Raw genomic sequence first — 52317 nt, 5'->3', positions numbered from 1 at the left:
TGAAGAGCTGCGGAAAGCCTTCTTGGGCCGGTTTCTGCATCTGGCTCATGGTTACGGTGAACGGCACATAGATATAGGCCTGCGGCTTGCGCACTTCATTTTTGGGCAGGGTCAGCATGGTTCGTCTTCCTCTGGTGTGATCAATCGACCTGGCCGCCGCCCGTGGCATTGGCCATCGTGGCGGTCATGCTGGAAGCCAGATCGCTGGCGAGCAGCAGGGCTGCATCGGCGACTTGGGCAAGGGACGCCATTCGGCGCAGCGGCGTGTCTTTCGCAAATTCGGCGTGGATTTCGTCGAAGGTCATGCCGCGCTCATTGGCGTGGATGGTCCAGGCTTCGCGAATGCCGGGCGTATCGGGCGAGCCGGGCGACCGCACCCAACAACAGCGCACGCCCTGGGGACCATTCTCGACGGCAAGATGGCGGAGATAATGTTCGACCGCGGCGCAGGCTATGCCAAAGCCGCCCATCTGGTTATAAGCCTCGCGTCCTGCATTGGCGGTGATCCCGAGAATGACGCCACCGCCATTTTCGCTCATGTGACGCGCCACGACGGCGCCGATATTGAGCCAGGATTTTAGGCCACGCTCGACCGGCATGATGAAGCGGTCAAAATCGATGTCGGTCAGATTGGTGCCTTGAGCGTCGCCCCAATCGATGGCGCTGAAGACGATATTGATCGGGCCGCTGATGGCCTCGGCATTTTTGAGTTGGGCCTCTACCGAAGAACGATCGAAGGCATCGGCCGTGTCGATATAGACTTGGCCGCCGCTGGCGCGCAGTGCTTCGGCTGCTGTTTCAAGCCGATCTCGATTGCGGGCGACCAGATGGACTGTGGCGCCCTCGCGCACAAATGCCTTGGCGACGGCTCCACCCACCGCGCCGCTGCCGCCATAGACAATGGCGGTCTTTCCCCTGAGCAGCATCGTTTCCCTCCGCAGCATGCTTCAGCACGACGACGAATGGCATCGCCGTGCTTAAACACGCTAGCGAAATAAAATTATCGCTGGTCGGGCGGCGGGACGTTGGTGCCGGTTTTGCACTCGATGAGCCAGACGTCGTAGACGGGATGGTCCACGGCATTGAGCGCGGGGCTATCGGCAAACATCCAGCCGGTAAAGATGCGTTTGGCCGTGCCGTCGAGCGAGCGCTGGTCGACCTCGAGGAAAGCGGAGGTGCGCTGCAGCGTGTCATTGGCCGGGCGGTCATAGCAGGCGCGCGGAGTGATTTCGAGCGCACCGAAAAGCACCGTTTCGCCGATATAGACGTCGAAGCGCGTAATGCGGCCGGTGATTTTATCGAGACCGGCTAAGGTCGCAACTGGGTTGGCCAGCGGTTGGGCGACAACAGGTGCAATGCCAATTGCCGCAGCAAGGGCCACGGCAATCAGACTACGAAAGAGATGGGACAGGCGCATGGGCGCCTTATTCGGGCGACCAGGCTTGATAATCGCCGGTGACGCGCGGGCGTTCGCCCTTGTTGAGCAAGCTGCCATCGGGGCGGTAGGCTTCGGCCGTGCCGGTGAGGTTGGCCTGGTGCGGCTTTTCCCATTCACGCGGCTTGTAGTCGGCGCTTGCGGGCACGACGTCGGTGCGGTGATGCATCCAGCCGTGCCAGCCGGGCGGGATGGCGGAAGCATCGGCATAACCGGCATAGGTCACGTAGCGGCGGTTTGCCTTCTTGTCCTGATAATAGCGGTTGCCGAATTCGTCGGTGCCGACGAAATTGCCGAAGCGCTTGATCCAGAGGCGGGTTCCCCACGTCTGGCCGCTCCACCAGGCGAAGATTTCAGTGAGGAACTTCTTGGTATCAGACTTGGCCACGAGACGATTCCGCTCAACAGGAACGATTTGTCGAGCGGTTTATCATGCTCGCACCGGAGAGCCTAGACCCAAGCTATGCAAATTGGCGGCATCTTCTGGTGATCACGAATTGCAGTGTGGTCGAACCGGGTGCGCTCGGTGGCGTTAGCATCGCATCGAACCTTTCACGGGAGACGAGCAATGGCACCGAACCACAATAGCGGCATTCTGAGCCCGAACGAGACCAATTACGATATTCCCGACCAGACCAATATCGCGCAGCCCTATAGCCAGAGCGAAATCGAAGACCTGCTTTATGGCGGCGACCTGTCGGTCGAGGACCGATTGGCCCGCCTGCGCGATCTGCGTGACGACGCGACAATCCGGGAAAGCGGCGATTGGGGCGACCAGGACCCGGCGGCGATGCTCGATGAAATCGATCGCGCCATCGAGGAACTGAGCGCCGACAATGAAACCGCTGACGACCATGCCAGCATGGATAATGTGCTCCTCGATGATCCTGCCGATCACTCCCACGCGCTTTCGCCGGACGATGTCGACGCTTTGACCGAGCTTTCGGGAGAATCGGAAGAGGATTTGGAAGCTGCGGCTCTCGACGACGACGAAGAGGATGAGATCCTTGACGACGATGATGACGAGAGCGAAGCGCCGGTGAACGGCTTGCACTAAGAATTCTTATCCGGGACAGGATGAGCGGGGAGTGGTGGCAACACCGCTCCCCGAGCTTTTTCAGTGGGGCTGAATGCCGCTGATGCCGAGATAGATCGCGTAGAGCGACGTCGTAGCGGTGATGAAGAGGCGATTGCCCCTTGGTCCACCAAAGGTGAGATTGGCAACGCCTTCAGGTATGTTGAGGCGCCCAAGCAATGTGCCATCGGGCGCATAGCAATGAACGGCGGGACCACCGCTGGTCCAGACATTGCCCTGGGTATCGACGCGCATGCCGTCGGGGACGCCGAATTCTAGATTGCAGAATTCGCGTCCGTTGCCGAGCGTGCCGTTTGCGACATCGAAGGCGCGGATATGGCGCGGGGCGCCGGGCTTATGGCTCGAGCCAGAATCGGCGACGTAGAGGCGCTTCTCGTCGGGGGAAAAGGCGAGGCCGTTGGGCTGCAGGAAGTCGGTCGCGACTGCGGTCAACTCGCCGTTTGATGGGTCCAGGCGATAGACATTGTGCGTTGCCTGTTCGGGTTCGGCGCGAAACCCTTCGTAATCGGTGAGAATGCCGTAGGTCGGGTCGGTGAACCAGACGCTGCCATCGGAATGGACGACGACATCGTTGGGAGAATTGAGGCGCTTGCCCTCGAAGCGATCGGCAAGGACGGTGATGGTGCCATCGTATTCGGTGCGGGTGACGCGGCGGAGGCCATGCTCGCAGGAGACAAGGCGGCCCTGGCGGTCACGAGTATTGCCGTTGGAATAATTGGAATCTGCGCGGTACACCCCGACAGTGCCATCAGGCAGGTAGCGCATCATTCGCCGATTGGGGATGTCGCTCCAGATGAGATAGTCGCCATCCCTGAACCAAACGGGGCCTTCGGCCCAACGGCAGCCGGAATAGAGGCGCTCGAGCTGGGCGCTGCCGATGATGAGATCGCTGAAGCGCGGATCGATAATGTCATGAACTGGTGCGGACACCTATTTCCTCCTCCTTCGGCGGAGGAAGGGCATTGCCCCGACCCTGCCGCAAACTTGCCCCATGAGGGCAAGGCGACCTTAGTGGGGAGGCTCAATTGCGGCAATCCCGGCAGCCTTCGGTTAACCTCGCATCAGGCTTGCCGTGAGACTTTGGCCGCAAACGGCGCCCTAGCCTTTCAAAGGATACTCATGAAGATCACCCCTATCCGCCTCCTCGCCCTTGGATCCGCCGTTGCCGCGACGATGGCCATTGCCGGTTGTTCAATGATGGGCATGGGCGGCGGCGCCAGCTCGCCTGCTGGCCTCTCGGCAGGCCTGACGGCCAGCATGGACCAGCCCGGCGCGCGGCTCGACAAGGCCCAGGCTATCGCCTTGATCAATTCCTATCGCGCGACTGTTGGAGCCCCGGCGCTCGTGGCCGATGCCAGCCTCGATGGCACCGCCCAGGCGCTTGCCAATCAATATGCGCAGACCAATACGGCCCCGGCCACGCCGCAGGGCATGTCGGTGATGAAGCTCAGCGCCGGCTATTCGACCTTTGCCAACACGTTCTCGGGCTGGCGCAATAGCCCAGCCGATGCTGCGGGTCTTGCAGCGCGCGGTAGCAAGGCGGGCATTGGTGTCGCCTATAGCGCTGCCTCGAGCTATGGCGTGCATTGGGTTCTGCTGATTGCGAACTGAAGACGCCTTGATCGATGCCAGGGGGCTGAGATGCCCCCTGCCCGTCTTGAAACTCGAAAAGCGTATCGAGAGCCTGGCGGGCGGCGCGGCTCTGACGGTACTTGCGACCGACCCGATGGCGGAGATCGATATTCCGCTCTATTGCCGCCAGCGCGGCCATGCTTGCGTATTGCACCGCGAAGGCGACACGCTGCGGTTCGAGATCACGAAAGCCTAGCGCGAAGCGGGGCGTGGTCGTGGATAAGGCACGCCCGGGCTGCCGGCGAGTTCGAGGCCCGGGCGCAGGTTAGCGTCGAGCGCCGTTGTAGGCGTCGTGGTGTCTGAGACCAGAGCTGCGCTCGGGAACGCCGGAACGTGGGCAGGACGCGGGCGCGGCAGGGCAATGCCGGTGCGCATACGGCCAAGATCGGTCGCGACGTGTTCGACGGCGGCAATCTGGTCGGTGAGATAGCTCGGCTGGCCCTTCATGCCCATTGGAAATGCGGCTTCCTGCGCTTTCACATAGGTGGCGGCGTCCTTACCGCAAATATTGGCGCGCATATCGATAGGCGCGGCGCCAACCGCATTGCTGACATTGAGAATGGTCTGGCCGGTTGGCGTCGCCGAGCCCGACAGGCCCTTGAGCAGGAGTTCGGCGGCGCGCTCATTGCGATCGCGACCCGACGAGCCGCCGAGAACGACGGCGAGCAAGCGGCGACCATTGCGATCGACATCGGCCACGAGGTTGAGGCCGGACGCGCAGACAAAGCCGGTCTTCATGCCGATAGCGCCGGAGAAGGTCGTCAGCAGATTGTTCTGGGATTCGAGCTTGAGATTGCCGATCCGCACGACGCTGGTGTGGAACATTGGCATGTATTGGGGAAAGCTCTGCTCGATATAAAGCGCGAGCACCGCCAAATCGCGTGCGCTGGTTACCTGAAGCGGGTCATGAAGACCGTGCGGGTTTTCATAATGGGTGGCCGTCAGGCCCATGCGGCGCGCGACGTCGTTCATTTTGGCAACAAAATTGGCTTCGTTGCCGCCGATAGTTTCGGCGATGGCCACGGCCATGTCGTTGGCCGACTTGACGATCAGGATATAAAGCGCGTCTTCGAGCGACACCGAGGTGCCGACCTTGAGGCCCGAACGGCTCGGAGCCATGGTCAGGGCGTATTTCGATAAAGTCACCGGCGTATCGAGCGTGACGGTGCCCTTGGCGATTTCTTCGAAAGCCACGTAGGCTGTCATCAGCTTGGTGAGGGAAGCGGGATGCCAGGGCTGGCCGGCCTGCTCTGCATAGAGCACGTTCAGATTGTCACGATCGACGAGCAGCATCGGATTTGCCAAGGCGGGCGCTAGGCTCAGCAAGCTCAGGGCGAGGGCAATGGCAAAACGGCGCAACAACAGCACGGGGAATCTCATGGCAATCTTCTGGAATTGGGTCGTCTTTATCAGCGACGCCTCTTGGCCTCAAGAAATGGGGCAAAGTTTGACGTCCATGTGAACTGGCTACTGACGCCATCTGTCGCGCGCGGGGCAGAGCTTTTGGGCAACAGTTTTGAGGATTTTCGCCATGACGACGATCGTGACCATTCTGACACCGAGCTATGCCGACTGGGAAACTGCCCTGCTCAATGCGGCAGCGCGCAGCTACTATGGCATCCAGACACTCTTTGCTTCGCCAGATGGCGAAGAGGTCGTGTCGTCGGGCGGGCTCCGCGTTATGCCGCAGCTTGCAGTGGCTGATATCGACGTTTCGACAGTGGATGCCGTGTTGGTCAATGGCGGTTCGATCTGGAGCACGCCGGCGGCGCCAGATGTGAGTGCGGTGCTGAAAAGCGCGGCGGCAGCGGGGAAAACCGTGGGCGGTATCTGCGACGGCGTCATTGCCTTGGCGCGAGCTGGCCTTCTGGACGACATCGACCACACCGCCAATGGACCGGAGAGCCTGCCCGACACGGGGTACAAAGGCGTGGATCGCTATCGGGACCAACCGCAGGCTGTTCTCGCGGGGAAAATTGTGACGGCCCCCGGGACGGCACCCGTCAGTTTCATGGGAGCGGTGTTCGAGAGCCTTGGCCTTCGCAACAATGATCTCGACTTTTATCTGGGGCTTTACGGCGCCGAGCATCACGCGAAGGTTTGAGGGCTAGTCACAACTAGTAACTGTGACTATATTTGTGCCTGAGTATCCAGATTGACGCGAGGCGCACCATGTCCCTTACAGACACATCCAAGCATGCCAATTGCTCGGCCATGTCCGATGTCCTGAGCCGGATCGGCGACAAATGGAGCGTCATGGTCGTTGGCATGCTGAGCCGAAACGGCACCCTGCGGTTCAACGAGCTCAAGCGCATGATCAATGGCGTTTCGCAGCGCATGCTGACGCTGACCCTGCGAAACCTTGAGCGCGATGGGCTTGTAAGCCGCACGATCTATCCCGAGGTGCCGCCACGCGTGGAATATACGCTCACGGAAATGGGCAAGACGCTGCAGGGGCCGATCAATGCCCTGTGGGACTGGTCGGCAGAGCATCATGTCTCAATCGTCGAGGCGCGGGATATCTATGACCAGCGCCAGATGACAGTCGCTGCTAGCGAGCCGCGCAAGATCGCCTACTCCCGGGGGCAGTAAGCCCCTTTCCCGTTTTTCAGGGATCGCTTGGCGCCATATGGGCGAAGCGATTGGCTTCGCCTTCACGCGGGGCAGCTTCGAGCACTTCGCGGCGCGCTTCGGCACGGCGGCTGAACGGCAGGTTCAGCGCGGTAACGAGCTGGCGATATTCCTGACGCGCGCTGGTGTGCGACATGGATGGCACGCCGCCCAGTAGTTCCTCATCCAACGGATCAAACACGGTCATGCCAGTCGGAAAGAGCGAGCGGAAAATCACGCGCTCGGCGATGCCGTCGGACACGCGGCAGCCCAAGCGCATGGCGATGCGATCGAGCATGGTCTGAACCTGGCGCATATTGCGCGAGGACAGCATGGAAATGCGATTGCGGACCAGGACCCAATCGATGGTGCGTCCGTCAATGGCGAGGCGCTCGGAGCGGGCGCGCTGGACGAGACGGGCATAATGGCTCAATTCGCGCGGCTCGCCCGTCACCGGATCGACATGGGCCATGACGTTGAGATCGATCAGGCTATCGTTGACCGGGGTGATCAGCGTATCGGCCAGCGAATGCGCGAGGCGTGTCAAATTGGTATCAAAGCCCGGTGTATCGATGACGATAAATTCTGTCGATTGCTCAACCTCGGCAATAGCCTGACGGAAGAGGTCGAACTCGACGCGGTTGTTTTCCTTGAGGGAATCGCCGCGGGCCAAGGGCAGATGGAAATGCGTGGTGTGCGGCAGGCTGAGGCCGCGCTGGCGGGCCCAATCGCGGCGATTGCGGACGTAATGAGTTAGCGTCTGCTGGCGGCTATCGACGTCGATCGAAGCGACCTTGTAGCCCTGATAGAGTAGATAGATGGCGAGATGAAAGGCAGTGGTGGACTTACCCGACCCGCCCTTTTCATTGCCAACGACGATGACATGCGCCGCTTGCCGAACCATCTTGCCCCCAAATCACTGCGCGGAGTCTCACCGCTTCGGGCCTTATGCACAAGAGGGCGCAAGATTAACAATATTTAAACGATTAACGCGCGGCCGGAGCTGTTCACAAAAGCCCGAGGCGTGCCAATTCTGCAGCAATCTCCGAAGAATTCTCGTCGTCATTGCCGGCCATGTCGGGTGGCGCATCCTTGGGCTCGAGATAGCGCCACCCCTGGAATGGGCGCTTCGGATAGGGGATGGTGCGGATGAGGTTGGGCGACATGATGATGTCGCAGTAGTCCTTGCCCTCGGGATCGGTATAGGGCGCGAGGCGCTCGATGACCTGACGACAGACGATGGCGCCGGCAATGACCCAATAAATCGAGCCCTTGCCTTCCAATTCTGCAGCCCGCTTGGGCATCATGCGCGTGCGGTGGACGTGGACATCCTCGCCGTAATCCGCGCCCCACCAATGGGCGCGTTCGTCGCGGTAGCTTTCCAGCTCCTCGAAGCTGGAAATGCCCACGCAGAGCTTGACCATATGGATCATGCAAGCGTTCCGGGCGCGACGCGGCCCTGGATGACGTCGATCTCATCATCATCGACGATCCACGGCTCCTTGAGCGCCAGTGCACGCCATTCCTGAAAGGCTGGCAGCGCATAAATGGCTTCGACATACTTTGCGGCTGTGTCGGACGCCGGCAGATCGTACGTGCGGAGACGTGTCGCGAGCGGCGCAAACATGGCGTCAGCGGCGGTGAACTCGCCGAAGAGGAAGGGGCCGCCGGAGCGGCCGAGGAGATCGCCCCACAGTTGTTCGACGCGATGGAGATCCTTGCGCACCGAATCGAGATCGACCTTGCCCGAGTGCGAGGCGCGGAGGTTCATCGGCGCATGGGTGCGGAGTTGCGAGAATCCCGCATGCATTTCGGACGCGGCGGCGCGGGCTAGCGCGCGGTCGCGCCGATCAGCCGGCCAGATCGGCTTTTCGGGGAAAGCGTCAGCCAGATATTCGATGATGGCGAGGGTTTCCGGCAAGGCCAGATCGCCGTCGATCAGCACTGGTACCTTACCGGTCGGCGAGCGCTCGGCGAGCGTTTCGCGCCAGCGGGGGCCCGAAAGCATCAGGACCTCGTCCTCGAAGGGCAAAGCGAAATGGCGCAGCACGAGCCATGGCCGGAGTGACCAGGTGGAGTAATTGCGATTTCCGACGAGCAGCTTCATGACGGACCTCTGGGAAAGAGAAAGGGCGCCTCTGGCAAGGCGCCCTTCCCTAAAGCTTTTCAGTGGTGATTTCCAGCGCTGGAACCTGTCACCGATCCGAAATCGGGGACGCGTTCCTCCTCCACATCAGACGCCGGCCACCACAGAGATAATGAGCCCCATAGACAGGAGGCATACCAGAGCCCAGCTTACGGAATTCCAAGCCAGGGTCTTCGGTTGACTGCGCATGCGCCGCTCCTTGTCAGCCCTCCAAATCCAGCCATTTGATCTCGACCTAATGACCAGTCATAGAGCGTTAACCGTGCGCATAAACCTTTGCAAGTGATCTATCTGCAACAGTCCACAGGTCGGTAAGAGGCTCAGAAGAGGCCGAACCAGAGCCCGGCAATTCCCAAAAAGGCGAAGAAACCAACGACATCGGTGATTGTCGTGACGAAAACGGCAGAGGCGATTGCGGGATCGGCCTTGAGCCGTTCGAGCGCCAGCGGAATCAAAATGCCTGCCGTGCCCGCGACGATCATGTTGATGACCATGGCGGCGGCGATGACGGCACCCAGTTGCTCGTTGCCAAACCGGATCCAGGTGACGATCCCGATCATGATCGCGAAAATGACGCCGTTGAAAAAACCGACGACCATTTCGCGGCGGATGAGTCGGCGCAGACGGCCGCCTGCCAGTTCGCGCATGGCGAGGGCGCGCACGGTGACCGTCATTGTCTGCGCGCCGGCATTGCCGCCCATGGAGGCGACAATGGGCATGAGGATGGCCAATTCGACCATATGCTCGATCGTGCCGTTGAAAAGGCCGATGACCAGCGAGACGAGAACGGCGGTGACAAGATTGATTGCAAGCCAAGGGGCACGGCTGCGGACGGTGTCCACCGTCGTATCGGAAAGGTCTTCGTCGCCGACACCGGCGAGGAGCTTGATGTCTTCGTCGGCCTCCTCGGTGATGACGTCGACCATGTCATCGATGGTGAGAACGCCGACGAGACGGCGGTTTTCATCGACAACGCCGACTTCCACTAAGTCATAACGCTCGAAGGTGCGCGCCGCTTCTTCCTGATCGTCGGCGGCATCGACGAGGACCAGGGTGGTGTTCATGATCGATTCGATCTGCGTCGCGCGTTTCGAGCGCAGCACACGATCGAGCGGCAGAGTGCCGAGGACCTTGTAGGCCGCATCCACGACATAGATCTGGTAGAATTCGTCCGGCAGATCGCGATCGGCGCGGAGGTAGTCGATCATCTGGCCGACCGTCCAAAAGGGCGGGATGGCGATGAACTCGGTCTGCATCCGCCGGCCGGCGGAGTCTTCAGGAAAATCGAGGCTGCGCTTGAGGCTCAGGCGCTCGAAGGTCGGCAGGGCCGAGAGAATTTCGTTCTGGTCAGCCTCATCGAGGTCCTCCAGAATCGCCACCGCGTCGTCGCTGTCGAGATTGGCGACGCCCCTCGCGATTTCAGAATTGGGGATCGCCTCCATGACTTCGAGGCGGATGCTCTCGTCGACTTCGGTGAGCGCGGAATAGTCGAACTGATCGCCGAGCAGCTGGACGAGCGCCACGCGCTCATCGTGATCGAGCGCTTCGAGGACGTCGCCGACGTCGGATGTGTGCAGCGGCGCCATGACGAGGGCGACGTCTTCAGATCGCTTGGCAGCGAGAAACGCGCGGAGACGCTCAAGCCAATGCGGCGTGATGCGATCTTCAGCGTCGCGAAACGCGCTGGTGTCCATCTCGGGCGTGGGGCCGAGGTCTGTCTCGAAGTCGCTGCTCATTGGGAGCCCCTTCGTCGGATGGGTGTTTCAGGGCAAGGCAAGCAGTAGCCAATCGAACGAGAAGGCGCCAGACTAGGGCCGCAAAGTTTGGTGACAATTTCGCATCCGACCCATGCATGTGAGGAGGCAGGCATGTCAGACGGCATAGATCTCGACCCACACTTTAATCGAATCGAGACCGTGGCGAAGGCCCGCGGGCTGCAGGGGTTCGAGCGGACGACAAGCTATGGCACCCCTGCCCTGAAAGTTTCGGACCGAACATTCGTGCGTCTACTCGACGCGACGACACTGGTTATGCAGTGTCCGCTCGACCAGAAGGTGCTGCTGATGGAAATCTCGCCTGACATCTATTTCGAGACCGATCACTATGTCGGCTACGATACCGTCCTCATTCGGCTCGACGCCATTGAGGATGAAGAATTGGGGCTGCGGCTGGAAGATGCCTGGCGGTTCCGGGCAGACGAAAATGCCAAAGATAATCTGAAGGGATAGAAGTTTGGCCAAGAGTGTTGTGACGTGCAGTTGCGAACAAGTCGCCCTCGAACTTGATGGCGCGCCCTTCATCTCGACGGAATGCCACTGCAACAGTTGCCGGGAGGCTGCGGGACGGCTGCAGCCCCTGCCGCTGGCGCGACCGATGCTCGAGGACAATGGCGGAACGCAGTTCGTGCTCTATCGCAAGGACAAGGTCGCCTTTCTTCGCGGTCAAGACTTGCTGGAGGTTTTCCGCCTCGGGCCCGATGCGCCCACGCGACGCGTGATCAGCCGCTGTTGCAATAGCCCGATCTTTCTCGAATTTCAGAGCGGCCATTGGGTGAGCCTCTATTCGAGCCTGTGGGCTGCGGAAACGCGTCCCAAGCCCGAACTGCGGACAATGACGAGTGACAGAACCGACGGCATCGCTTTGGCAGACGATGTCCCGGCGGGAACGGGGCAGACCCTGCGATTCTATGGAACGCTGCTTGGCGCCTGGATCGCCATGGGCTTCAAGACGCCCAAGATCCGTATCGGCAACGATACCTAGACCCAAAAACAAAAAAGCCGCCCGCAGGCAGCTTTTTGTTTCATCCCCGAGGGGTGAATGGTGCGGTCGAGAAGACTCGAACTTCCACGCCTTGCGGCACAGCGACCTCAACGCTGCGCGTCTACCAATTCCGCCACGACCGCACATCTGTGGTAGAAGCCCTCGGTGCCGAAGCGCCTTGAGCGAGTGGGGATGTAGCAAAGGACTTGGCGAACCTCAAGCACCTAAATGGAGATTTCTTTCAAGCCTGTGGAAGATCGGCAATCAGCCCTGCTTGTAGACCTTCTCCGTGACGAGCACGCGAAGCTGCCCATCCTCGACATTGACTTCACCGCGGGCGATGAGCGTATGGTTGGCATAGATGGAGAGCGGGTCGTTTTCGGACTGTTCGAGCTCGATCACCGCGCCGCGGCCCATGCGCAGCAAATGATGGATCGGCATAAGCGTTGCGCCGAGCTCAACGGTGATATCGACTTCAATATTGTCCAGGGTGTTCATAGATAACATTCTGAAGAAGGACCGCTGCGCAGGATGCCGGCGGACTTGATGCGTTAAGGATTGCTCAGGCTTGGTTATGGAAGTCTTAACGAGCGCCGATGAGGCGTGCCAAATTCGTTCGAAATTGCATCGGGAAGACGATCAGGCGGTCGAATGGACGCAATTCGATGGTCTGATGGACTATGAGGAAACCCTCGCGGCCATGGAGGCCCGGGCAGCGGCTATCGCTGCTGGCGAGGCGCCGGAGGCGATCTGGCTGTTGGAGCATCCACCGCTTTACACGGGCGGAACATCGGCGCAGGCCGAGGATCTACTTGATGCGCGGTTTCCGGTTTATGCGGCCGGGCGCGGCGGGCAATACACGTACCACGGGCCGGGACAGCGCGTGGCCTATGTCATGCTCGATCTGACGCGGCGCGGGCGCGATGTGCGCTGCCTCGTCAAAGGCCTGGAACAGTGGGTGATCGATACGCTCGCGGCGCACAATATCCATGGCGAGCGGCGCGAGGGACGAATCGGTGTTTGGGTGCAACGGCCCGATCGCGGCTTAGGCCGTGAAGACAAGATTGCGGCGATCGGTGTGCGGGTTCGGAAATGGGTGACCTTTCACGGCATTTCGCTCAACGTCTCGCCGGACCTTGGCCACTATAGCGGCATCGTGCCGTGCGGAATCACCGATCAGGGCGTGACGAGCTTCGAAGACCTGGGGCAATTGGCGTCGCTTGCTGAGGTCGATTCGGTTTTGCGCGCCAAGTTCGAGACCATCTTTGGGCGGACTGTGGATGGGGCGCCAGTCTTAAACCCTGCCCTTTCCGCCTAAACCCGCGCCCAAAATCGGATGATCCATTTTTCCGCAAGACGCACTAATCTTGGGAGAAATCCCGAATCGAGGAGCCCGGCATGACCACGGACGACCTGAAACGCCTCTTTACCCGCCAGACGCTGTTCCGGCTCGACGCGATCCTTTCACCCAAGCTGGTGCCGATCCTCTATGCGCTCGGGCTGGCCTCGATCCTCCTTTGGGCCATCAACCACTTCTTCTTCCGCTTCGGCACCGGTTTTGGGAATGGCCTCTGGGGCATTCTCGAAATCGTGGTGTTTGGCCTTGCAGCATTCGTTGGGCTGCGGATCGGCTGCGAGGCGCTGCTGGTTTGGTTCAAGAGCCATGAGGCGACTGGCGGCACGGTGACGCGCCCGCGTTATTCGGCATCGCTGCTCGATGAGGTGCGCGACGCCATTCGCGACTTGGCCGAGCATGGCGAAGAAACCGACTATAACGATGCGGACGACTACATCACGCCGGCGACGGACGCGCCGCCAAGCGTGGTCGATGAGATCAGGCGCGAGCCGTCGACCACTGCAGGCGAGCCCTTCAAGCCCAGGCGAACCGCCAAGCGCACACCACCGCAATCGCCGATTACCTGAAGACGAAACAAAAGGGCCGCCGTGGATCGCTCCCGGCGGCCTTCTTCATTGGATCGAACCAATTACTTCCTGTTGACGCTCCAGGCGCCTGGGCCGGCAAAGACCAGATAGAGGAAGACGAAGCAGAACAGGATCGCAGCGTCGCCGCCATTGTTGGCGGGGAAGAAATTCGACGGAGCGTGAACCACGAAATAGGCGACGGCCATCGTGCCGGAGGCGAGGAAAGCGGCGGGGCGGGTGAAGAAGCCAATGGCGATCAAAATGCCGGTGACGATCTCGATGACGCCTGCGAACCAGAAGATCGAGAATGCGGGCGGAGACATGTCGGTGGCGGGGAAGCCGATGAGCTTCTGCGTGCCGTGGGCCAGGAAAAGCAGCGCCGTAATGATGCGCAGCACGGCGAGGGCCTGCGGCGCATAGGCGGAGAGACGATCGAACATTAAGAAACTCCCGATAGCTGCGCCAGGGCCGGCGCGAGAACGAAATGCCTAACGCACGTTAAGGGTTGCAGAAAGGCGAACAGACGCGAACGCACTGTTCACTCCACAGTTTCAAGATGCTGTGTCCACCGCTGCGAGAAGGGCTGATGACCCCATATTGGGGGGCAGTAACATTGCGTAACCGTCCAAGTTTCTGTATTACGCGCCATCCTTTCATTTACCGGATTGCTGCACGCGCATGAATCAGGCGCCCAAAATCGGTTTAGTCAGCCTCGGCTGCCCCAAGGCGCTCGTGGATAGCGAGCGCATCATGACGACGCTGCGCGCGCAAGGCTACTCGTTTAGCCGCGACTATGCCGGCGCCGACATCGTGCTCGTCAATACCTGCGGGTTTCTCGACAGCGCCAAGCAGGAAAGCCTCGAGGCGATCGGCGAAGCGCTCAACGAAAACGGTCGCGTGATCGTTACGGGTTGCCTTGGCGTTGAAGAAGGCCTGATCCGCGAAACGCATCCGAGCGTTTTGGCGATTACCGGACCGCATCAGTATGAGAGCGTTGTTTCGGCGGTGCATGATCACCTGCCGCCCGTCCCGAACCGGTTCGTCGATCTCGTGCCAGAAAGCGGGCTGAAGCTGACGCCGCGGCATTATGCCTACCTGAAAATTTCCGAAGGCTGCAACAACCGCTGCTCGTTCTGCATCATTCCGCAGATTCGCGGCGATCTGGTTTCGCGCCCGGCTGCCGGCATTCTGGGTGAGGCCGAGGGCTTGATCCGCTCCGGCGTCAAGGAACTGCTAGTGATCTCGCAGGACACCAGCGCCTACGGCGTCGATATCAAATATGCCGAATCCAAATATCGCGGTCGCGATGTGAAGGCGAAGTTCTACGATCTCGCCAAGGAACTCGGGCAGTTGGGCGCCTGGACACGCCTTCACTATGTGTACCCCTACCCCCATGTCGATCAGGTCATCGAACTGATGGCCGAGGGTCTGGTGCTGCCCTATCTCGATATTCCGTTCCAGCATGCGTCGCCGAATGTGCTTAAATCCATGCGGCGCCCGGCGAACCAAGAAAAGACGCTCGACCGGATCAAGAAGTGGCGCGATATCTGCCCCGATCTGGCGATCCGCTCCAACTTCATCGTCGGCTATCCCGGCGAAACGGACGCTGATTTTGAATTCCTGCTCGATTGGCTGGAAGAAGCCGAGATCGATCGCGCCGGTTGCTTCAAGTATGAGCCCGTTACGGGCGCTCCGGCCAACGAACTCGACGGCATCGTACCGGACGAGGTCAAGGAAGAGCGCTTTGCCCAGCTCATGGAAGTTGCGCAGGACGTTTCTTTCCACCGCCTGAGCCAGAAGGTCGGCCGGACCATTGATGTGATCGTCGACGACGTGCGCCCGGAAGAAAACCGCGTGATCGCGCGCTCCAAGTGGGATGCGCCGGAGATCGACGGCCAGGTGATCGTCAGCAAGGCCGACGGCATCAAGATAGGCGACATCGTTTCGGTGACGGTGACCGACAATGACGAATACGATCTCTTCGCCGAACCGGCAGCGAAATGAGAAAATCCCCGCTTCGGCGGGGATTTTTGTTTGTAGGTGTCAGCGCGCGTAGGCGTTGAACGGGTTGTCGTGGGTAAGTTGGGTGATCGTCGCTTCGTCGACACCTGCATCGCGCAGCGCGGGCAGCAGCCAATCGGAGAGATGCGTATAGGGCCGCGGGACGCCACCGCCGGGCTGCGCGGGATCGTACCAGCCGAGGTCGTGGCTGAGGAGCAGTTGCGGACCGAGCCCTGCCTCCAGGGCCTTGAGGACCAGCGGCAGGATCTCGTCATCATTGCCGTGGCCGATATTGTCATATTCGATCCAGGCGCCGCGGGCCGCCACGGCCTTATGGAGCTCGAAATCTGGCTCGGCCTGGGTGTGGATGGAGATGAAGCGCTCAAGCGAGCCACCTTCCGCTTCGATGATATCAAGCTGATCCATCACTACCCGGCCCTTGATCGTGTGCGAGCCGATGATGGCGCCGGTTCGCTTGGCGGCACGAGCGGCGGCGCGGAGGATGCGCTCTTCGAGCAGCGTGATGCCGTCGTCGCCAGCGCTGATCTTGATCCAGGCAGCGATCACGCCAGTGTCCTCGATGCCGTCTGTCAGTTCGGCATACATCCAGGCTTCCAGTTCATCCTGACTGGCCGCAGCGACCCACGCAGGAATCCACGGCTCACGATAATTGCCGGTGGGCACGACGATGGGCATGCCGGTGGCTTTTGAGACGGCCAGATCGATATCGGCGCGTCGCCCTACCCCGCCGGTGGTGCATTCGACGATCGCGGTGACGCCGCGCGCCTTGGCCGCTTCGATCTGGGGCGCCATCAGGGCAATGACGTCTGCGGCTTCGGCCTCGGCATATCCCGGCTGGTCCGGGGTGCGCAGATCGACGAAGACATGCTCGTGGGGCAGGATCAGCCCCAACTGGCTGCGCTCCAGCGCGCCGAGGGTCGTGTGCAATCGCTTCAAGGATATTTCCTCCACTTTTGGCCTACTTTGGCTTCTCAAGCCGCAAAGGACAACCTCAAGGCGATCGAAACAATTTCGCGTTCACTGCGGCGTGAAAAGAACGGCTTTCCGCTGGTGGAGGGTGGGGTAAATTACTCATCCGATACAGGTATTTAGCGCTTTACGACGCATGAGCGGCCACCGCATCTAACGCGTCAATTGATCTGCTTGATGGAACAGCGTCACAAATGAACAAGCTTCTCGCTTCTGCCGTTGCGGCCCTAGTGCTCGCCAGCTCGCCCGTACTGGCGCAGCCTACCGATATTCTCAATGCCTCCTACGACATTGCGCGCGAACTGTTCGAAGCCGAGAACGCTGCTTATGCCGCGACCGGTGCAACCGTTACCGTCAACCAGTCGCATGCTGGTTCATCGGCCCAAGCCCGCGCTATTCTCGAAGGGCTGCAGGCTGATGTCGCCACCTTCAATCAGGTGACAGACATTCAAAAGCTGGTTGACGGCGGTTATGTCAGCGACGATTGGGCGAGCGAATTCCCCAACAATGCTGCCCCCTTCTATTCCTTCCCCTCTTTCCTCGTGCGGGCCGGAAACCCCAAGGGCATCAAGGATTGGGGCGATCTCGCCGCCGAAGGCGTGCAGGTGATTTTCCCGAACCCTAAAACCTCGGGTAACGGCCGCTACACCTATCTTGCCGCCCGCGCTTGGGCGACCGAGGAATATGCGGGCGACGAAGCCAAGATCGAGGAATTTCTCACCAAGCTTTTCGCCAATGTCCCCGTCTTTGAAACAGGCGGCCGCGCGGCGACCACCGCTTTCACCGAACGTCAGCTTGGCGATGTGCTCGTGACCTTCGAAGCCGAAACGCTTGGTGTGGTGAAGCAGCTTGGCGCCGACAAGTATGAAGCCGTGGTGCCCTCGGTCAGCTTCCTCTCGGAATTTCCCGTCGCAATCGTCGATAAGGTCGTCGATGCCCGCGGCAGCCGTGATCTGGCCAAGGCCTATCTCGATTTCCTCTTCACGCCTGAAGGCCAGGAAGTCGCGGCGGCCAATTTTCATCGGCCGCAGGACGAGACTGTGGCCGCAGCCCATGCCTCGGCTTTCCCTGAAGTTCGGCTCGTGACTGTCGAAGACGCGTTCGGCGGTTGGGATAAGGTGGCGAGCGAGCATTTCGCCGATGGCGGCCTCCTCGACAAGGTCTTCGTCAATCAGTAACGCCAGCGTTACGTCATGACTTTCGGCGCGGCTCCGGCCGCGCCTTATTCCGTTTTTAGAGGGGCACATGGCCAAGCAACGCAGCAAACATCTGCTGCCCGGTTTCGGGCTGACCATGGGTATTTCGCTTTTCTATATCACCCTCATCATTGCGCTGCCGATCCTCGCCATGCTGCTCAAGGTTGCGGGCATGGGGCTGCCCGAATTCTGGCGGATCGTCAGCTCCAATCGGGCGCTGGCAGCCTATCGGATAACCTTTAGCTCAGCGCTGATTGCGACTGTGATCAATGGTGTGGTCGGGCTGTTGTTGGCCTGGGTACTCACCCGCTATCGCTTTCCCGGCCGGCGCATTCTTGATGCTCTTATCGATCTGCCCTTTGCCCTGCCGACGGCGGTGGCGGGGCTCGTGCTGGTCACGCTTTTCGCCGACACCGGCTGGTATGGCCAGTTGCTTGAGCCCAATGGCATCAAGGTCAATTACACCCAGCTTGGCATTATCCTCGCGATGACTTTTACCTCGATCCCCTTCGTCGTGCGCGCGGTGCAGCCGGTGCTTGAAGAGGTCGATGCCGATTTCGAAAGTGTCGCGACGACTTTGGGCGCATCGCGCTGGCAGGTTTTCAGCCGCATCATCTGGCCGACGATTTTGCCTGCTTTCATCGGCGGATGCGTGCTGTCGTTTGCGCGCTCGCTGGGCGAGTTCGGCGCCGTGGTGTTCATTGCCGGCAACCTGCCGGGCCTGACTGAAATTGTGTCACTGCTGATCTTCATCCGGCTCGACGAATATAACTACGAGGCAGCGGCGGCACTGGCATTCGTGCTGCTTGTCGTCGCGCTGGCGACGCTCATCGCCACCAATATGTTGGCCGCCTGGCAGGTGCGCTATGTCGGGAGGAAGAGCTGATGGTCGGCGCCCCGCCACGGTCTGCAGGCAGCATTTTGCTGATCCTGCTGGCTTTTGTCTTCGCCGGCATCGCTTTGCTGGCGCCCCTGGCGCTCATTTTCAGCTTCGCGCTGCGCGAGGGGCTCGGTGCCTACTTTGCGGCGATCTTCGAGCCGGGAACGCTGCATGCGATCTTCCTGACGGTGGTCACCGCCATCATTGTCGTTCCGATCAACATGTTTGTTGGCGCTGCGCTGGCTTGGCTCGTGACGCGCTTCACGTTTCGCGGGCAACAACTGCTTGTGGCCGTTATCGAATTGCCGGCGGCTATCAGCCCGATCGTTGCGGGCGTGGTCTATCTCTTCCTCTATGGCAATCAGGGGCTGCTGGGACCGATCCTCCAGCCGCTCGGCCTGCAGATCATGTTTACGCCGCTTGCCATCGTGCTGGTCAGCCTTTTCGTCACCGCGCCTTACGTTGCGCGTGAGCTGATCCCGCTGATGCGGCAGCAGGGCACCGAAGATGAGGAGGCCGCGCTGTCGCTCGGGGCCAATGGCTGGCAGATGTTCTGGCATGTCACCCTGCCCAATATCCGCTGGGGGCTGGTCTATGGAGCGGTGCTGACCAATGCGCGCGTGATGGGCGAATTCGGGGCTGTGTCGGTTGTGTCCGGATCGATCCGCGGGCAGACGAATACCTTGCCGCTGCAAATCAATCTGCTGTTCAACGACTTCAACATTGCCGGGTCGTTTGCGGCGGCGTCAACGCTGGCGCTGATTGCCGTGGTGACACTGCTGATCAAATCTTCCCTAGAGGCCAACGTCCGGGGATAGTTGGATTTTTCTCCGCTTGCATGTTCGCCCCGATGTAGCCGCAGATAATCTGTGTTAATGATGCACGCGGATGTGCAGGCGGCGCCATCCAGCAAGAGAAAAAGTCGCTTGAGCTGGCGCTCTTCCGCCCCTAGAGCGTTGGGCAGGAACATTTCATGCACACCGTTCAGACCATCGACCTGCGCAATCGCGACCCACTGCTCCTCGGCGCCACGCCGCTGGTCATGGGCATTCTCAACGTGACCCCAGACAGTTTTTCCGACGGCGGACTGCACGACAATCTTGACCTCGCGGTCGCGCACGCGCGAGCCATGGTTGAGCAAGGCGCGCATATTCTGGATGTCGGCGGCGAAAGCACCCGGCCCGGCTCTGAAACCGTCGCGGTGCAGGAAGAACTCGACCGGGTGATCCCGGTGATCGATTCCATCCGCAGCGCCGGGATCACCACGCCGATTTCGATCGATACCAACAAGCCGCTTGTTGCCGATCAGGCCATCCAGGCCGGTGCCGATATCATCAATGACGTGCTTGGCCTCCAGGGGCCGGCTGAAATGGCGGAGATCGCGGCGCTTTATGGCGTGCCGGTGGTCGCCATGCACTGGGACAAGCTCTGGGACGCGCAGACCGACCCAATGCCTGCAATGCTCGACTATTTCAGGAAAACGCTCGCCGCAGCGCAGGCCAAGGGCATCAAAGACGCCCAAGTGATCCTCGATCCCGGCTTTGGCTTTACCAAGACCCTGTCGCAGAACTACCAGATTTTGCGAGAGCTTCCCAAGCTTGCCGAGGCTTTTCCAGAGCATGGCATTTTGGTGGGTACATCGCGAAAATCGATGATCGGCCGTTTGCTCGACAATTTACCCAACCAGCGGCTGGCGGGCACGGTGGCCACGACGGTGCAAGGCTATGAACGGGGCGGCCACATCTTTCGCGTGCATGATGTCGGCGCCAACCGTGATGCGCTTCGTGTGGCGCAGGCGACGCTTTACGGCCCCTGAATAGGACTTTTCATGACTCATCCATTCACCGGCGACCGTATCATTCTTCGCGACCTCGGCTTTTATGGCTATCACGGGCTCTTTGCCGAGGAAGAAAAGCTGGGGCAGCGGTTCTTCATCGATCTCGAATGCGGTGTCGATCTGACGGCGCCGGGCGAGAGCGACGCGATTGGGCACACCGTCTCCTATGCCGATATCTATGATGTGGTGAAGGCAACGTTCGAGAAGCGGACCAAGCTGATCGAGGCGCTGGGACAGAATGTGGTTTCGGCGCTATTCGAGCGGTTTTCCGATATCAACTGGATCATCATTCGCATTCGCAAGCCCGAGGCGCCGATTGCCATGGTGCGCGGCGAGGCGGCGATTGAATTACATCGCGTGAGGCCGAACTGATGGCCCTGGCCTGGCTCAGCCTTGGGGCGAATATAGGCGATCCGCGGGCGCAACTTGCAGAGGCGATCCGGCGGCTCGATGCGCATCCGCATATTCGGGTGGCAAAGCAGTCCTCGGTGATCGCGACCAAGCCTTGGGGCAAGACCGATCAACCGGATTTTGCGAATATGGCGGCGGAGATCGAGACTGATCTTGAGCCGATTGATCTGCTGCATATCGCGCTCGATACGGAGCGGGAGATGGGCCGGGTGCGGCACGAGGTCTGGGGACCGCGCGTGATCGATATCGACATCATTGCCTATGAGCGGATCGAGATGCAGACGGGGCGGCTCACCCTGCCCCATCCGCATGCACACGCGCGCGATTTCGTGTTGGTGCCCTTGCGCGAGATCGCGCCGGATACCGCCGATTGGATCGTCGGCCTAAGCGCGTAAAGCCTCTACGACGGCGACGGCGGTATCGAACTCCACGCGGCGCTTGGCGCGGCGGACCATGGCTTCGTCGTCTTCGCCCCAGAGGCGGATCTGGTGGTCTTCATCGACATGGGCGGCGGTCCAGACCTGATCTGCCGTCAGAAGTTGATGCAGCAGCGCGATGGCGAGGAGGCCTGAGCCGGTGATGCCGGTGATGGAGACCAGCGCCGTCAGCGAGAGCAGTCCCTGCCCTTCGAGAGCGGCATCGAGCCGCTGAAGCGTCGAAGCGGGCTGCGGCTGGTGGATGATGCCTATGGTCGGCTGGAAGGCGACATCGAAGTGGCGCGCGAGCTTGACCAAGGCGCCATCCCAATGGAGTTCCTGATCGGCCACCAGCTCTTCCGGCGCGTCGGCGCGGTAGAGCAGCAGGTCGTTGCCGGCGAACTTGCCGATCTCGGCGCGGAAGGCCGGCGCTTGTTCCTCGCCGCTTTCGACGGCGGAATTGATGAGGCGCACCATGGGCATGGTGGTGGGGTCGACATATTTGTCCTGCGCGGCCCATTCGGTGGCCATGGCTTGCGCGATGGATTGGGCGGGGACGACGACTGGGAGCTTGCGGCCAGGCGTGCGGGTCGGCTTGCCGTCGAGCGTGACGACGAAGCCGTCATCGGTGCGGGCGACATCGACGTCCTTATAGAAGCGCTTGGGCAGCTCGATCTGGTTCATATGCTGCGCCTGGCCATAGCCAAACTCCTGATTTTTCAGGGCATCTTCGAGCTGGTCGCGCATGTTCAGTCCAATACGTGTTTGATCGCCGCGGGCAGATCGGCGTAGCTATCTACGAGAATATCTGCGCCGGCGGCTAGCAACTCATCGTTGTCGTGGTGTCCCCAGGTGACACCGATGGCCTTGGTGCCCGCGGCTTTCCCCATTTCGATGTCGTAGGTCGTGTCGCCGATGATGACCGTGTCGGCTTTGTCGGCGCCCGTTTCGGCCATGGCGCGCAGCATCATGCCGGGATGTGGCTTAGATGGGTTGTGATCGGGCGTCTGCAAGGTCACGAAATGATCGGCGATGCCGTGTAGTTGGGTCAGGCGGTGAACGCCATTGAGGCCCTTGCCGGTGGCGATGCCGAGGAGCGTATCGGGCCAATCCTTAAGAAGATCAAGGGCTTCGCGGGCGCCAGGGAAGAGGCCCTCGCGGCCTTCGGCCTGGACGAGCGAGGCGCGATAGTGCTTGCGATAATCCTCGGCCATCTGCTCGGCCTGGGGAGTCACATCGGTACCGAGGAGACGCGCGATGGCGACCGGCAACGATAGGCCGATGACGCGGCGTGACTGGGCCGGGCTTGGTGGGGGAAGCCCGGCAGTCTCGAAGGTGGTCGTCATATGTTCGACGATCAGGGCTTCGGTGTCGATCAGCGTCCCGTCCATGTCGAACATAATCAGTTTCATGCATTGTCCTCTGGATCGGTGTCCTGCACGTCGAAGCGTTCGGCATCGAAGCCGAGGGCATCCCAGCTTTCGCGCATATGCGGCGGCAAAGGCGCTGAAATATCGAGCCTTTTGCCATTGCGGAGCGGGAGAGCGATACGGCGGGCGTGAAGGTGCAGACCCTCACCGAGGCCGGGCGCCGGCATCCAGTTTTCGATGTTGAAGTAGCGCGGATCGCCGATAATCGGCGTGCCGAGCTGGGCCATGTGGACGCGGAGCTGGTGGGTACGGCCGGTGACGGGCTTGAGCGTGACCCAGGCAAAGCGGCGGCTGGCGGTGTCGGTGGTCGAATAATAGCTCGAGGAGTGGACCGCGCCGGGCGCGCCATTTTTGACCACGACCATCTGCTCACCGTCTTCGGTGACGCGCTTGGCGATGAAGCAGGAGATTTCGCCCTGGCGCGGCGTCGGGTTGCCGGCGACCAGAGCCCAATAAATCTTGCGGGCCGAGCGCGACATGAAGACCTTGCCGAAATGCGTGGCCGCGGCACCGGTCTTGGCGACGACGAGGCAGCCGGAGGTGTCGCGATCTAGGCGATGGACGAGGCGCGGGGCTTCGCCGAGCTTGTTGGGCAGGCTTTTGAGGAGCCCGTCGAGGTGGCGCGTGGTGCCGCTGCCGCCCTGGACGGCAAGGCCGTGGGGCTTGTTGAAGACGTAGAGATCATCATCCTCATAGAGGATTATGTCCTTGAGATATCTCGCATCTTCCTGATTGACCTTGACCGGACGAACCGTGCCGGGATCATCGACCGGCGGGATGCGGACGACCTGGCCTTCGGCAAGACGCGTGCTCGTCTCGGCCTTGGCCTTATCGACCTTGACCTCACCATTGCGGATCAGCTTTTGCAGGCGGCCAAAACCAACCTGGGGGAAATGCCGGGCAAACCAGCGGTCGAGACGCATGCCGTCTTCGTCTGCCGTGACTTCCCGATGTTGAACGCCACTCATGCGGGGCCGCCTCTCGTTATCAGAAGGCCGAGATATAGGCCCACGAGGCAAACTACAACCGACAAGGCGACATAGAGCCCAGCTTGCAGCCATGCGCCGCGTTCGAAGAGGGTTATGGTGTCGAGGGAAAAGGAAGAAAAGGTGGTGAAACCACCGAGAATGCCGACGGCGACGAAAAGCCTGGCTTCTTCCTGATTGGGCGGCAGGAAGCGGGCCATGAGGCCGACGAAGACGCCCATGGCGATCGAGCCGATGATGTTGATCAGCAGCGTCGCCAGCGGAAAGCCCATTGGCCAGAGGCGGCCAATGAAGCCGGCGAGGCCGTAGCGGGCCATGGCGCCAATGGCGCCCCCAGCGCCGACGAGGAGGAAGCCATTCATGGCTGGTCCGATCTGGCGCAAGAGTAGCACTGGAACTGGAGCACGGGGATTACTCGTCTAGCGCGTTGCGATTGCGGGACTTTTCGGCGCGGAGGCGCGAGAAATAGTCCATGCGTTTTTTGAGATCGCGCTCGAAGCCGCGCTCGACTGGCTGATAAAACTGTTGTCGGCCAAGGGCTTCGGGGAAATATTCCTGGCCTGAAAAGGCGTCGGGAACGTCGTGATCGTATTGGTAGCCCTCGCCATAGCCTTCGCCCTTCATCAGCTTGGTTGGGGCGTTGAGAATGACCATTGGCGGCATAGGCGAACCGCTTGATTTTGCGAGGGAAATCGCTGCCTTGAAGGCGGTATAGACGGCGTTGGATTTGGGCGCGAGGGCGAGATAGACGACGACTTGCGCGAGCGCCAGTTCGCCTTCGGGGGACCCGAGCATCTGGTAGGAATCGCGGGCGGCAACGGCCAGTGGCAGCGCCTGGGGATCGGCATTGCCGATGTCCTCAGAAGCCATACGAATCAAGCGTCTAGCTAAGAAAAGCGGATCCTCGCCCGCAACAACCATGCGGGCGAAATAATAGAGCGCGGAATCGGGATCGGAGCCGCGAATGGTCTTGTGGAGCGCGGAAATGAGGTTGTAGTGGCCGTCCTGCGCCTTGTCGTAAATGGGCGCGCGACGCTGCACTACTGTTAGCATTCCGTTAACATCGAGCGTCTCATTGGCGCGAGATGACGCCAAGATCTCTTCGACGAGCCCCAGAAGGGCACGACCGTCGCCATCGGCAAGGCCGAGGAGGGTGTGACGCGCTTCGTCGGTCAGCGGTAATGTGGAGCCGAGGAGCGTCTCGGCGCGCTGGAGGAGAAGTTCGAGATCGGGCGCGGCCAGCGACTCGAAACGGAGGACCTGGCTGCGGGACAGAAGCGCGGCGTTGAGTTCGAAGGATGGGTTTTCTGTCGTCGCGCCAACGAGGACGACGGTACCGTCTTCCATGACCGGCAGGAAGCTATCCTGCTGGGCACGATTGAAGCGGTGGATCTCGTCAACGAAGAGCAGCGTGCGATGCCCTGAAAGGCGCTCGAAGCGTGCTTTTTCAAAAACCTTCTTGAGATCGGCGACGCCGGAGAAGATGGCGGAAATCTGCTCGAAGCGGAAACCGATCTGATCGGCGAGGAGACGCGCAACCGTCGTCTTGCCCGTGCCGGGAGGGCCCCAAAGGATCAGTGAGCCCAGGCGACCGGAGGCGAGCATACGCGTTAGCGTGCCATCTGGGCCGAGTAGGTGCGTTTGGCCGATGACTTCATCGAGCGCGCGTGGGCGCAACTGATCGGCGAGCGGACGGGCCTTATCGGTTTCGGTGGGGTCGGCGGCGAAGAGATCGGACATGGAATTTATCTAGCAGATTGTATGATGCTGCGCACCAGTGCGAGGGGCGGCGCGGCTGACAAAATGATTCACAAATGCTGGCCAGCTCCTTGTGCAGCATGGCTTTCTGGCGATGGCAGCGAGGGAGATGCGGTGTTGTGCCGGTGTTTTATTTCAGCGACAGTTCAGGCTCATGAGGAGGGAATGAGCATGGTTCGCGGATTGCTGGCTCTGATGGTCATTGTGGGTGCAGGCTACATGCCGGCGTGGGCACAGGAGGATGCGGTCGGGGTGCCAGGGCCGGTGGTCTACGATGGCACGAGCTTTGAACTGGCGTGGACGACCCACCCGACCGAGACATTCTACAAACAGGAATATGTGCCCGAAGGCCAGACGGTCGAACGCTATGATGAAATGTTCATGGTTGATGTACTGACCGAGGGGCCGACGCCGGATGCTGCGGCGCAGTCGATCGTGGAATCGCTCGGGGAGCGGAAGGGCACCGATCCGGTGGTCAATTTCCAGGTCATGAAGAATGAAGCAACGGGCGAGGTGTTGCTCGACTTCTTGCTCAGTAGCGACGAGGGCGGGACGCTGATCGTCGAATGGAATGCCTATCGCTATGTGCCGGTGGGTGATGGTGTTGCGATGTTTGGGATTAGCCGGCGGGGATATGATGACGGCGCTGCGGATTTGCTGATGGCGCTGAAGGATTGGCGCATGGGGGCGATTGAGGAATTGGCGGGGATGGAACTGCCGGAGATCGTGGTGGAGTGAGGGGAGGGCTGGTGGGTGTGGCTCCACCCCCTCCCGGCCTCCCCCATCTAGGGGGAGGTGGGGATCGAGTTTGGGAAAGTGGCGGTGCATGCCCGCCATTCGAGCTTAGCTCTCATGGCCTGACGGCCTAAATTCGCTCCACTGGAGCGAATTTTTTACGGCCGTCAGCCACTAACAATCGCCCGACTAACCCTTCCATCCCGCTGCAGAATGATCTGCCAGGTCCTCACGCGCTGCGAGGCTAGCGTGCTGAACGACTGGGCGTCGGTGATGACGGTGTCGTTGAGCTGGAGGATGATGTCGTCAACCTTGAGGCCCATGGCTTCGGCAGGCGAGCCAGAGGCGACGGCGGTGACGATGACGCCTTTGGCGTCATAGGGGAGGATTTTGGACTCGGCCAAGGCCGGGTCGAGCTGGCGGACGGTGACGCCGGAGAAGCGCGAGGTGGCCGAGATGGTGGCCGTCGCGTTGTCCGCAGGCGCTGGGGCGGCTTCGACGGGGAAATCGACGGTGTCGGTGGCCGTGCCGCGGAGGCGCTCGAGCTTGGTCGTCTGGCCGATCGGCTTGGTGGCCAGGCGGAAGTTGAAGGCACTGGGGTCATCGACCTTTTGGCCATCGACGGAGAGGATCACGTCGCCGGACTTGAAGCCGGCGCGGGCGGCGGGGCCATCGGGGGCGACTTCGGTGATGAGGGCGCCGTGGGGCGCGTCCATGCCGAGGCTCGTGGCGATGTCGGAATCGACGGCCTGCATCTTGGCGCCGAACCAGGGGCGAATGATCGCGCCGCCAGTGACGCCGGCATCGGCGACGAGCTTGGCCATATTGGCGGGGATGGCAAAGCCAATGCCCACCGAACCGCCGGACTGGGAATAAATTGCGGTGTTGATACCGACGAGGTGCCCCTGCATATCGACGAGGGCGCCGCCGGAATTGCCGGGATTGATGGCGGCGTCGGTCTGGATGAAGAACTCGTAGTTCGAACTTTCGACACCTGTGCGGGCGAGCGCCGAGACGATGCCCGAGGTCACGGTCTGGCCGACGCCGAAGGGATTGCCGATGGCAAGAACCAGATCGCCGACGAGAAGCTTGTCGCTATCGGCAAAGGTGATGGCCGGGAAGGTGACGCCGCGTGGATCGCGGACGCGGAGGACGGCGAGATCGGTCTGCTGATCTTCGACGACAACGTCGACTGCGAATTCGCGGCCATCGCTGAGGGAGATGCGGACATCTGTGGCGCCGTTGATGACATGGGAATTGGTGAGGATCACCCCGCCGCCATCGACGATGACGCCAGAGCCGAGAGCGCGGGACTCGCGCGGGCGGGATTGGAACTGATCGCCGAAGAAGCGGGAAAAGAACGGGTCATTGGCGAAGGGCGACGCGGATTGGGCTTCGATGCGCGTGGCGTAAACATTGACGACCGAGGGGGAGACAGCCTGGACGATGGGCGCGAAGCTGAGCTGCACCTGGGGCTGGCTTGTGGGCACGGCGCGCGGCGCGGTGTCTGGGATGGCGTCAGTCGAGGGGGGCGGCGTGGCAGCTTGCGCCTGAACCTGTTGAACCTGCGCCTGCCCCGGAGCGTTCCAAGGGGAGAAGGCCAGTGTGCCGCCGATGGCGATGACCGCCACGGCGAGACCCGAAAAGACGAGCGATCGCAAAGACATGGGTAAACCTTCAGCTGCGGATTTCTGGCCCGCTGGCCTTCCGCTTGCACAGCGACGAAAGCGCCCGGATTCTGTCATCAAAATGACGCGGCAACATTGTTGTTTCGCAAGGCAAATAAACGTTTGCGCGAGTGGGCACGCGGCCCTATATGCAGCGCTCGATTTCGCGATGTTTACGAAACGGAAACACTTAAGCACCGCGAATTTCCCTGACCTCTCCAGCCCCGAAAGGCCTGTTGTCCAATGACTGACGAGCCGAAGACCGTTTACGCCAATACGTCCGCCCTGATCGCGGCCGAGGCGCCGGACTTTCCTTCTTTCCTTTTCTCGGAAAAGGAATTCCACAGGGCTGTTAAGGTCTTCAGGAAGGGTTTTGACGGGCTTCTTACCTATGCCGTGAAGTGCAACCCGTCTCCGCACATCATTGCCCAGCTGCACCGCGAAGGTCTCAAGGCGTTTGACGTTGCCTCGAACACCGAAATGGAACTGGTGCGCGACCATGCGCCGGGCGCGGTGATGCACTACAACAACCCGATCAAGAGCAAGCGCGAAATCGAGCGCGCTTATGAAGAGTTCGGCGTTCGCTCCTTCACCATCGACCACCCGCAGCAGCTCGACCAGCTCGCCGCCGTCGTCTCGCCATCGCGCGATGTGGAAGTCACCACGCGCTTCAAGGCCGGCAAGGCACTGAAGAGCTACGACTTCGGAATCAAGTTCGGCGTCATGGAACAGGGTGCGGCCGAAATCGTGCAGGCCGTCGAGAAGATGGGCTACACCCCGAGCCTTTGCTTCCACGTCGGTTCGCAGTGCGAAGACGCCTATGCCTATGAGCGGCATATCGCGGCTGCAGCGCGTATCGTCGAAGAGGCCGGCATCGATCTCAAGCGCCTCAATATCGGTGGTGGCTATCCCGCCCCCTACCCGACCAGCGAAGCGCCGCCGATGGACTATTATTTCGAGACCATCTCGCAGGCCGTTTCCGACCATTTTGGCGACAAGAACACGCCCGAACTGATCATCGAGCCGGGCCGTGCGCTCGTGACCTCCTCGACGTCACTGCTGTTGCGCGTAAAGCATCAGCGCGGCGGACAATCGGTCTATGTGAACGATGGCGCCTACGGTTCGCTGATGGAAGTGAAGTTCATGCACTTCACCCCGCCGCTCCGCGTGTGGCGCGGGCCGCGTGTGCACGACAACGATCAGGAATTTTCCGAATTCACCATCTGGGGCCCGACTTGCGACAGCTATGACGTGCTGCCGCAGGTGTTCACCCTGCCGGCCGATATCGATGAAGACGACTGGATCGAATTCGGCCTGATGGGTGCTTATACCCAGGCTTCGCTGACCCCGTTCAACGGCTTTGACCGTCGCGACCAGTATTGGGTCGAGGACGTGTATACGGGCAAGGATATGGCGCCGGCTGAGTAAGAATTTTGCGCGTTTGATTGTGGACCCGCTCGGGCTGATGGCTCGGGCGGGTTTTGTTTTGTTGGAACGTTGACCACTCACCGACTGTCATCCCCGCGGAAGCGGGGATCCATCTTGAGATCTCGGGATGGGCCCCGGCCTTCGCCGGGGTGACAATCGAGCTGGGGTTTGAATCAGGAAACGCTGAGTCTCCGCAGTGGGTTAGCCAGCAGCCTTCACGGACTGATTCCGCGTCTTCTTGGGCCGGATCAGCCCGAGGCGGAGGAGGCTTTCGGCGGCAGAGAGGATGGCGTCTTCGGGTGTGTGGTAGGGGCGGCCAAGGAGGCGTTGGCCTTTGCTGCCATTGAAGTGTTTTTCGTTGCCGATGTCGTTGATGATCTGGCGGACGGGACCGCCAAAATTGGCGAGGAGCCGCATGATCCAGTCCGGGACGGTTCTCAGCGTCACTGGATAATCGGGATAGGCGGCGCGGAGGATGGCGGCGACTTGCTCAAAACTTTGATAGGGGCCGGTGCAGAGATAGCGCTGGCCGATGGACTCGCGGCTGCGGAGCGCGGCGAGGTGCATGGCGGCAACGTCGCGGACGTCGCTGATGGCAAAGCCGACGCGTGGCATGGCGGGCGTCGAGCCATCGAGGAGGCCGCTGACGAGGCCGAGGGAGATGCTGGTTTCCTTGTCCGTGGCAGGGCCGAGGATGGCGCCGGGGTGGATGGTGGTCAATTCCAGTCCCTTGCCGCTGGCAAAGGCCCAGGCGGCCTGCTCGGCGCGGGTCTTGCCGATGCAATAGGCCCAGGGGCGGCGGAGTTTGGTCAGGTCGGTGAAATCGGCCTCGGTATAGGTGCGTTGGCCGGAATGATGGTCGTGGCCATAGCCGACGGTTGCGATCGAGGACGTCATGATGACGCGGCGCACGTGTTCCTGGGCCGCGAAGCGGAGGACGCGCTCGGTGCCTTCGACGGCGGGGCGAATGACCGTCGACGGGTCCTTGGGCTCGGCGGCGGTGATAACAGTCGCCACGTGCATAACGGCCTGAACGTCCTCCATAGCTCGGGCCCAACCAGCATCATCGAGGAGATCGGCCTCGAAGATTTCGAGGCGATCGGAGAGGCCTGGCGCGAGGGTGTCGAGGGCGGCATTGATGCTGAGGAGCTTGGTGCGGCTGCGGACGGTGCCGCGCACGCGATATCCGGCCCGCAAAAGCTCCCCGATGAGGTGCTTGGCCACAAAACCGGAGGCGCCGGTGACGAGGATGCGGTCCATGATTTGCCCCCAATTTTATCTCCCCTGCCCTACACGCGACGGCTCGGAGCCGGAAGCGGCAAAATCAGTTGGCGGGCATGAAATTTTTGCGTGGCAATAGCTTAGCCGTCATACACGTGTCGTTTTGGGGCCATGGTGGAGAAATCTGCGGGACATTAGTCTGAAAGCATTTCGGCCGATCGTCTAGCATGCATGGCAGGAGACACCTGCCGCTGCCACAAGGAGGCAAGAATGCAGTTTCTCGTCGCTATCCATCTGCCTGACGACTACGACCCAACCAAGGAAGACGCGTCGCTGCGCCAGGAAATTTCCGATCTCAATGAAGAGATGATCGCTCAAGGTGTGCGCGTCTTTGTCGGCGGGCTCGAGCCGGCGACAAGGGCGCGGACGATTCGTGCGGCCAGCAATGGTGGGATCATGGTCACCGATGGGCCGTTCGTCGAAGCCAAGGAGCATGTCGGCGGCTTTTGGGTGCTGGACTGTGCCAGCGTTGAGGAAGCTGTCGAATGGGGACGAAAGGCCACGGCGGCCTGCCGGGCACCGGTCGAGGTGCGGCAGTTTTTGGGCGCGCCGCCGGAGAGGTTGAAGGCGCGGGCGGAAGCTGAGGGACGAAAGGCTTGAGGGGAAGGCACGACGTTGTGGTTCGAGGCTTGCAAGGCAAGGCAATTCGCCATCAGGTCTACCGACACTCTGAAGGCCCCCTCACCCGACGCTTTGCGTCGACCTCTCCCCCGAAGGGAGAGGTGAAAGAAAAAAGGGCGGCCACTGGGGCCGCCCTTTGAATTTGGAAGAAGCGAGGCTTATGCGGCTTCGGCTTCGTTTTCGTCGTACTGGACCGGACCCGAATCCTGGCCCTTGGCATCGACGTCGCGATCGACGAATTCGATGACGGCCATCGGGGCGTTATCGCCATAGCGGAAGCCGGCCTTCAGGATGCGGATATAGCCGCCCTGACGTTCAGCATAGCGCGGGCCGAGCACGGCGAAGAGCTTGGCAACCATGGCTTCGTCGCGGATCTGCGCGATCGCCTGACGGCGAGCGTGCAGGTCGCCGCGCTTGCCAAGGGTGATGAGCTTCTCGACGATCGGACGGAGGTCCTTGGCCTTGGGAAGGGTCGTGACGATCTGTTCGTGCTTGATCAGGGCAGCGGACATGTTGGCGAACATGGCCTTGCGGTGAGAAGCGGTACGGCTGAGTTTGCGGCCGCGATTACCGTGTCGCATGGGTATCTCCTAAAATCTTGGCAGCGCCGGATCAATAATGATCTTCGTAGCGCTTGGCGAGGTCATCGATATTCTCAGGGGGCCAATTGGCCACGTCCATCCCGAGATGAAGCCCCATCTGTGCCAGGACTTCCTTGATTTCATTAAGCGACTTGCGGCCGAAATTCGGGGTCCGCAGCATCTCGGCTTCCGTCTTCTGGATAAGGTCGCCGATGTAGACGATGTTGTCGTTCTTGAGGCAGTTCGCCGAACGGACAGACAGTTCGAGCTCGTCGACCTTCTTGAGCAGCGCCGGGTTGAAGGCGAGTTCCGGGACAGAGTCCTGGGCCTTCTCCTTGGTGGGCTCTTCGAAGTTGACGAAAACCGACAGCTGATCCTGGAGGATGCGCGCAGCGTAAGCCACTGCATCTTCCGGCGACACGCCGCCATTGGTTTCGACTGAAAGCGTCAGCTTGTCCTTGTCGAGGCTTTCACCGGCACGGGTCGCATCAACCTTATAGCTGACACGGCGCACAGGCGAGAACAGCGCATCGACGGGAATGAACCCGATCGGGGCATCTTCCGGACGGTTCTTGTCGGCCGGGACATAGCCCTTGCCGGAATTAACGGTGAACTCGATGTTGATCTCGGCGCCATCGTCGAGGTGGCAGATCACGAGTTCGGGGTTCAGGACTTCGATATCGCCGGAGACCTTGATGTCACCAGCGGTCACGGCACCCGGACCCTGCTTGGAGAGAGTAAGACGCTTCGGGCCCTCGCCACCCATCTTGATGGCGATTTCCTTGACGTTGAGCACAAGGTCAGTGATGTCCTCACGCACGCCGGGAAGCGACGAAAATTCGTGCAGAATGCCATCGATCTGGATAGCGGTTACTGCTGCGCCCTGAAGCGAAGACAGCAAGACGCGACGCAGGGCGTTGCCCAGGGTAAGGCCGTAGCCGCGCTCAAGCGGTTCGGCAATAACCGAAGCCTGACGCGCATCGGCACTATCCGAAACAATCTCCAGCTTGGTCGGCTTGATGAGTTCCTGCCAGTTCCTCTGGATCGTCACGGTATTGTCCTTTCAAAATCGCGGCCCGGAAGGCCGCACCGCCGCAAACACAATAGGACTCCCGGCCAAAAGCCGGGAGTTTACCAAGTGGTCTATTCGTTAGACGCGGCGCCGCTTGCGCGGACGGCAACCATTGTGCGGGATGGTGGTGACATCGCGGATCGAGGTGACGTTGAAGCCGGCTGCCTGCAGCGCGCGGAGCGCCGATTCACGGCCTGAACCTGGACCACGAACTTCGACCTCAAGGGTCTTCATGCCGTGTTCCTGAGCCTTCTTTGCAGCATCTTCAGCGGCAACCTGGGCAGCATATGGGGTCGACTTGCGCGAGCCCTTGAAACCCATAACGCCCGAGGACGACCACGAAATCGTGTTGCCCTGCATGTCGGCGATGGTGATCATGGTGTTGTTGAAGGAGGCGTTTACGTGTGCAACGCCCGAAGTGATATTCTTGCGCTCCTTGCGGCGGACGCGCGTCGTGTCAGTCTTTGCCATTCAATTCCTCTGGGGTATCGGCGCTGCCGTAGTACCAGCAGCTCCACCACGGAAGAAGCGGATCAGGATTTCAGCGATCTCCTTGCCGGAGACCAACCTACCCTGCATCCGCCCTTCCAATTCACATTACCAACCCGCTTGTGCGGGCCAGCTCTTACTTCTTCTTGCCGGCGATCGGCTTAGCCGGACCCTTACGGGTACGAGCATTGGTATGCGTACGCTGACCGCGGACCGGAAGGCCACGGCGGTGACGCAGACCGCGATAGTTGCCGAGGTCCATCAAACGCTTGATGTTCATCGCAACGTTGCGACGAAGATCGCCTTCCACGACGTAGTCGCGGTCGATCGCTTCACGGATCTGGATAACTTCGGCGTCGGTCAGTTCATTGACGCGGCGCTCGGCCGGAATACCGACCTTGGTCGTGATATCATTGGCGAACTTTTCGCCGATCCCGTGAATATACTGCAGCGCGATTACCACGCGCTTGTTCGTCGGGATATTGACGCCAGCAATACGAGCCACGTCTGCTCTCCTTCATTCAACACGCGCCATCGCGGCGGGTGTCTTTAAACAACAAGGGACCGGATTTCGACCCCCAACCAATGTGAGGAACCGAACCCAGCCCAATAATCCATGAGACTGGTGCGGTTCTTTAAGGATTCGAAAAGGCGAAGTCAACAGTCCCCGCCCTACGAACTTACTTGTCTAGAGCCTTCTTGATGGCTCCAGTGACATTCTCGACCGGCTCCATGCCGTCCACCGTCTTCACCAGACCCTGTTGACCGTAGTAATCGACCAATGGGGCGGTGCTGGTGGTGTAGACATCCAGGCGCTTGCGGATGACGTCCGGATTGTCATCCGGACGATTGCTATCCTTGGAGCGCTGAATCACCCGGCGCACGAGCTCGTCGGCATCTGCAGTGAGCTCGATGACGGCGTCAAGCTTGAGACCTTTGTTCGCGAGCATGGAATCGAGAGCCTGAGCCTGCGCAATGGTGCGCGGGAAACCATCGAGAATGAAACCAGGCTTGCAGTCTTCGGCATCGATTCGTTCAGAGACGATGCCGTTGACAATAGTATCCGAGACGAGATCGCCCCGATCCATGATCGCCTTGGCTTCGAGCCCAAGCGGCGTTTGATCGGCAATAGCGGCCCGCAGGATGTCACCAGTGGACAATTGCGGGATGCCGTAGGCTTCAACCAGAATCTTGGCCTGCGTGCCCTTGCCCGCCCCTGGCGGTCCCAACAGGATCAGTCTCATCGACGCTTGCCTCCTCCAAGGCGGGATTTCTTCAGCAGCCCCTCATATTGCTGGGCCACGAGATGGCTCTGGATCTGGCTGACCGTATCGAGGGTCACCGTCACCATGATCAGCAGCGATGTGCCGCCGATGAACTGGGCAACCGCAAGCTGGCTGAACATCAGTTCCGGAATCAGCGCGATCACCGTGAGGTAAAGGGCACCGACAACGGTGATGCGCGTCAACACATAATCGATGTGCTGCGCGGTGCGCTCACCCGGACGAATGCCCGGAATGAAGCCGCCAGAGCGCTTGAGATTGTCTGCCGTCTCGGTCGGATTGAAGACAATGGCCGTGTAGAAGAAGGCAAAGAAGATGATGAAGAAAGCAAAGAGCGCCAGGTGCAGCGGCTGACCGCGGCCGAGGAGCGCCGTGACCGTCGTCAGCCAGCTCGGGGCATTGCCCTGGGCTGCGAAGGACGCGATCGTTGCCGGCAGAAGCAGCAACGAGGAGCCGAAGATCACCGGGATAACGCCCGAAGTGTTCAGCTTGAGCGGCAGATGCGAGGTATCGCCCTGGAAGAGCTTATTGCCCACCTGACGCTTCGGATACTGGATCAGAAGTCGGCGCTGCGCACGCTCGAAGAAGACGATGATCGCGATGACGATCAGCGCCAAGACAATCATGCCGACCGCAGCAAAGGCAGGAATTGCGCCAGTGCGGCTCAATTCGAGCGTCTGGGCGACGGTCGAGGGAAGATTGGCGACGATACCGGCGAAAATGATCAGCGAAATACCGTTGCCGACGCCACGCGAGGTGATCTGCTCGCCGAGCCACATCAGGAACATGGTGCCGCCCACAAGGGTGACCACGGTCGAGAGGCGGAAGAACCAGCCTGGATTGAGCACAACGCCCTGGCTGCCCTCGAGACCGACCGCAATGCCATAGGCCTGCACGGCGCAGAACACGACCGCCAGATAGCGGGTGTACTGGTTCATCTTGCGGCGCCCGGCTTCACCCTCTTTCTTGAGAGCTTCGAGCTTTGGCGAAGCGGTCGCGATCACCTGCACGACGATCGAAGCCGTGATGTAGGGAATCAGGTTAAGCGCAAAGATGGCCATACGCTCAACGGCACCGCCGGAGAACATATTGAACATGCCGATGATGCCCTGCTGGCTCTGCTCGAAAGTCGCGCGGAACGCATCGGGATCAATGCCCGGAACAGGAATGAAGGTGCCCAAACGATAGACAAGCAGCGCGCCCAGTGTGAACCAGATGCGCTGCTGAAGGGCTTTCGCCTTGGAAAAGGTCGAGAAACTGAGATTGCGAGCAAGTTGCTCGGCTGCGGACGCCATACTTCGCTCCCTAGAGCCGTGTGCGATTCGACGGGATCAAATCGGATGCCCTAAAACTTTGTTGTCGCAAGGCTCGTACGGAAAACCGCTGCGCATATTTCCCGCGCCCTGCCCTATGGCCGAAAGCCAGAGGCGCTTGGAGCGCCCAAGGAGCATATAGGACAGCAACCCCGGCGCAACAAACCAAAAAACGCACCCGACCGCGAGGCCGGGTGCGTAATCACCAAATTACTTGGCGGCGTATGGGGTCTTCTTCCAGGTTTCCTTGACCGGGATCAAGTCAACCTTGCCGCCGGCGCCTTCGATGGCAGCGGTAGCACCCTTGGTCGCATAGTCCACCTTGAAGGTGACCTTGGAGGCGGTGAAGCCTTCCGAACCAATGAGACGGACACCGTCCTTGGCGCGACGGATCACGCCGGCAGCAACGAGCGCAGCAGCGTCGATGACGCCCTTTGCATCGAGCTTGCCCGAGTCGATATAGGCCTGGATGCGGTCAACGCGAACCTGATTCCAATCCTTGGGGTTCCAAGCATTGAAGCCACGCTTCGGCATACGCATGTGAAGGGGCATCTGGCCGCCTTCGAAGCCGTTGATCGCGACACCGGCGCGGGCCGTCTGGCCCTTGCCACCACGACCACCGGTCTTGCCAACGCCGGAGCCGATACCACGGCCCACGCGAACGCGGACCTTGTTAGCGCCGTCGTTGTCGCGAAGTTCGTTCAAACGAGTCATTTGTCGAGCCTTCCCTCTTACTCGCCGATTACACGGACGAGGTGCGGGACCTTGTTGATCATGCCACGGACTTCGGGCGTATCAATCAGCTCGCGCTCTTTGTTCATCTTGTTCAGCCCGAGACCGATCAGGGTCGCGCGCTGGCTCTTTTCGCGGCGGATCGGCGAACCGACCTGCTTCACGGTGATCATCTTCTTATCAGCCATTGTGCTTCTCCGTTCCTACGGGGCTCAGGCTTCGACAGCAGTCTCGCCGCGGCGAGCTTGCAGTTCGGAGACCTTGAGGCCGCGGCGGGCAGCCACGGCGCGGGGGCTATCAACGCGCTTGAGAGCGTCGAAAGTCGCGCGGACCATGTTGTAAGGGTTCGAGGTACCCGTGGACTTGGCGACGATGTCGTTGATCCCGAGGGTTTCGAAGACGGCGCGCATCGGACCACCGGCGATGATGCCGGTACCCGGAACGGCTGCACGCAGCACGACCTTGCCGGCGCCATGGCGGCCGGTGATGTCGTGGTGAAGCGTACGGGCATCACGCAGCGGCACGCGGATCATCTGGCGCTTGGCCTGTTCCGTTGCCTTGCGGATTGCTTCGGGAACTTCACGGGCCTTACCGTGACCGAAACCGACGCGACCCTTCTGGTCACCAACAACGACGAGGGCTGCAAAACCGAAGCGCTTGCCGCCCTTCACAACCTTGGCCACACGGTTGATGTGGACCAGGCGATCGACGAACTCGCTTTCGCGCTCTTGAACGTCTCTGCTCATAATGTTTTTCCTCGCCGCTGTTAGAACTGCAGACCGCCCTCACGGGCAGCATCTGCAAGGGCCTTAACGCGGCCGTGATAAATGTAAGCGCCGCGATCAAAGATCACTTCGGCAACGCCAGCCTTCACACCGCGCTCGGCGATCAGCTTGCCAACGACGGCAGCTGCCTCGGAGGTGCCGCCGCTCTTGAGCGAGCTGCGCAGATCCTTTTCGAGGGTGGAAGCCGCTGCCAGCGTACGACCATTCGCGTCGTCGATGATCTGGGCGTAGATGTTCTTGTCCGAGCGGAAAACGCTGAGACGGGCGCGACCGAAGGCACGAGCCTTGAGCGCCTTGCGGACACGAGCCTTGCGACGTGCCGCACCTTTTGCAGAAATTGCCATAGGTGGCGCTCCTTACTTCTTCTTGCCTTCTTTGCGGAAGACCTGCTCGCCGGCGTAACGCACGCCCTTGCCCTTGTAGGGCTCGGGGGGACGCCAGCCGCGGATCTCTGCCGCAACCTGACCAACCTGCTGCTTGTCGATGCCAGTGATGACGATCTCGGTCGGCGCAGGAACCGCCAGGGTAATACCCTGCGGGGCCTTGTAGATCACTTCGTGGCTGAAACCGAGCGAGAGCTTGACGTCCTTGCCCTGCATGGCGGCGCGGTAACCAACGCCCTGGATTGCCAGCTTCTTTTCGAAACCGGCGCTTACACCAGTGACCATGTTCTGGATCAGCGCGCGCGTGGTGCCCCAGGCAGCACGTGCTTCGCGGGTGTCGTTAGCCGGGGTGATGACAACCCCATCGGAACCCTGCTCGACATTGACGATATCCATGAGCGGGAGGCTCAGCTCGCCCTTCGGGCCCTTGGCGGAGACGGTGCGATCATTGACCGTAACCGTAACGCCATTAACCGGGGCCACCGGTTTCTTGCCAGTACGTGACATTCTATATCCTTGAGTAATCGTCTTGTCGCGCATCCAATGCGCGTGAAGGTGCCCGAAAACAGAGCCGATCAGCGTTTCCGAGAAACGTTGATCGCGCTCCTATCAGTTTTTGCCGCACTTACAACAGGAAAAGTGGAATCCACTTCTCCTCAAAGTGCATCAATGGACTTCGGGCCCACACGCATTAGAAGACGCGGCAGAGTACCTCGCCACCAACGTTGGCAGCCTTGGCTTCGTGGTCGGCCATCACACCCTTGGGGGTGGAGAGGATCGACACGCCGAGGCCATTCGCCACCTGCGGAATATTCTTGACCGACGCATACACGCGGCGGCCGGGACGGGAAACGCGCTCGATGGTGCGGATCACGCCTTCATTGTCCGAATACTTGAGTTCGATTTCGTATTCGGCAGCGCCGTTTTCGAACTTGGTCTCGGAGTAGCCGCGGATGAAACCCTCGGACTGGAGAACGTCCAGCACGCGACCGCGAAGGGTCGAGGCTGGGGTCGAAACGGTGTTCCGGCGACGCTCTTGAGCGTTGCGGATACGGGTCAGCATGTCGCCGATTGGGTCAGAAAAGCTCATTTATGTCTCTCCTTACCAGCTCGACTTCACGAGACCCGGGATCTGGCCCAGGTTGCCCAGCTGACGCAGGGCGATACGGCTCATCTTGAGCTTACGGTAGTAAGCGCGTGGACGGCCCGAAACTTCGCAACGGTTGCGAACGCGAACCTTTGCCGAGTTGCGCGGCAATTCAGCCAGCTTGAGGGTGGCCTTGAAACGCTCTTCGATCGACAAGGTCTGATCCTTGACGGTCGCCTTGAGGGCAGAACGCTTCTCAGCATACTGCTTAGCGAGCTTGGCGCGCTTGTTGTTCTTTTCGATGGAACTGGTCTTTGCCATGTTCTGATCCTTTATCCCTTCCCTGCCCGCTTACTGGCGGAACGGGAAGTTGAAAGCGCGCAGCAGAGCCCGAGCTTCATCATCCGTCTTGGCCGTCGTGGCAATCACGATATCCATACCCCAGACCTGATCGATCTGATCATAGTTGATCTCGGGGAAAATGATGTGTTCCTTGATGCCCATGGCATAGTTGCCACGGCCGTCGAAGGAGTTCGGATTGAGACCGCGGAAGTCGCGGACGCGCGGGAGTGCGATGTTCACCAGACGATCCAGGAACTCGTACATGCGGGTCTTGCGCAGCGTCACCTTGACACCGAGCGGCATCTCTTCGCGGACCTTAAAGCCTGCGATCGACTTGCGGGCATGGGTGATAACCGGCTTCTGACCCGCAATCTTTTCCAGTTCCGCAGCAGCCGACTTCACCTTCTTGGTGTCGTTGACAGCTTCACCGACGCCCATGTTCAGAACGATCTTGTCGAGCTTTGGCAGCTCCATGACGTTCTTGTACTCGAACTGCTTGGTCAGCTCGGCCTTGATGGTTTCGTCGTAGTAGGTCCGCAGGCGCGGAACGTAAACGGTCTCAGCCATCGATCTGGCCTCCGGTCGTCTTGGCGACGCGAGTCTTCACGCCGTCCTTGATCTGGAACCCGACGCGGGTGGGCTTGCCATTGGCGTCGGCGACGGCCAGGTTCGACAGGTGGATCGGCGCTTCCTTGGTGAAGATACCGGCGTCCTGCGAGGCAGTCTGCTTCTGGTGCTTGCGAACAAGGTTGATACCCTGGACAAGCGCTTTGGTTTCGGTGGGAATGACCGACAAGACCTGACCGGTCTTGCCCTTGTCCTTGCCAGCCAGGACGACGACTTTATCGCCCTTTTTGATCTTGGAGGCCATTACAGCACCTCTGGAGCGAGCGAGATGATCTTCATGTGGTTCCGGGCGCGGAGTTCGCGCGGAACAGGTCCGAAGATACGGGTGCCGATCGGCTCTTTCTGATTGTTGATCAGAACCGCGGCGTTCTTGTCAAAACGGATGACGGTGCCATCGGGGCGACGGATGTCGGTTGCGGTGCGAACGACCACAGCTTTCATAACCTGGCCCTTCTTTACACGGCCGCGCGGAATAGCGTCCTTGACCGAAACGACAATAATGTCGCCGACCGAGGCGTATTTACGATGCGAACCGCCCAGCACCTTGATGCACATGACACGACGAGCGCCGGAATTGTCCGCGACGTCGAGATTTGATTGCATCTGGATCATAACTGGATGCCTTCTAGTTGAATCGGCAGCACCGTCACCCGGCGCGCCGACCTAATTGAAATTCTCTTACGCCGCAGGGACAAGCGTCCAGCGCTTGTTCTTGCTGATCGGTGCGGTTTCTTCGATCCACACGATATCACCGACTTTTGCCACATTAGCTTCATCGTGAGCGTGATACTTCTTGGAACGACGCACTGTCTTCTTCAGAAGGGGGTGCGTAAAACGGCGCTCGACCCGGACCACGATGGTCTTCTCGTTAGCGTCGGAGACAACAGTCCCCTGCAAAACGCGCTTTGGCATGGGTTTTATTCCTTACTTAGCTGCGTTCTTTTCGCCGAGGATCGTCTTGATCCGCGCGATATCGCGGCGGACCAACTTGACCTGGGCGGGCTTTTCCAGCTGCTGGGTAGCGCGCTGGAAACGCAGGTTGAACTGTTCTTTCTTAAGGTCGACGAGCTGATCTTTCAGTTCGTCTGCGGTTTTGCTCCGCACATCACTGGCTTTCATGCTCGTGTCCTTAGTCGACAATGCGCGTAACAATGCGCGTGGTGATCGGCAACTTCATTGCTCCGAGGCGAAGCGCCTCCTTTGCAACGTCTTCGGGTACGCCGTCAATCTCAAAAACGATGCGGCCCGGCTTTACGCGTGCTGCCCAGTATTCAACGGAGCCCTTACCCTTACCCATACGGACTTCGGTAGGCTTCTTGGAAACCGGCAGATCCGGGAAAATACGGATCCACACGCGGCCCTGGCGCTTCATCTCACGAGTGATAGCGCGACGGGCTGCTTCGATCTGACGCGCGGTAACGCGTTCGGGTTCGGTCGCCTTGAGGGCATAGGAGCCGAAAGCCAGCTCGGTGCCACCCTTGGCAAGACCATGGATGCGGCCCTTGTGGGCCTTGCGGAACTTAGTACGCTTCGGTTGCAGCATAATTGTTCAACCTTCTTATGCGCGTTCGCGGTCGCGATCGCCACGCTCACGGCGCGGTTCGCGCTCAGAACGTTGGCCACCTTCGCTACCTTCGGTAGCGCGACGCTCGTGGGCGGAAGGATCGTGCTCAAGGACTTCGCCCTTGAAGATCCAAACCTTGATGCCGATGATGCCGTACGTGGTTTCGGCTTCAGCCGTACCGTAGTCGATATCGGCGCGCAGGGTGTGCAGCGGCACGCGGCCTTCGCGGTACCATTCGGTACGAGCGATGTCGGCGCCACCAAGACGACCACCAACGTTGACGCGGATACCACCGGCGCCCATGCGGATTGCAGTCTGCACTGCACGCTTCATGGCACGACGGAAGGCAACGCGGCGTTCGAGCTGCTGGGCAATGCCCTGAGCAACAAGGGTCGCATCGGTTTCCGGCTTGCGCACTTCAACGATGTTGATGTGCACTTCGCTGTCGGTGAACTTCTTCACCTTGGCGCGGATCTTGTCGATGTCAGCGCCCTTCTTGCCGATCACGATGCCCGGACGAGCAGTGTGGATCGACACGCGGCACTTGCGGTGCGGACGCTCGATTACGATCTTGGAGACCGCAGCGGCCTTGAGATCCTTCATCAGGGTGGTGCGGATCTTCAGGTCTTCTTGAAGAAGCGTGCCATATTCGCCCTTGTTGGCGTACCAGCGGCTATCCCAGGTGCGATTGATGCCCAGACGGAAGCCGATTGGATTGATTTTCTGACCCATTATGCGGCCTCCTCAACTTGCCGGACGATGATCGTCAGATGCGAGAAAGGCTTCTGGATCTGCGACGACTTGCCGCGGCCACGAGCCATGAAACGCTTCATGACGAGCGAGTTGCCCACAAAGGCTTCGGCAACGACGAGCGCGTCGGTATCGAGGCCATGGTTGTTTTCGGCATTGGCGATGGCGCTCTCGAGCACCTTCTTCACCTGGCCGGAGATGCGCTTGTGGCTGAATTCGAGATCGGCCAGAGCCTTCTCAACCTTCTTGCCACGGATCAACTGCGCGACGAGGTTCAGCTTCTGAGGGCTGATGCGCAGCATGCGCAGGACAGCCTTAGCCTCGTTGTCTTTGAGAGCGCGCTCAGTCTTTGGCTTGCTCATCTTACTTCCTCTTGGCCTTCTTGTCGGCCGCGTGACCGTAATAGGTACGGGTCGGGGCGAACTCGCCAAACTTGTGACCGATCATGTCTTCGGTGACATTCACCGGAACATGCTTCTGGCCGTTGTGCACACCGAACGTGATGCCGACGAACTGCGGCAGGATGGTCGAGCGACGCGACCAGATCTTGACCACATCGTTGCGGCCAGAGCTCTGGGCCTTCTCGGCCTTCTTGAGCATATAGCCGTCGACGAACGGCCCCTTCCAAACTGAACGGGTCATGACTTACCTGCCCTTCTTCACGTGGCGGCTGCGGACGATAAACTGATCCGTGGCCTTATTTGAACGTGTGCGCTTGCCCTTGGTCGGCTTGCCCCACGGAGAAACCGGGTGACGGCCACCAGACGTACGGCCTTCACCACCACCATGGGGGTGGTCGACCGGGTTCATGGTCACGCCGCGGTTGACCGGCTTCTTGCCGAGCCAGCGGTTACGACCAGCCTTGCCGAGCGAGGTGTTGGCGTGATCCTGGTTGGACACGGCACCGACGGTGGCGAGGCACGTACCGTGTACGCGGCGCTGTTCGCCCGAGTTGAGGCGAAGGATCGCCCAACCGGAGTCACGGCCGACATACTGAGCATAGGCACCGGCGGAACGAGCGACCTGGCCGCCCTTGCGGGGCTTGAGTTCGACGTTGTGCACGATGGTGCCGACCGGCATGCGCTCGAGCGGCATTGCATTGCCTGGCTTCACGTCGACAGTGTTCATCGAGGAGATGACCTTGTCGCCGGCAGTCAGGCGCTGCGGAGCAACGATGTAGGCCTGTTCGCCATCTTCGTACTTCACCAGAGCGATCCAGGCGGTGCGGTTCGGATCGTATTCGAGACGTTCGATCGTCCCGACTGCGTCGAACTTCACGCGCTTGAAGTCGATCATGCGGTAAGAGCGCTTGTGACCGCCACCACGATGGTAGGCAGTGATGCGGCCAGTATTGTTACGGCCGCCGCTCTTGGAGAGGCCTTCGGTCAGAGCCTTGACCGGCTTGCCCTTCCACAGTTCCGAACGGTCGGTCGTAACGAGGGTACGACGGCCTTCGGAGGTCGGATTATAAGTCTTTAGAGCCATTTTGCTGTCTCTTGTCCCTTAGAGGCCGGTCGAAATATCGATCGACTGGCCGTCGACGAGGGTCACGATGGCCTTCTTGACGTCATTGCGAACGCCAGTCTTGCCGCGGAAGCGCTTCACCTTGCCCTTGCGGACCAGGGTGTTCACTGCCTTGACCTTGACCGAAAAAAGCTGCTCGACGGCGGCCTTGATCTCGGTCTTGCTGGCATCAATCGCCACGTCGAAAACGACCTGGTTGTATTCCGAAGCCATCGTCGACTTTTCAGTCACGACGGGGTTACGGACGATGTCGTAAGCGGCAAGCTTGTTCATGCGAACCTCGCTTCGAGCGCTTCGAGCGCTGCCTTGGTCAGGACGAGCTTGTCGCGCTTGAGGATCGAAACAACGTTGATCCCCTGGATCGGCAGCACGTCGATGTTCGGGATATTGCGGGCGGCCAGAGCAAAGTTCTGGTCGACGCTTGCGCCGTCGATGATCAGCGCGCTTGCCCATTCGAGCTTGCCGAAGGTGGTGCGCAGCGCTGCCGTCTTGGCTTCCTGCTGAGCAACGCTATCGATGACGATCAGCGAGCCAGCCTTGGCCTTGGACGAGAGAGCATGCTTGAGCGCGAGAACGCGGACCTTCTTGGGAAGATCGATCGCGTGGCTACGCGGGGTCGGACCGAATGCACGGCCACCACCACGGAACTGGGGAGCCTTGCGATCGCCGTGACGGGCGCCGCCCGAACCCTTCTGCTTCACGAACTTCTTGCCCGTGCGCACGCCTTCAGAGCGGTTCTTCACGTCATGCGTGCCGGACATCGCCTTGAGCTGCTGGTAGCGAACCATGCGGTGCAGGATGTCAGCGCGAACTTCAAGACCAAAGACATCGTCCTTGAGCTCGATCGTACCGGCGGACTTACCGTCGAGTGTGGTTACCTTGAGTTCCATTTACTTCGCTTCTCCCGCAGCAGCGGCCTCGAAAGAGCCCGGCAGGACTACATTCGCGGGAGCCGGCTTCTTGACGGCATCCTTGACCATGATCCAAGCGCCCTTGGCGCCCGGAACCGAACCCTGGATCAGGAGCAGGCCACGTTCCACGTCGGTCTTGACGACCTTGACGTTCTGCGTGGTGATGCGACGATCGCCCATGTGGCCCGGCATCTTCTTGTTCTTGAAGGTCTTACCCGGGTCCTGACGGCCACCGGTCGAACCGATGGAACGGTGGGAAACGGAAACACCGTGGGAGGCGCGCAGACCACCGAAGTTCCAGCGCTTCATACCACCGGCAAAACCCTTACCGATCGACGTACCAGTGACGTCGACAAGCTGGCCCTCGGCGAAGTGGTCCGCCTTGAGGGTTGCGCCAACCTCTATGAGGTTTTCAGCATCAACGCGGAATTCCGCGACGTGACGCTTCGGCTCCACCTTGGCAACGGCATAGTGGCCGCGTTCTGCCTTGGAGGTGTTCTTGGCCTTAGCCTGGCCTGCGCCGAGCTGGAGAGCCACGTAGCCGTCTTTCTCGACGGTACGCTGCGCCACCACCTGGCAGTTCTGCAGGGCCAGCACCGTGACCGGAACGTGCGAGCCGTCCTCGGCGAAGATGCGGGTCATCCCCAGCTTCTGTGCGATCAATCCAGAACGCATCGGTTATACCTTCTTGTTGGCGCTCTGCCGGGTCATGATTTCAGAGGACCCTTTCGCGGCAGGCGCGGAATTTTTGTTCTTGTAGTCTTAGAGCTTGATTTCGACGTCGACGCCGGCGGCGAGATCGAGCTTCATCAGTGCATCGACCGTCTGAGGGGTCGGGTCCACAATGTCAAGCAGACGCTTGTGGGTCCGGATCTCGAACTGCTCACGCGCCTTCTTGTCGATGTGGGGCGAGCGGTTGACGGTGAACTTGTCGATGCGGGTCGGCAGCGGAATCGGACCGCGAACCTGGGCACCCGTGCGCTTGGCAGTGTTGACGATCTCACGGGTCGACGTATCGAGCACGCGATGGTCAAACGCCTTGAGGCGGATGCGGATATTCTGACCGTTCATCTTCTCAAATCCTGACGGAAAAAGATCACGGCGCGCTTAATCGCGCGCCGCGAATGTCTCAATGAGGCTTACTTCAGGATCGTGGCGACGACGCCCGAACCAACCGTACGGCCACCTTCGCGGATAGCGAAGCGGAGCTTTTCTTCCATGGCGATCGGAACGATGAGCTGAACGTTGATGTTCAGGTTGTCGCCCGGCATCACCATTTCGGTGCCTTCGGGAAGGGTCACGATACCCGTCACGTCCGTGGTACGGAAGTAGAACTGGGGACGGTAGTTGCCGAAGAACGGAGTGTGACGACCGCCTTCTTCCTTGGTGAGGATGTAAACCTCAGCCGTGAAGTCGGTGTGCGGGGTCACGGAACCGGGCTTGCAGAGAACCTGGCCGCGCTCAACCTGAGTGCGGTCGATACCACGGATCAGCGCGCCGACGTTGTCGCCAGCCTGACCGGAGTCGAGCAGCTTGCGGAACATTTCGACACCGGTGACGGTGGTCTTCTGGGTTGCCTTGATGCCGACGATTTCGACTTCTTCACCAACCTTGACGATGCCGCGTTCGACGCGACCGGTGACCACGGTACCACGACCCGAGATCGAGAACACGTCTTCGATCGGGAGGAGGAACGGCTGGTCGACGGGACGTTCCGGCTGCGGAATGTACGAGTCAACAGCGGCCATCAGCTCGAGAACGGCGTCGTGGCCGAGCTTCTTGTCGGAATCTTCAAGAGCGGCAAGAGCCGAACCCTTGATGATCGGGATATCGTCGCCCGGGAATTCGTACGAGGACAGAAGTTCACGAACTTCGAGCTCGACGAGCTCGAGGAGCTCGGCATCGTCGACCATGTCGCACTTGTTGAGGAAGACGACGAGAGCAGGAACGCCAACCTGACGAGCGAGCAGGATGTGCTCACGGGTCTGGGGCATCGGGCCGTCAGCAGCCGACACGACGAGGATCGCGCCGTCCATCTGGGCAGCACCGGTGATCATGTTCTTCACATAGTCAGCGTGGCCTGGGCAGTCGACGTGAGCGTAGTGACGATTGGTCGTCTCATACTCGACGTGGGCGGTGTTGATGGTGATGCCGCGGGCCTTTTCTTCTGGGGCCGCGTCGATCTGATCGTACGCCTTGAAGGTCGCGCCGCCGGTCTCAGCCAGGATCTTGGTGATCGCTGCGGTCAGCGAGGTCTTGCCATGGTCAACGTGACCGATGGTGCCGATGTTGCAGTGCGGCTTGGAGCGGGAAAACTTTTCCTTCGCCATAGCTTTTCTCCAAATTTGTCAGCGCAATCGCCGACATACAGTTGAGTTTCTTGACTAGCTTGCGCTGGTTTTAGGCGTACTTGGCCTGGACTTCGTCAGCGACAGCCTGCGGAACCTGTTCGTAGTGATCGAACACCATGGAATACTGTGCACGACCCTGGCTCATGGAGCGCAGCGAGTTCACATACCCGAACATGTTAGCAAGCGGCACGAACGCATTCACGACCTGGACAACACCACGGCTTTCAGTGCCCTGGATCTGCCCACGACGGGAGTTGAGATCGCCGATGACGTCGCCCATGTAGTCTTCTGGCGTGACAACTTCAACCTTCATGATCGGTTCGAGAATTTTCGGACCGGCTTCACGAAGAGCCTCACGGAAGCCTGCACGGCCGGCGATTTCGAAGGCGAGTACCGAAGAGTCGACATCGTGGTAGGCGCCGTCGGTCAGAGTGACCTTAACGTCGACGACCGGGAAGCCGATCAGCGGGCCTGCGCCCATCACCGATTCGACACCCTTCGACACACCTGGGACGTATTCACGAGGAACAGCGCCGCCAACGATGGCATTGACGAATTCGAGGCCCTTGCCGACTTCACCCGGCTCAACCGTGATCTTGATGCGCGCGAACTGACCCGAACCACCCGACTGCTTCTTGTGGGTGTAGTCCTTTTCAGTCTTACGCGTGATCGTCTCACGGTAAGCAACCTGCGGCTGGCCGATATTGGCTTCGACCTTGAACTCGCGACGCATACGGTCGACGAGAATATCGAGGTGAAGTTCGCCCATGCCCGAGATGATGGTCTGGCCGGATTCTTCGTCGGTCTTGACGCGGAACGACGGATCTTCAGCAGCCAGGCGGTTGAGGGCGAGGCCCATCTTTTCCTGGTCAGCCTTGGACTTCGGCTCGACGGAGATGTCGATAACCGGATCCGGGAAGATCATGCGCTCGAGGATAACCTGCGAGTTGGTCGGAGCCAGCGTGTCACCCGTGGTGGTGTCCTTGAGGCCGACGATGGCGACGATGTCACCAGCAAAGGCTTCAGTGATCTGCTCACGGCTGTTGGCGTGCATCTGGAACATGCGGCCAACGCGTTCGCGCTTGCCCTTCACGGTATTTTCCAGGCTGATGCCCGCTTCGAGGTGACCCGAATAGATGCGGCAGAAGGTCAGCGTACCCATGTGCGGGTCGTTGGCGATCTTGAATGCCAGCATCGAAAGCGGCTCGGAGTCGTCAGCGTGACGTTCGATCGGCGCTTCGGTCTTGGCGTCGATGCCCTGAATAGCAGGAACGTCGAGCGGGGACGGCAGGAAGTCGATAACGCCATCGAGCAGGGGCTGCACGCCCTTGTTCTTGAACGCCGAGCCAGCGAAGACGAGGAAGAACTTGGCACCGATGGCGCCCTGACGAAGCAGACGACGGATGGTGTCGTTGTTCGGCACTTCGCCGTTGAGATAAGCTTCCATCGCAGCGTCGTCCATTTCGACGGCGGCTTCGACCATAGCTTCGCGGTACTTGACGGCCTTGTCCTTGAGATCGGCAGGGATCTCGACGACGTCCCACTGAGCACCGAGCTCTTCGTTACGCCAGACCAGAGCGTTCATCTCGATGAGATCGACAACGCCCTTGAATTCAGTTTCGGCGCCGATCGGCAGCTGAACCGGAACGGCACGGGCGCCGAGACGCGAACCGATCATTTCTACGCAGCGGTAGAAGTCGGCACCGGTCTTGTCCATCTTGTTGACGAAGATGAGACGCGGAACGTGGTACTTGTCAGCCTGACGCCACACGGTTTCGGTCTGCGGTTCAACGCCAGCATTGGCGTCGAGCAGAGCGACGGCACCGTCGAGCACGCGCAGCGAACGTTCGACTTCGATGGTGAAGTCCACGTGGCCGGGAGTGTCGATGATGTTGAAGCGGTGCTGGGTACCGTTGCGGTCCTTCCAGAACGTGGTCGTAGCGGCCGACGTAATGGTGATGCCGCGTTCCTGTTCCTGCTCCATCCAGTCCATGGTCGCGGCGCCGTCATGGACTTCGCCGATCTTGTGGGACTTGCCGGTGTAGTAAAGGATACGTTCGGTCGTGGTCGTCTTGCCAGCATCGATGTGAGCCATGATGCCGAAGTTACGATAGAGATTAATAGGATATTCGCGTGCCATTTGGCGCTCCTACTACCAGCGGTAGTGCGAGAAGGCACGGTTGGCATCAGCCATACGGTGCGTATCTTCGCGCTTCTTGACGGCCTGACCGCGGCCATTCATGGCATCCATGAGTTCGCCCGAGAGGCGTTCACGCATGGTGTTCTCACCGCGCTTGCGAGCGGATTCGATCAGCCAACGGATGGCCAGGGCCTGCTGACGGTCGGTACGGACTTCAACGGGAACCTGGTACGTCGCACCACCAACGCGGCGCGAACGAACTTCGACGGCCGGACGAATATTGTCCAGGGCGCCATGGAACACCGTGATCGGGTCCTGCTTGGTCTTGCTCTCGACGATTTCGAAAGCACCGTAGACGATGGATTCGGCAGCAGACTTCTTGCCGTCCTTCATCAGGGAATTCATGAACTTGGTCAGAACGAGATCGCCGAACTTAGCGTCCGGGATAACGTCGCGTTTTTCTGCGCGGTGACGACGGGACATATCTCGATCTCCTTACTTCGGACGCTTCGCGCCGTACTTCGAACGGCGTTGCTTGCGGTCCTTCACGCTCTGTGTATCGAGGACACCACGGAGCACGTGATAGCGAACGCCCGGCAAATCGCGAACGCGACCGCCGCGGATGAGCACAACGGAGTGCTCCTGCAGATTGTGACCTTCACCGGGGATGTAGGAGATCACTTCGCGCTGGTTGGTCAGGCGAACCTTGGCCACCTTACGCAGAGCCGAGTTCGGCTTCTTTGGGGTCGTCGTGTACACACGGGAGCAAACACCACGCTTCTGCGGGTTTGCTTCCATGGCGGGAACCTTGTTCCGCTTTGGCTTGCTGGCGCGTGGTTTGCGGATCAGCTGATTAATGGTGGGCATTGCGCTCTTTCCATCGTCCAAAAAATTTTAGTTCGGTCTACACAAGCAAACCAAATTGGCGCTCATCCGAACCCTTCCGGGAATCGGCGGCGCCTTAGTTGCAGCGGACCACCCCACCAAAATGGGACAGTCATGCGCACAAGGATTTGCTTCGTCTAGTTACCCGACAGTGTGTTTGAGTGCCCTGGATTCCCGCGCTAGGTGGCAGGGACCCGGTGTGACATTCACGACCGACCGCTAAGGTAGGCGCTGTTTAGAACTGTTGACTCGCCCCGTCAAGGATTCTTTCGCGGAAAACTTCGCGCAAGAGCCATGCATTCCGGCCACTTCAGCCCATCGGACGGGTCATTCAGGGGTGGACGGATCGTCCAAACTCCGTTCGGCAATCGTTAACAGGGACTTATCACGAAAGCGGTCAACTTGCCGACAGGATAGTGGGCACCTAAATGTGAACGCGACCTCCGGAGCCCATCATGACCACCCCTGCCCTACGTGCTGCACTCAAGATGGATATCGTGGTGATCGGCGCGGGACAGGCCGGTTTGAGCGCGGCTTATCATCTTAAGGCACTGGGATTAAAGCCCGAGAAAGACTTTCTGGTCCTCGACCACGCGGCACAAGCGGGCGGCGCCTGGCAGTATCGATGGCCATCTCTGACCTTGAGCACCGTCAATCGTGTGCATGATCTGCCCGGGCTGGGTTTTGCCGAATTTGCTGGGGGCGACGAGAGTGTCAGGGCCTCCGTCGCCGTGCCACACTACTTTGCGGCCTATGAGGAGCGGTTCGACCTCCGCGTCGTGCGACCCGCCAATGTCACCGTGGTCTGCGACCGCGGAGACCGGCTGCGCGTCCAAAGCGATCGCGGACTGTTCTCGGCGCGGGGAATCATCAATGCCACGGGGACTTGGGAGAAACCCTATATTCCCGACTATCCGGGGGCGGCGCTCTTTGGCGGAGAGCAATTTCACACACGCGACTACACGGTCGCTGAGGCTTTCAAAGGCAAGCACGTCCTGATTGTCGGTGGTGGTATTTCGGCGATCCAGTTGCTCGACGAGATATCCAAGGTAACGGAGACCACCTGGGTTACTCGGACGCCGCCGCGTTGGCGAGAGGGGCCGTTCGACGAGGAGGCTGGGCGTGCCGCGGTCGCGATGGTCGAGGAGCGGGTCCGAGCCGGCCTGCCGCCCAAAGCGGTTGTTTCGGTGACGGGGTTGCCGGTGACGCCGGCCATTACCAGCATGCGGGAGCGCGGCGTTCTCGAGCGCCGGCCGATGTTTTCCGAGATCACGTCGACAGGGGTGCGCTGGGAGGATGGCGCCACGCTCGATGTCGACGTCATTCTCTGGTGCACGGGTTTTCGCAGCGCGCTCGATCATCTGGCGCCGTTGCAATTGCGGGAAGAGAGCGGCGGGATAACCATGACCGGACGGTTGGCAACGCAGGTTGCGCTCGATCCGCGGGTGCATCTGGTCGGGTATGGTCCGTCGGCCTCGACGATCGGCGCAAATCGAGCGGGATCGGCGGCGGCACGCGAGTTGACCAATTACCTTGGGATGGTGACTTGAAATGATCGAGGGAGCTTCGGCGCGCTTTGAACCGTTAGGCAAGCGTTTGCAAGGAGCTACTCAGAATGACAGACACCCCTGCCCTGCCACTCAATGATGGCAACAGCATTCCTCAACTTGGCTTCGGCGTTTGGCGCCTCGAGGAGGCCGATGCACCAAAGGTTGTCGGCGCCGCAATCGACGCGGGCTACCGGCATATCGACACTGCACAAGGCTATGACAATGAGGCTGGCGTGGGCGAAGCTATTGCCCAGGCCTCGGTGGCGCGCGACCAGCTTTTCGTAACCTCAAAGCTACGCAATGGCCATCAGGGTTATGACAGCGCGCTGCGCTCGCTCGACGAGTCACTCGGGCGGCTGAAGCTCGACTATCTCGACCTCTTCCTGATCCATTGGCCGGCGCCGGAGCATGATCGCTATGCCGATACCTGGCGGGCGCTCGTCGAGGCGCGGAAGCAGGGCAAGGTGCGTTCGATCGGCGTCTCCAACTTCCTGCCCGAGCACATCCAACGCATCATCGATGAAACCGGCGTCGTGCCTGCGGTCAATCAACTTGAACTGCATCCGGCATATCAGCAGCGCGATATTCGCGAATGGCATCGGGATAAGGATATCCAGATCGAGTGCTACAGCCCGCTTGGTGGCCAGGAGAGCAAGCTGCTCGAAGATGAGATGATCAAGGGAATCGCCGATGCGCATGGAAAATCGAC

Annotated in this window: 72 protein-coding genes and 1 tRNA gene (2 of these 73 cut by a window edge); 21 read left to right on the top strand and 52 right to left on the bottom strand. The window is 60.3% G+C overall.

What is annotated here, in order from left to right; all coding sequences use genetic code 11:
* The 4 genes from ASE94_RS16585 to ASE94_RS16570 all read right to left on the bottom strand — a co-directional run.
* A protein-coding gene (locus ASE94_RS16585; protein WP_062631278.1) for a GyrI-like domain-containing protein crosses the window boundary here: on the bottom strand, nucleotides 1–118 show its 5' end (the start). Its footprint begins 380 nt before the window's first position; only the first 118 of its 498 coding nucleotides appear in the window; its start codon is at nucleotides 116–118; the stop codon falls past the left edge of the window.
* Between the two features lie 22 nt (nucleotides 119–140).
* Entirely contained in the window at nucleotides 141–926 is a 786-nt protein-coding gene (locus ASE94_RS16580; protein ID WP_062631277.1) for an SDR family oxidoreductase, read from the bottom strand.
* A gap of 74 nt (nucleotides 927–1000) precedes the next feature.
* Entirely contained in the window at nucleotides 1001–1417 is a 417-nt protein-coding gene (locus tag ASE94_RS16575; RefSeq protein WP_062631276.1) for a DUF2155 domain-containing protein, read from the bottom strand.
* Nucleotides 1418–1424: 7 nt separating this feature from the next.
* Complete coding sequence (locus ASE94_RS16570) at nucleotides 1425–1823, bottom strand: NADH:ubiquinone oxidoreductase subunit NDUFA12 (protein ID WP_061906783.1); 399 nt, start codon at nucleotides 1821–1823, stop codon at nucleotides 1425–1427.
* 180 nt (nucleotides 1824–2003) lie between these two features.
* Here ASE94_RS16570 and ASE94_RS16565 point away from each other — a divergent pair, with 180 nt between their 5' ends.
* The gene (locus ASE94_RS16565) at nucleotides 2004–2492 is read left to right on the top strand and encodes a hypothetical protein (RefSeq protein WP_062631275.1); all 489 of its coding nucleotides are present in this window, start codon (nucleotides 2004–2006) and stop codon (nucleotides 2490–2492) included.
* Between the two features lie 60 nt (nucleotides 2493–2552).
* On the opposite strand, the gene ASE94_RS16560 is transcribed toward ASE94_RS16565, so the two are convergent.
* Nucleotides 2553–3461 carry an SMP-30/gluconolactonase/LRE family protein gene (locus ASE94_RS16560; RefSeq protein ID WP_062631274.1) on the bottom strand — a complete coding sequence of 303 codons (909 nt, stop codon included), beginning with the start codon at nucleotides 3459–3461 and terminating at the stop codon, nucleotides 2553–2555.
* 189 nt (nucleotides 3462–3650) lie between these two features.
* Here ASE94_RS16560 and ASE94_RS16555 point away from each other — a divergent pair, with 189 nt between their 5' ends.
* Entirely contained in the window at nucleotides 3651–4142 is a 492-nt protein-coding gene (locus ASE94_RS16555; protein ID WP_062631273.1) for a CAP domain-containing protein, read from the top strand.
* Between the two features lie 7 nt (nucleotides 4143–4149).
* Nucleotides 4150–4359: a sulfurtransferase TusA family protein gene (locus tag ASE94_RS16550; RefSeq protein ID WP_244484088.1), complete on the top strand. Its 210-nt coding sequence runs from the start codon at nucleotides 4150–4152 to the stop codon at nucleotides 4357–4359.
* On the opposite strand, the gene ASE94_RS16545 is transcribed toward ASE94_RS16550, so the two are convergent.
* Nucleotides 4356–5543 (bottom strand): D-alanyl-D-alanine carboxypeptidase family protein, encoded by a 1188-nt coding sequence (locus tag ASE94_RS16545; RefSeq protein ID WP_062631271.1) that lies wholly within the window; start codon nucleotides 5541–5543, stop codon nucleotides 4356–4358. The genes ASE94_RS16550 and ASE94_RS16545 overlap by 4 nt on opposite strands.
* Before the next feature lie 151 nt (nucleotides 5544–5694).
* Between ASE94_RS16545 and ASE94_RS16540 the strand changes: the two genes are divergently transcribed.
* Both ASE94_RS16540 and ASE94_RS16535 read left to right on the top strand, forming a co-directional pair.
* Nucleotides 5695–6267 carry a DJ-1/PfpI family protein gene (locus tag ASE94_RS16540; RefSeq protein ID WP_062631270.1) on the top strand — a complete coding sequence of 191 codons (573 nt, stop codon included), beginning with the start codon at nucleotides 5695–5697 and terminating at the stop codon, nucleotides 6265–6267.
* A gap of 68 nt (nucleotides 6268–6335) precedes the next feature.
* Nucleotides 6336–6755, top strand: coding sequence for a helix-turn-helix domain-containing protein (locus ASE94_RS16535; RefSeq protein ID WP_061906790.1), 420 nt, complete (start codon nucleotides 6336–6338; stop codon nucleotides 6753–6755).
* 16 nt (nucleotides 6756–6771) lie between these two features.
* Here ASE94_RS16535 and ASE94_RS16530 read toward each other — a convergent pair whose 3' ends face one another.
* From ASE94_RS16530 to mgtE, 4 genes are all read right to left on the bottom strand, one after another.
* Nucleotides 6772–7677: a division plane positioning ATPase MipZ gene (locus ASE94_RS16530; RefSeq protein WP_061906791.1), complete on the bottom strand. Its 906-nt coding sequence runs from the start codon at nucleotides 7675–7677 to the stop codon at nucleotides 6772–6774.
* Nucleotides 7678–7780: 103 nt separating this feature from the next.
* Nucleotides 7781–8206, bottom strand: coding sequence for a DUF1489 domain-containing protein (locus ASE94_RS16525; protein WP_244484076.1), 426 nt, complete (start codon nucleotides 8204–8206; stop codon nucleotides 7781–7783).
* Complete coding sequence (locus ASE94_RS16520) at nucleotides 8203–8880, bottom strand: glutathione S-transferase family protein (protein ID WP_062631269.1); 678 nt, start codon at nucleotides 8878–8880, stop codon at nucleotides 8203–8205. The genes ASE94_RS16525 and ASE94_RS16520 overlap by 4 nt, the downstream gene beginning before the upstream one ends.
* A 359-nt stretch (nucleotides 8881–9239) precedes the next feature.
* Nucleotides 9240–10655, bottom strand: a complete 1416-nt coding sequence (mgtE, locus tag ASE94_RS16515) for a magnesium transporter (protein WP_062631268.1) — start codon at nucleotides 10653–10655, stop codon at nucleotides 9240–9242.
* A 132-nt stretch (nucleotides 10656–10787) separates the two neighbouring features.
* Between mgtE and ASE94_RS16510 the strand changes: the two genes are divergently transcribed.
* Together ASE94_RS16510 and ASE94_RS16505 are read left to right on the top strand one after the other, a co-directional pair.
* Entirely contained in the window at nucleotides 10788–11147 is a 360-nt protein-coding gene (locus tag ASE94_RS16510; protein ID WP_062631267.1) for a hypothetical protein, read from the top strand.
* Nucleotides 11148–11151: 4 nt separating this feature from the next.
* Entirely contained in the window at nucleotides 11152–11679 is a 528-nt protein-coding gene (locus ASE94_RS16505; RefSeq protein WP_062631266.1) for a hypothetical protein, read from the top strand.
* Between the two features lie 58 nt (nucleotides 11680–11737).
* Here ASE94_RS16505 and ASE94_RS16500 read toward each other — a convergent pair.
* A tRNA-Leu gene (locus tag ASE94_RS16500) sits at nucleotides 11738–11822 on the bottom strand.
* A 121-nt stretch (nucleotides 11823–11943) separates the two neighbouring features.
* Nucleotides 11944–12177 carry a FliM/FliN family flagellar motor switch protein gene (locus ASE94_RS16495; RefSeq protein ID WP_061906796.1) on the bottom strand — a complete coding sequence of 78 codons (234 nt, stop codon included), beginning with the start codon at nucleotides 12175–12177 and terminating at the stop codon, nucleotides 11944–11946.
* Between the two features lie 76 nt (nucleotides 12178–12253).
* On the opposite strand from ASE94_RS16495, the gene lipB reads away from it, so the two are divergent.
* Together lipB and ASE94_RS16485 are read left to right on the top strand one after the other, a co-directional pair.
* Nucleotides 12254–12997, top strand: coding sequence for a lipoyl(octanoyl) transferase LipB (gene lipB / locus ASE94_RS16490; protein ID WP_082461252.1), 744 nt, complete (start codon nucleotides 12254–12256; stop codon nucleotides 12995–12997).
* Between the two features lie 80 nt (nucleotides 12998–13077).
* Nucleotides 13078–13602, top strand: coding sequence for a DUF4282 domain-containing protein (locus tag ASE94_RS16485; RefSeq protein WP_062631265.1), 525 nt, complete (start codon nucleotides 13078–13080; stop codon nucleotides 13600–13602).
* A gap of 62 nt (nucleotides 13603–13664) precedes the next feature.
* Here ASE94_RS16485 and ASE94_RS16480 read toward each other — a convergent pair whose 3' ends face one another.
* Nucleotides 13665–14042: a DoxX family protein gene (locus ASE94_RS16480; RefSeq protein ID WP_062631264.1), complete on the bottom strand. Its 378-nt coding sequence runs from the start codon at nucleotides 14040–14042 to the stop codon at nucleotides 13665–13667.
* A 238-nt stretch (nucleotides 14043–14280) separates the two neighbouring features.
* Between ASE94_RS16480 and rimO the strand changes: the two genes are divergently transcribed.
* Nucleotides 14281–15606 carry a 30S ribosomal protein S12 methylthiotransferase RimO gene (gene rimO / locus ASE94_RS16475; protein WP_062631263.1) on the top strand — a complete coding sequence of 442 codons (1326 nt, stop codon included), beginning with the start codon at nucleotides 14281–14283 and terminating at the stop codon, nucleotides 15604–15606.
* 39 nt (nucleotides 15607–15645) lie between these two features.
* On the opposite strand, the gene ASE94_RS16470 is transcribed toward rimO, so the two are convergent.
* The gene (locus tag ASE94_RS16470; protein ID WP_062631262.1) at nucleotides 15646–16560 is read right to left on the bottom strand and encodes an esterase; all 915 of its coding nucleotides are present in this window, start codon (nucleotides 16558–16560) and stop codon (nucleotides 15646–15648) included.
* Nucleotides 16561–16787: 227 nt separating this feature from the next.
* Between ASE94_RS16470 and ASE94_RS16465 the strand changes: the two genes are divergently transcribed.
* From ASE94_RS16465 to folK, 6 genes are all read left to right on the top strand, one after another.
* A complete protein-coding gene (locus tag ASE94_RS16465; RefSeq protein WP_062631261.1) occupies nucleotides 16788–17771 on the top strand; it encodes a sulfate ABC transporter substrate-binding protein in 984 nt (327 codons plus the stop codon).
* Nucleotides 17772–17838: 67 nt separating this feature from the next.
* Nucleotides 17839–18675, top strand: a complete 837-nt coding sequence (gene cysT, locus ASE94_RS16460; protein ID WP_061906803.1) for a sulfate ABC transporter permease subunit CysT — start codon at nucleotides 17839–17841, stop codon at nucleotides 18673–18675.
* Nucleotides 18675–19487, top strand: a complete 813-nt coding sequence (gene cysW, locus ASE94_RS16455) for a sulfate ABC transporter permease subunit CysW (RefSeq protein WP_062631260.1) — start codon at nucleotides 18675–18677, stop codon at nucleotides 19485–19487. The genes cysT and cysW overlap by 1 nt, the downstream gene beginning before the upstream one ends.
* 155 nt (nucleotides 19488–19642) lie before the next feature.
* The gene (folP, locus tag ASE94_RS16450) at nucleotides 19643–20485 is read left to right on the top strand and encodes a dihydropteroate synthase (RefSeq protein WP_062631259.1); all 843 of its coding nucleotides are present in this window, start codon (nucleotides 19643–19645) and stop codon (nucleotides 20483–20485) included.
* A gap of 12 nt (nucleotides 20486–20497) precedes the next feature.
* Complete coding sequence (gene folB / locus ASE94_RS16445; protein WP_061906806.1) at nucleotides 20498–20878, top strand: dihydroneopterin aldolase; 381 nt, start codon at nucleotides 20498–20500, stop codon at nucleotides 20876–20878.
* Complete coding sequence (folK, locus tag ASE94_RS16440; RefSeq protein ID WP_062631258.1) at nucleotides 20878–21312, top strand: 2-amino-4-hydroxy-6-hydroxymethyldihydropteridine diphosphokinase; 435 nt, start codon at nucleotides 20878–20880, stop codon at nucleotides 21310–21312. The genes folB and folK overlap by 1 nt, the downstream gene beginning before the upstream one ends.
* On the opposite strand, the gene ASE94_RS16435 is transcribed toward folK, so the two are convergent.
* The 5 genes from ASE94_RS16435 to ASE94_RS16415 are packed head-to-tail and all read right to left on the bottom strand — an operon-like array spanning nucleotide 21301 to nucleotide 25489.
* The gene (locus tag ASE94_RS16435) at nucleotides 21301–22080 is read right to left on the bottom strand and encodes an ATP12 family protein (protein WP_062631257.1); all 780 of its coding nucleotides are present in this window, start codon (nucleotides 22078–22080) and stop codon (nucleotides 21301–21303) included. The genes folK and ASE94_RS16435 overlap by 12 nt on opposite strands.
* A 2-nt stretch (nucleotides 22081–22082) precedes the next feature.
* Complete coding sequence (locus ASE94_RS16430) at nucleotides 22083–22745, bottom strand: HAD-IA family hydrolase (RefSeq protein ID WP_062631256.1); 663 nt, start codon at nucleotides 22743–22745, stop codon at nucleotides 22083–22085.
* Complete coding sequence (locus ASE94_RS16425; RefSeq protein ID WP_062631255.1) at nucleotides 22742–23731, bottom strand: RluA family pseudouridine synthase; 990 nt, start codon at nucleotides 23729–23731, stop codon at nucleotides 22742–22744. The genes ASE94_RS16430 and ASE94_RS16425 overlap by 4 nt, the downstream gene beginning before the upstream one ends.
* The gene (crcB, locus tag ASE94_RS16420) at nucleotides 23728–24111 is read right to left on the bottom strand and encodes a fluoride efflux transporter CrcB (RefSeq protein WP_062631254.1); all 384 of its coding nucleotides are present in this window, start codon (nucleotides 24109–24111) and stop codon (nucleotides 23728–23730) included. The genes ASE94_RS16425 and crcB overlap by 4 nt, the downstream gene beginning before the upstream one ends.
* 49 nt (nucleotides 24112–24160) lie before the next feature.
* Nucleotides 24161–25489, bottom strand: a complete 1329-nt coding sequence (locus ASE94_RS16415; protein WP_062631253.1) for a replication-associated recombination protein A — start codon at nucleotides 25487–25489, stop codon at nucleotides 24161–24163.
* 183 nt (nucleotides 25490–25672) lie between these two features.
* On the opposite strand from ASE94_RS16415, the gene ASE94_RS16410 reads away from it, so the two are divergent.
* Nucleotides 25673–26245 carry a hypothetical protein gene (locus ASE94_RS16410; RefSeq protein WP_062631252.1) on the top strand — a complete coding sequence of 191 codons (573 nt, stop codon included), beginning with the start codon at nucleotides 25673–25675 and terminating at the stop codon, nucleotides 26243–26245.
* A 164-nt stretch (nucleotides 26246–26409) separates the two neighbouring features.
* On the opposite strand, the gene ASE94_RS16405 is transcribed toward ASE94_RS16410, so the two are convergent.
* The gene (locus tag ASE94_RS16405; RefSeq protein ID WP_082461251.1) at nucleotides 26410–27909 is read right to left on the bottom strand and encodes a Do family serine endopeptidase; all 1500 of its coding nucleotides are present in this window, start codon (nucleotides 27907–27909) and stop codon (nucleotides 26410–26412) included.
* Nucleotides 27910–28152: 243 nt separating this feature from the next.
* On the opposite strand from ASE94_RS16405, the gene ASE94_RS16400 reads away from it, so the two are divergent.
* Nucleotides 28153–29337 carry a hypothetical protein gene (locus ASE94_RS16400; RefSeq protein ID WP_062631251.1) on the top strand — a complete coding sequence of 395 codons (1185 nt, stop codon included), beginning with the start codon at nucleotides 28153–28155 and terminating at the stop codon, nucleotides 29335–29337.
* 201 nt (nucleotides 29338–29538) lie between these two features.
* Here ASE94_RS16400 and ASE94_RS16395 read toward each other — a convergent pair whose 3' ends face one another.
* Nucleotides 29539–30597, bottom strand: a complete 1059-nt coding sequence (locus ASE94_RS16395) for an NAD-dependent epimerase/dehydratase family protein (protein ID WP_062631250.1) — start codon at nucleotides 30595–30597, stop codon at nucleotides 29539–29541.
* A 231-nt stretch (nucleotides 30598–30828) separates the two neighbouring features.
* On the opposite strand from ASE94_RS16395, the gene ASE94_RS16390 reads away from it, so the two are divergent.
* Nucleotides 30829–31218, top strand: a complete 390-nt coding sequence (locus tag ASE94_RS16390) for a YciI family protein (RefSeq protein WP_062631249.1) — start codon at nucleotides 30829–30831, stop codon at nucleotides 31216–31218.
* A gap of 179 nt (nucleotides 31219–31397) precedes the next feature.
* On the opposite strand, the gene rplQ is transcribed toward ASE94_RS16390, so the two are convergent.
* From rplQ to rpsL, 31 genes are all read right to left on the bottom strand, one after another.
* Nucleotides 31398–31820: a 50S ribosomal protein L17 gene (gene rplQ, locus ASE94_RS16385; protein WP_061906817.1), complete on the bottom strand. Its 423-nt coding sequence runs from the start codon at nucleotides 31818–31820 to the stop codon at nucleotides 31398–31400.
* 31 nt (nucleotides 31821–31851) lie between these two features.
* Nucleotides 31852–32871 carry a DNA-directed RNA polymerase subunit alpha gene (locus tag ASE94_RS16380; protein WP_062631248.1) on the bottom strand — a complete coding sequence of 340 codons (1020 nt, stop codon included), beginning with the start codon at nucleotides 32869–32871 and terminating at the stop codon, nucleotides 31852–31854.
* Nucleotides 32872–32970: 99 nt separating this feature from the next.
* Entirely contained in the window at nucleotides 32971–33363 is a 393-nt protein-coding gene (gene rpsK / locus ASE94_RS16375) for a 30S ribosomal protein S11 (RefSeq protein WP_061906819.1), read from the bottom strand.
* Nucleotides 33364–33517: 154 nt separating this feature from the next.
* Complete coding sequence (gene rpsM, locus ASE94_RS16370; protein WP_061906820.1) at nucleotides 33518–33886, bottom strand: 30S ribosomal protein S13; 369 nt, start codon at nucleotides 33884–33886, stop codon at nucleotides 33518–33520.
* Between the two features lie 175 nt (nucleotides 33887–34061).
* On the bottom strand, nucleotides 34062–34625 hold the full coding sequence (locus ASE94_RS16365; RefSeq protein ID WP_061906821.1) for an adenylate kinase: 564 nt from the start codon (nucleotides 34623–34625) through the stop codon (nucleotides 34062–34064).
* Nucleotides 34622–35959 carry a preprotein translocase subunit SecY gene (gene secY, locus ASE94_RS16360; protein WP_061906822.1) on the bottom strand — a complete coding sequence of 446 codons (1338 nt, stop codon included), beginning with the start codon at nucleotides 35957–35959 and terminating at the stop codon, nucleotides 34622–34624. The genes ASE94_RS16365 and secY overlap by 4 nt, the downstream gene beginning before the upstream one ends.
* Before the next feature lie 228 nt (nucleotides 35960–36187).
* Complete coding sequence (rplO, locus tag ASE94_RS16355) at nucleotides 36188–36691, bottom strand: 50S ribosomal protein L15 (protein WP_062631247.1); 504 nt, start codon at nucleotides 36689–36691, stop codon at nucleotides 36188–36190.
* A 17-nt stretch (nucleotides 36692–36708) separates the two neighbouring features.
* Nucleotides 36709–36897: a 50S ribosomal protein L30 gene (gene rpmD / locus ASE94_RS16350; RefSeq protein WP_061906824.1), complete on the bottom strand. Its 189-nt coding sequence runs from the start codon at nucleotides 36895–36897 to the stop codon at nucleotides 36709–36711.
* A 24-nt stretch (nucleotides 36898–36921) separates the two neighbouring features.
* Nucleotides 36922–37455, bottom strand: a complete 534-nt coding sequence (gene rpsE / locus ASE94_RS16345; RefSeq protein ID WP_035080856.1) for a 30S ribosomal protein S5 — start codon at nucleotides 37453–37455, stop codon at nucleotides 36922–36924.
* A gap of 20 nt (nucleotides 37456–37475) precedes the next feature.
* On the bottom strand, nucleotides 37476–37838 hold the full coding sequence (gene rplR / locus ASE94_RS16340; protein WP_062631246.1) for a 50S ribosomal protein L18: 363 nt from the start codon (nucleotides 37836–37838) through the stop codon (nucleotides 37476–37478).
* 12 nt (nucleotides 37839–37850) lie between these two features.
* Nucleotides 37851–38384: a 50S ribosomal protein L6 gene (gene rplF / locus ASE94_RS16335; RefSeq protein WP_061906826.1), complete on the bottom strand. Its 534-nt coding sequence runs from the start codon at nucleotides 38382–38384 to the stop codon at nucleotides 37851–37853.
* 184 nt (nucleotides 38385–38568) lie between these two features.
* On the bottom strand, nucleotides 38569–38967 hold the full coding sequence (gene rpsH, locus ASE94_RS16330) for a 30S ribosomal protein S8 (RefSeq protein WP_061906827.1): 399 nt from the start codon (nucleotides 38965–38967) through the stop codon (nucleotides 38569–38571).
* A gap of 12 nt (nucleotides 38968–38979) precedes the next feature.
* Nucleotides 38980–39285 carry a 30S ribosomal protein S14 gene (gene rpsN, locus ASE94_RS16325; protein ID WP_061906828.1) on the bottom strand — a complete coding sequence of 102 codons (306 nt, stop codon included), beginning with the start codon at nucleotides 39283–39285 and terminating at the stop codon, nucleotides 38980–38982.
* Nucleotides 39286–39315: 30 nt separating this feature from the next.
* Nucleotides 39316–39873, bottom strand: coding sequence for a 50S ribosomal protein L5 (gene rplE / locus ASE94_RS16320; protein ID WP_061906829.1), 558 nt, complete (start codon nucleotides 39871–39873; stop codon nucleotides 39316–39318).
* Nucleotides 39866–40177: a 50S ribosomal protein L24 gene (rplX, locus tag ASE94_RS16315; RefSeq protein ID WP_061906830.1), complete on the bottom strand. Its 312-nt coding sequence runs from the start codon at nucleotides 40175–40177 to the stop codon at nucleotides 39866–39868. The genes rplE and rplX overlap by 8 nt, the downstream gene beginning before the upstream one ends.
* Nucleotides 40177–40545 carry a 50S ribosomal protein L14 gene (gene rplN / locus ASE94_RS16310; RefSeq protein WP_035080843.1) on the bottom strand — a complete coding sequence of 123 codons (369 nt, stop codon included), beginning with the start codon at nucleotides 40543–40545 and terminating at the stop codon, nucleotides 40177–40179. Before rplN ends, rplX begins: the two co-directional genes overlap by 1 nt.
* Nucleotides 40546–40611: 66 nt before the next feature.
* Nucleotides 40612–40845: a 30S ribosomal protein S17 gene (gene rpsQ, locus ASE94_RS16305; RefSeq protein ID WP_061906831.1), complete on the bottom strand. Its 234-nt coding sequence runs from the start codon at nucleotides 40843–40845 to the stop codon at nucleotides 40612–40614.
* 12 nt (nucleotides 40846–40857) lie between these two features.
* Nucleotides 40858–41052, bottom strand: a complete 195-nt coding sequence (gene rpmC, locus ASE94_RS16300; protein WP_061906832.1) for a 50S ribosomal protein L29 — start codon at nucleotides 41050–41052, stop codon at nucleotides 40858–40860.
* A gap of 10 nt (nucleotides 41053–41062) precedes the next feature.
* Nucleotides 41063–41476, bottom strand: coding sequence for a 50S ribosomal protein L16 (rplP, locus tag ASE94_RS16295; RefSeq protein ID WP_061906833.1), 414 nt, complete (start codon nucleotides 41474–41476; stop codon nucleotides 41063–41065).
* A 15-nt stretch (nucleotides 41477–41491) separates the two neighbouring features.
* Nucleotides 41492–42229 carry a 30S ribosomal protein S3 gene (gene rpsC / locus ASE94_RS16290; protein WP_061906834.1) on the bottom strand — a complete coding sequence of 246 codons (738 nt, stop codon included), beginning with the start codon at nucleotides 42227–42229 and terminating at the stop codon, nucleotides 41492–41494.
* Entirely contained in the window at nucleotides 42229–42609 is a 381-nt protein-coding gene (gene rplV, locus ASE94_RS16285) for a 50S ribosomal protein L22 (protein WP_056308259.1), read from the bottom strand. The genes rpsC and rplV overlap by 1 nt, the downstream gene beginning before the upstream one ends.
* A 1-nt stretch (nucleotide 42610) precedes the next feature.
* Nucleotides 42611–42889 (bottom strand): 30S ribosomal protein S19, encoded by a 279-nt coding sequence (gene rpsS / locus ASE94_RS16280; protein WP_061906835.1) that lies wholly within the window; start codon nucleotides 42887–42889, stop codon nucleotides 42611–42613.
* 3 nt (nucleotides 42890–42892) lie between these two features.
* Nucleotides 42893–43732 (bottom strand): 50S ribosomal protein L2, encoded by an 840-nt coding sequence (gene rplB / locus ASE94_RS16275; protein ID WP_061906836.1) that lies wholly within the window; start codon nucleotides 43730–43732, stop codon nucleotides 42893–42895.
* Nucleotides 43733–43750: 18 nt separating this feature from the next.
* Nucleotides 43751–44044, bottom strand: a complete 294-nt coding sequence (locus tag ASE94_RS16270) for a 50S ribosomal protein L23 (protein WP_061906837.1) — start codon at nucleotides 44042–44044, stop codon at nucleotides 43751–43753.
* The gene (rplD, locus tag ASE94_RS16265; protein ID WP_061906838.1) at nucleotides 44041–44661 is read right to left on the bottom strand and encodes a 50S ribosomal protein L4; all 621 of its coding nucleotides are present in this window, start codon (nucleotides 44659–44661) and stop codon (nucleotides 44041–44043) included. Before rplD ends, ASE94_RS16270 begins: the two co-directional genes overlap by 4 nt.
* Nucleotides 44662–45357, bottom strand: a complete 696-nt coding sequence (rplC, locus tag ASE94_RS16260) for a 50S ribosomal protein L3 (protein WP_061906839.1) — start codon at nucleotides 45355–45357, stop codon at nucleotides 44662–44664.
* A gap of 87 nt (nucleotides 45358–45444) precedes the next feature.
* On the bottom strand, nucleotides 45445–45753 hold the full coding sequence (rpsJ, locus tag ASE94_RS16255) for a 30S ribosomal protein S10 (protein ID WP_035080820.1): 309 nt from the start codon (nucleotides 45751–45753) through the stop codon (nucleotides 45445–45447).
* Nucleotides 45754–45821: 68 nt separating this feature from the next.
* Nucleotides 45822–47012: an elongation factor Tu gene (gene tuf, locus ASE94_RS16250; protein WP_061906840.1), complete on the bottom strand. Its 1191-nt coding sequence runs from the start codon at nucleotides 47010–47012 to the stop codon at nucleotides 45822–45824.
* Between the two features lie 70 nt (nucleotides 47013–47082).
* The gene (gene fusA / locus ASE94_RS16245) at nucleotides 47083–49173 is read right to left on the bottom strand and encodes an elongation factor G (protein ID WP_061906841.1); all 2091 of its coding nucleotides are present in this window, start codon (nucleotides 49171–49173) and stop codon (nucleotides 47083–47085) included.
* 12 nt (nucleotides 49174–49185) lie between these two features.
* Nucleotides 49186–49656 carry a 30S ribosomal protein S7 gene (gene rpsG / locus ASE94_RS16240; protein WP_061906842.1) on the bottom strand — a complete coding sequence of 157 codons (471 nt, stop codon included), beginning with the start codon at nucleotides 49654–49656 and terminating at the stop codon, nucleotides 49186–49188.
* 12 nt (nucleotides 49657–49668) lie between these two features.
* Nucleotides 49669–50040 carry a 30S ribosomal protein S12 gene (rpsL, locus tag ASE94_RS16235; RefSeq protein WP_035080811.1) on the bottom strand — a complete coding sequence of 124 codons (372 nt, stop codon included), beginning with the start codon at nucleotides 50038–50040 and terminating at the stop codon, nucleotides 49669–49671.
* Between the two features lie 473 nt (nucleotides 50041–50513).
* Between rpsL and ASE94_RS16230 the strand changes: the two genes are divergently transcribed.
* Together ASE94_RS16230 and ASE94_RS16225 are read left to right on the top strand one after the other, a co-directional pair.
* Nucleotides 50514–51608 (top strand): NAD(P)-binding domain-containing protein, encoded by a 1095-nt coding sequence (locus ASE94_RS16230; protein ID WP_062631245.1) that lies wholly within the window; start codon nucleotides 50514–50516, stop codon nucleotides 51606–51608.
* 65 nt (nucleotides 51609–51673) lie between these two features.
* Nucleotides 51674–52317, top strand: partial view of an aldo/keto reductase gene (locus ASE94_RS16225; protein ID WP_062631244.1) — the 5' portion only. It continues 199 nt past the right edge of the window; 644 of the gene's 843 nt are visible here — the first part of the coding sequence; its start codon is at nucleotides 51674–51676; its stop codon lies beyond the right edge, outside the window.

This window comes from Devosia sp. Leaf64, from assembly GCF_001421945.1.
In the GTDB taxonomy this organism is placed as follows: Bacteria; Pseudomonadota; Alphaproteobacteria; order Rhizobiales; family Devosiaceae; genus Devosia.
Note: the sequence above shows the minus strand (reverse complement) of the source record. Positions and strands in the feature narration are given on the sequence as shown.

Coding starts and splice junctions, on each gene's coding strand:
- ASE94_RS16580 (WP_062631277.1), bottom strand. CDS start 926: ATGCTGCTCAGGGGAAAGACCGCCATTGTCTATGGCGGCAGCGGCGCG.
- ASE94_RS16575 (WP_062631276.1), bottom strand. CDS start 1,417: ATGCGCCTGTCCCATCTCTTTCGTAGTCTGATTGCCGTGGCCCTTGCT.
- ASE94_RS16565 (WP_062631275.1), top strand. CDS start 2,004: ATGGCACCGAACCACAATAGCGGCATTCTGAGCCCGAACGAGACCAAT.
- ASE94_RS16555 (WP_062631273.1), top strand. CDS start 3,651: ATGAAGATCACCCCTATCCGCCTCCTCGCCCTTGGATCCGCCGTTGCC.
- ASE94_RS16545 (WP_062631271.1), bottom strand. CDS start 5,543: ATGAGATTCCCCGTGCTGTTGTTGCGCCGTTTTGCCATTGCCCTCGCC.
- ASE94_RS16540 (WP_062631270.1), top strand. CDS start 5,695: ATGACGACGATCGTGACCATTCTGACACCGAGCTATGCCGACTGGGAA.
- ASE94_RS16535 (WP_061906790.1), top strand. CDS start 6,336: ATGTCCCTTACAGACACATCCAAGCATGCCAATTGCTCGGCCATGTCC.
- ASE94_RS16530 (WP_061906791.1), bottom strand. CDS start 7,677: ATGGTTCGGCAAGCGGCGCATGTCATCGTCGTTGGCAATGAAAAGGGC.
- ASE94_RS16525 (WP_244484076.1), bottom strand. CDS start 8,206: ATGATCCATATGGTCAAGCTCTGCGTGGGCATTTCCAGCTTCGAGGAG.
- ASE94_RS16520 (WP_062631269.1), bottom strand. CDS start 8,880: ATGAAGCTGCTCGTCGGAAATCGCAATTACTCCACCTGGTCACTCCGG.
- mgtE (WP_062631268.1), bottom strand. CDS start 10,655: ATGAGCAGCGACTTCGAGACAGACCTCGGCCCCACGCCCGAGATGGAC.
- ASE94_RS16510 (WP_062631267.1), top strand. CDS start 10,788: ATGTCAGACGGCATAGATCTCGACCCACACTTTAATCGAATCGAGACC.
- ASE94_RS16495 (WP_061906796.1), bottom strand. CDS start 12,177: ATGAACACCCTGGACAATATTGAAGTCGATATCACCGTTGAGCTCGGC.
- lipB (WP_082461252.1), top strand. CDS start 12,254: ATGGAAGTCTTAACGAGCGCCGATGAGGCGTGCCAAATTCGTTCGAAA.
- ASE94_RS16485 (WP_062631265.1), top strand. CDS start 13,078: ATGACCACGGACGACCTGAAACGCCTCTTTACCCGCCAGACGCTGTTC.
- ASE94_RS16480 (WP_062631264.1), bottom strand. CDS start 14,042: ATGTTCGATCGTCTCTCCGCCTATGCGCCGCAGGCCCTCGCCGTGCTG.
- rimO (WP_062631263.1), top strand. CDS start 14,281: ATGAATCAGGCGCCCAAAATCGGTTTAGTCAGCCTCGGCTGCCCCAAG.
- ASE94_RS16465 (WP_062631261.1), top strand. CDS start 16,788: ATGAACAAGCTTCTCGCTTCTGCCGTTGCGGCCCTAGTGCTCGCCAGC.
- cysT (WP_061906803.1), top strand. CDS start 17,839: ATGGCCAAGCAACGCAGCAAACATCTGCTGCCCGGTTTCGGGCTGACC.
- cysW (WP_062631260.1), top strand. CDS start 18,675: ATGGTCGGCGCCCCGCCACGGTCTGCAGGCAGCATTTTGCTGATCCTG.
- folP (WP_062631259.1), top strand. CDS start 19,643: ATGCACACCGTTCAGACCATCGACCTGCGCAATCGCGACCCACTGCTC.
- folB (WP_061906806.1), top strand. CDS start 20,498: ATGACTCATCCATTCACCGGCGACCGTATCATTCTTCGCGACCTCGGC.
- folK (WP_062631258.1), top strand. CDS start 20,878: ATGGCCCTGGCCTGGCTCAGCCTTGGGGCGAATATAGGCGATCCGCGG.
- ASE94_RS16435 (WP_062631257.1), bottom strand. CDS start 22,080: ATGCGCGACCAGCTCGAAGATGCCCTGAAAAATCAGGAGTTTGGCTAT.
- ASE94_RS16430 (WP_062631256.1), bottom strand. CDS start 22,745: ATGAAACTGATTATGTTCGACATGGACGGGACGCTGATCGACACCGAA.
- ASE94_RS16425 (WP_062631255.1), bottom strand. CDS start 23,731: ATGAGTGGCGTTCAACATCGGGAAGTCACGGCAGACGAAGACGGCATG.
- crcB (WP_062631254.1), bottom strand. CDS start 24,111: ATGAATGGCTTCCTCCTCGTCGGCGCTGGGGGCGCCATTGGCGCCATG.
- ASE94_RS16415 (WP_062631253.1), bottom strand. CDS start 25,489: ATGTCCGATCTCTTCGCCGCCGACCCCACCGAAACCGATAAGGCCCGT.
- ASE94_RS16410 (WP_062631252.1), top strand. CDS start 25,673: ATGAGCATGGTTCGCGGATTGCTGGCTCTGATGGTCATTGTGGGTGCA.
- ASE94_RS16405 (WP_082461251.1), bottom strand. CDS start 27,909: ATGTCTTTGCGATCGCTCGTCTTTTCGGGTCTCGCCGTGGCGGTCATC.
- ASE94_RS16400 (WP_062631251.1), top strand. CDS start 28,153: ATGACTGACGAGCCGAAGACCGTTTACGCCAATACGTCCGCCCTGATC.
- ASE94_RS16395 (WP_062631250.1), bottom strand. CDS start 30,597: ATGGACCGCATCCTCGTCACCGGCGCCTCCGGTTTTGTGGCCAAGCAC.
- ASE94_RS16390 (WP_062631249.1), top strand. CDS start 30,829: ATGCAGTTTCTCGTCGCTATCCATCTGCCTGACGACTACGACCCAACC.
- rplQ (WP_061906817.1), bottom strand. CDS start 31,820: ATGCGACACGGTAATCGCGGCCGCAAACTCAGCCGTACCGCTTCTCAC.
- rpsK (WP_061906819.1), bottom strand. CDS start 33,363: ATGGCAAAGACTGACACGACGCGCGTCCGCCGCAAGGAGCGCAAGAAT.
- ASE94_RS16365 (WP_061906821.1), bottom strand. CDS start 34,625: ATGAGACTGATCCTGTTGGGACCGCCAGGGGCGGGCAAGGGCACGCAG.
- secY (WP_061906822.1), bottom strand. CDS start 35,959: ATGGCGTCCGCAGCCGAGCAACTTGCTCGCAATCTCAGTTTCTCGACC.
- rplO (WP_062631247.1), bottom strand. CDS start 36,691: ATGACTCGTTTGAACGAACTTCGCGACAACGACGGCGCTAACAAGGTC.
- rpmD (WP_061906824.1), bottom strand. CDS start 36,897: ATGGCTGATAAGAAGATGATCACCGTGAAGCAGGTCGGTTCGCCGATC.
- rpsE (WP_035080856.1), bottom strand. CDS start 37,455: ATGAGCAGAGACGTTCAAGAGCGCGAAAGCGAGTTCGTCGATCGCCTG.
- rplR (WP_062631246.1), bottom strand. CDS start 37,838: ATGGCAATTTCTGCAAAAGGTGCGGCACGTCGCAAGGCTCGTGTCCGC.
- rplF (WP_061906826.1), bottom strand. CDS start 38,384: ATGTCACGTACTGGCAAGAAACCGGTGGCCCCGGTTAATGGCGTTACG.
- rpsH (WP_061906827.1), bottom strand. CDS start 38,967: ATGAGCTTTTCTGACCCAATCGGCGACATGCTGACCCGTATCCGCAAC.
- rpsN (WP_061906828.1), bottom strand. CDS start 39,285: ATGGCAAAGACCAGTTCCATCGAAAAGAACAACAAGCGCGCCAAGCTC.
- rplE (WP_061906829.1), bottom strand. CDS start 39,873: ATGGCTGAGACCGTTTACGTTCCGCGCCTGCGGACCTACTACGACGAA.
- rplX (WP_061906830.1), bottom strand. CDS start 40,177: ATGGCCTCCAAGATCAAAAAGGGCGATAAAGTCGTCGTCCTGGCTGGC.
- rplN (WP_035080843.1), bottom strand. CDS start 40,545: ATGATCCAGATGCAATCAAATCTCGACGTCGCGGACAATTCCGGCGCT.
- rpsQ (WP_061906831.1), bottom strand. CDS start 40,845: ATGCCAAAGCGCGTTTTGCAGGGGACTGTTGTCTCCGACGCTAACGAG.
- rpmC (WP_061906832.1), bottom strand. CDS start 41,052: ATGAAAGCCAGTGATGTGCGGAGCAAAACCGCAGACGAACTGAAAGAT.
- rplP (WP_061906833.1), bottom strand. CDS start 41,476: ATGCTGCAACCGAAGCGTACTAAGTTCCGCAAGGCCCACAAGGGCCGC.
- rpsC (WP_061906834.1), bottom strand. CDS start 42,229: ATGGGTCAGAAAATCAATCCAATCGGCTTCCGTCTGGGCATCAATCGC.
- rplV (WP_056308259.1), bottom strand. CDS start 42,609: ATGAGCAAGCCAAAGACTGAGCGCGCTCTCAAAGACAACGAGGCTAAG.
- rpsS (WP_061906835.1), bottom strand. CDS start 42,889: ATGACCCGTTCAGTTTGGAAGGGGCCGTTCGTCGACGGCTATATGCTC.
- rplB (WP_061906836.1), bottom strand. CDS start 43,732: ATGGCTCTAAAGACTTATAATCCGACCTCCGAAGGCCGTCGTACCCTC.
- ASE94_RS16270 (WP_061906837.1), bottom strand. CDS start 44,044: ATGAACAAGCTTGCCGCTTACGACATCGTCCGTAACCCCGTCGTGACT.
- rplD (WP_061906838.1), bottom strand. CDS start 44,661: ATGGAACTCAAGGTAACCACACTCGACGGTAAGTCCGCCGGTACGATC.
- rplC (WP_061906839.1), bottom strand. CDS start 45,357: ATGCGTTCTGGATTGATCGCACAGAAGCTGGGGATGACCCGCATCTTC.
- rpsJ (WP_035080820.1), bottom strand. CDS start 45,753: ATGAACGGTCAGAATATCCGCATCCGCCTCAAGGCGTTTGACCATCGC.
- tuf (WP_061906840.1), bottom strand. CDS start 47,012: ATGGCGAAGGAAAAGTTTTCCCGCTCCAAGCCGCACTGCAACATCGGC.
- fusA (WP_061906841.1), bottom strand. CDS start 49,173: ATGGCACGCGAATATCCTATTAATCTCTATCGTAACTTCGGCATCATG.
- rpsG (WP_061906842.1), bottom strand. CDS start 49,656: ATGTCCCGTCGTCACCGCGCAGAAAAACGCGACGTTATCCCGGACGCT.
- rpsL (WP_035080811.1), bottom strand. CDS start 50,040: ATGCCCACCATTAATCAGCTGATCCGCAAACCACGCGCCAGCAAGCCA.
- ASE94_RS16230 (WP_062631245.1), top strand. CDS start 50,514: ATGACCACCCCTGCCCTACGTGCTGCACTCAAGATGGATATCGTGGTG.